This window comes from Ruegeria sp. HKCCD6604 (genome assembly GCF_013110635.1).
GTDB lineage: Bacteria > Pseudomonadota > Alphaproteobacteria > Rhodobacterales > Rhodobacteraceae > Ruegeria.
In genome coordinates this window covers 172,171-227,997 of record NZ_WVQW01000006.1, presented here as the reverse complement: position 1 = coordinate 227,997, position 55,827 = coordinate 172,171, and the positions used below count along the sequence as shown (strand labels likewise).

The following is a 55,827-nucleotide window of genomic DNA, read 5'->3' as shown; positions in this document are numbered from 1 at the left end:
GTTTCCCAACAGTTGCGCAATCTGGAAAAGGCTCTGGGCACCGAACTGGTCGATCACGGGCGCCGACCGATGCGCCTGACACAGGCCGGGCGCAGCTTTCTGGTGCGCGCCGAAGCGGTTCTGGCCGAGCTGCAAATGGCACAAAGCGAATTGTCGGTCATGGATCTGGGGCATCTGACCACTTTGTCCATCGGGCTGATCGACGACTTCGACAATGATCTGACCCCGCGGTTGGCCACGTTGCTGGCAGACAGTCTGACCCGATCGAATTTCAAACTGATCACCTTGTCGAGCCTCGATCTGTTCGAGGCCTTGGCCGAACAACGCCTGCATATGGCCGTCACCGCCCATAGCGGAGAAGTGCTGGAGGGGGTGGTCGAGTACCCTCTGGTCCGGGATCCGTTCATTCTGGTTGCACCACAGGGGGCGGGCGGAGTGGAGGCGGTACAGAACGGCCTGCCGTATCTGCGCTATGCCCGCGAGCAGTTGATCAGCCGGCAGATCGAGGCGCATATGGCGCGCGGCGCGCAGGAGTTCGAGGAACGGTTCGAGATCGGCTCGCACATGGCGCTGATGGCCATGGTTGCACGGGGCCTGGGTTGGGCGATCACGACGCCGCTGGGATTCATGCGCGCGGCGCGGTTCCATGAAGGGCTGGAGGCCCACCCTGCCCCGTTCGGGGATTTCTCGCGCAGCATATCATTGCTGGCGCGTACGGGTTGGTCCGATCAGGTGCCGCAGGAGGTCGCGGGCATGACACGGCGCCTGATGCAGAACCAGATCGTGGACCCGGCTTTGGCCACACTGCCCTGGCTGAGCGGATCGCTGCGGGTGATCGGCGGTTAACTGTCCAGATGAGCGGCAAGCCCCTCGACCGCCGCTTCGATCAGGTCCAGAGCGCCATCGAAATCCCGTGTGTAATATGGGTCAGGCACATGATCCGCGCCGGTTTCAGGGGCGAAATCGGTCAGCAGGCGCACCGGGGTGTCACTGCCGGCGGGGCGCAGATCCTCGATATCCGCGATGTTGTTGGCGTCCATGCCGAGGATCAGATCGAAGCGGTCGAAATCGGCAGCGGTGAACTGACGGGCGCGCAGGTCGCCCAAGTCGATTCCCCTGACCTTCGCAGCTGCCTGCATCGGGCCATAGGGCGGTTTCCCCGCATGCCAGCCCATGGTTCCGGCACTATCGGTTACGTGATGCGGCGCGCGGGCGCGAAAAACGCCCTCTGCCGCAGGCGAGCGGCAGATATTGCCCAGGCAGACAAAGAGGATACGGTGTGACATGTACCATGCTGTACCGCGCGGAGGAGAAATGGAAAAGATCGTGATTCTGACCGGGGCCGGAATATCCGCCGAAAGCGGGTTGAGCACCTTTCGCGATGAGGGTGGATTTTGGGCCCAGCACCGGATCGAGGATGTCGCCACGCCGGAAGGAGTCGCCCGCGACCCTGCACTGGTTCAGGGGTTTTACAATGCGCGGCGGGTTCAGGCCTCCAAGGTGCAACCCAATGCCGCTCATGAAGCACTGGCCCGGCTGCAACGTGACTGGCCCGGAGACGTCGTGATTGTCACCCAGAACGTGGACAGCCTGCACGAGGCGGGCGGCGCAAAGGATGTCATCCACATGCACGGAACTTTGGCGGGCGCGCTGTGTTCAGCCTGTGGCCATCGCTGGACCGCCCCGCCCGAAATGGCGGTTGGGGAATCCTGCCCCGCCTGTGCGCGGCCCACGGCCCGGCCCGATGTGGTCTGGTTTGGAGAGATACCCTATTACATGGACGAGATTTATGACCATCTGTCCAGCGCGTCGATTTTTGCCGCCATTGGCACCTCGGGTCAGGTTTATCCGGCGGCAGCGTTCGTGCACGAGGCACAGGCGGCGGGCGTTCGGACGATCGAGATCAATCTGGAACCGTCACCGGGCGCATCCGGGTTTGATGAAAGACTTGTCGGCAAAGCGACCCAGACAGTTCCGCGATGGGTCGGGCACCTTCTTGCACCGCATAGTTAAAGTACAGACAACACTCGCTTAATTCGGTTAGACTGCCCCCGAAACGACTGGAGGACAAGACATGACGGATCAGGACCCCCGGACTGGTGAAATTCTGGATGAAGGCAGCATGGCCGGGCGCGACATGCTGGGAGAGCAGCTTTCTGGCCTGTGGTGGACCTTTCTGCTGCGCGGAGTATTGGCCGGGCTTGTCGGTATTGCAGCACTGTTCTGGCCGTCTGGCAGCATCGCGTTGCTGCTGCGGCTGGTTGGTGTGCTGCTGATCCTCGATGGTGGCCTGACGCTTTTGGGCGTTGGGCGTCGTGGGGTAATGGGCGGCGCTGCAATCGGCGCGCTTCTGATCGGGCTTGTCCTGCTGATCTGGCCGGAAGGGACGGTCAAACTGGCCTTTTTCCTGATGGGCGCATGGGCGCTGATCATCGGGATCGGCTCGCTGGCGGCATCTGGGCAAATGCACGAGAGAGACCCTCAACGCGGCTCCATGCGCGTTTCGGGTTTTGTCGCGCTTGTGGTCGGACTTGTTTTGATGATCTGGCCAGCGGTCGCGCTTGTTGCGCTGGGATGGGGCATCGCCTTTTCGGCGCTGGCCATTGCCGCGGTCATGTTCTGGCTGGCGTCCCGATTCCGCCAGGCCGGTGACCGTGTTGGTATGAAAACCGTCAACAAATAGCACCAACGGTGGCCGCAGGAACAACAGGCCGGGCAATGCCCGGCCTGACGCATGGATGACGGCCGCAGCGCGGCCTGAAGACAGGCGTTGCCCTAGTTCGAATGAGATCCGTGTCCGCCCATGTCCTGACGCTCCAGATCGACCGGGATTTCGATCTCAACCTCGCCAGCCTTTTCAAAGATCAGCGTCACCGGAACCATGGCGTCCTGCTCGAACGGTTCGGTCAGCCCCATGAACATCACGTGGTCGCCGCCACGTTTCAGCATGTGGGTTTCACCTGCCGGAATGGCAAAGCCTTCCTCGACATGCACCATCTTGGCCACGCCATTGTCGTCGACTTTGTGGGTGTGCAGTTCAACCCGGGCAGCGGCATCCGACGTCACGCCGACCAGACGGTCGTCCGCATCGCCCAGATTCTGGATCATCATGAACGCGGCGCCTGCCTTGGCGGTCTTTCCCGACGACCGGGCATAGGCGTCATCAACTTTGATAGTGCCTTCAGCAAAAGCGGGCATGGCCAGGGTCAAGGCGGCCAGGGTTGCAAACAGAGTAGTTTTGAGGGACATCGTGCCTCTCCTGTACTGTAGGTTTGAAAAAGTAGTGTCTTCAAACACGTACAGGCGGCGCGCGCGCCGGGGTGCCGGGGACCGGCAAGGCGATTTGATTGACCAGATGTCGCAGCGGCGCTATCTGCGCCCGCTCTGGCGCCATAGGCATGGGCGGCTGGGCAACGGCGACCGCGCCCATCAGGGACAGTGCGAAATCCGGGCAGTAATGCGGTGGCGCGGTGGGCTGTCCGTCTTCGTCCATATAGACAACGACCGGACCGGTGCCTGTGCACAACACCATCTGACCCACGGCCCTGTCCATGCCGCGGGACACGGCAAGGCCCTGCCCGGTCAGAACCAAAAGCAGGGACAGAACATAAGGCAGGAATCGTGTTATGGCTGGTCTCATCCTGACCCGGGTATAGGTCACTCGGCAGAGTAGCTTCAAGCGCCAAAGGGTCGCGCTTGAAGCTGGTGTCAGTAATCAATTCCCGGTCTTTTCACCTTGCTTGTATTGAAGCTGGTGTGGGAACGATTCACCCTGCGCTGCATCCGCGTACAAGCCGAAATTGCTTTGCGAAAAACCGCGGCCAGAAACAGGAAAAGGTAGAAACTTTTTAACGTCATAGTGAGGCCCCCGCCTGATGAATGACAGTGACGATAGGTCAGATTCGGCATTCCGTATGTGAAGCAATTCACCAATAGCGGAAAATAATTTCGAAATTGAAAACAGTGTCGGGCTGCAGCGGGCGGCTCAAAACGAAAAAGCCCTGCACCTCAGAGGTGCAGGGCCTGAAAATCAATAAGCGAAAAGGCTTAGGCCGTGGCTTGCGCCTTGGCGATTTCCTTCTTCACTTTCAGTGCGTTCGCCGACAGTTCTTCATCCTTGGCTTTGGCCAGGAATGCGTCCAGACCACCGCGGTGGTCAACCGAACGCAGAGCGGCTGCCGAGATGCGCAGCTTCACGCCCCGGCCCAGGGTCTCGGACTGCAGGGTAACGTCATTCAGGTTCGGCAGGAAACGACGACGAGTTCTGTTTTTGGCATGGCTGACATTGTTGCCAGTCATCGGGCCTTTTCCGGTCAGTTCGCAACGGCGCGACATGGTTTCTTCCTTTGTTTCTGGAGGCCGGGCACAAAGCCCTCGGCCAAATCACAAGGGGCACAACCCGAAGTCGCGCCCGAAAACTGGTTGGATGCGTGTAGTGGGAATCGCAGGAAGGGTCAAGACGGACCGAACGAATTCTTTCATTTTGCGCCCGCCTTTGAAACCTTGCCCCCTTTCACCCCGTCAGCTCAGCGTGCCAAGCAGTTCCTCGGCCGCGCGGGCCGGGTTCAGACGCCCGGCCGAGACTTCGGCGTTCAGGCGTTCCATCTCGGCCTTGGCCTGCGGCGTGTCGAGCCGGGCCAGAAGGGCATGGCGGACTTCCTGATCGAACCAGTATCGCGCCTGGGCGGCCCGGTTGGCTTCCCAGATACCGTTGTCGCGGCGCCACCGAGTCAGGGATTGCATCTCGTCCCAGGCTTGTTCCAGCCCCTGTTCTTCGACCGCTGAAACGGTCATTGCCTTGGGGAAACCTTCAGGATCCTGCGGGCGCTTGCGCAGCAATCGCAACGCACCGGCATAGTCTGCGCATGTCCGGGTCGCCGTGGCCTTCAGGTCGCCATCCGCCTTGTTGATCAGGATGATATCGGCCATCTCCATGATGCCACGTTTGACACCCTGCAATTCGTCCCCACCCGCCGGGGCCAACAGCAACAGAAACAGGTCCGACAATTCGGATACCACCGTTTCGGACTGCCCGACGCCCACGGTTTCAATCAGCACCACGTCATAGCCTGCGGCCTCGCACAGGGCGATGGCCTCGCGGGTCCGTCGGGCAACGCCGCCGAGATGGCTCTGGCTGGGGGAGGGGCGGATAAAGGCGTTCTTCTCGCGGCTCAGGCGTTCCATCCGGGTTTTGTCCCCCAGAATCGAGCCCCCTGAACGGGCAGAGCTGGGATCGACTGCCAGAACCGCGACACGCAGCCCCTGCCCCGTCAGTATCATGCCAAAGCTTTCGATGAAGGTGGACTTGCCCACCCCGGGCGTACCCGACAAACCGATCCGGAGCGCCTGACGCCCCGATCCCGCGAGCTGGGCCAACAGCTCGCTGGCCTGTGCACGATGATCGGCACGATTGCTTTCCACCAGTGTGATCGCGCGGGCCAGCGCCCGGCGCTCGCCCTTCAAAATCCTGTCGCTGAGGCTGTCTGTCTGCATTCTTGTCCCGATCCTAGAGGCAGGAATAGTTGCCGCGCTCGGGGGGCGTTTGTCCAGACCGCAGGTCGCCGGAAATACGATCAAAGCGAAAGCTGCGTCAATTCGTGCGTCGCTTGGCCGTTCAGGGTTGGACCTGCAGCCCCGGTGTCACCAGAACGCGCCGGCGAGAGAACTGGACGACACCAGCATGATCGCGGATAAGAGCCGGATGACGATACGCCTGCCCATCGACGACGCCATTCCCGAACTGCTGGACAGATTGCGCGCGCAGGGTCGCGCGGTATTGCAGGCCCCACCGGGGGCGGGCAAGACCACGCGGGTTCCCCTGGCAATGCTCGAGGCGGGTCTGTGCGATGGCAGGATCGTGATGCTGGAACCCCGGCGGCTGGCGGCCCGGGCCGCGGCCGAGCGGATGGCCGAGACGTTGGGAGAGCGCGCGGGACAGACCGTGGGCTACCGTGTACGTGGCGAGGCGAAAGTGTCGAAAGACACCCGGATCGAGGTGGTGACCGAGGGCATCCTGACCCGGATGCTGCAATCCAACCCGGATCTGCCGGGAATTGGCGCGGTGATTTTCGATGAATTCCACGAACGATCTCTGAACGCCGATCTGGGGCTGGCCTTGTGCCTCGAGGTGACCGACGCATTGCGGGACGATCTGATCCTGCTGGCCATGTCAGCCACGCTGGATGCGGATCCCGTCGGCGCGTTGATGGCGGCCCCTCTGGTCACATCGGACGGGCGCAGCTTTCCGGTTGAGACGCGCTGGCTGGATCGGCCATTGGGGCCGCAAGCGCGACGGTTGGATGCGTTGATCGATCTGGTGGTGCAAGCCGAGCGTGAGACGCGAAAATCCGGCGGCGGAATTCTGGTTTTCCTGCCGGGAGAGGGCGAAATCCGACGCGCCGAAAGCCTTTTGAACAGACGGTTGCCCGACAGTTGCGTGGTGCGCCCGTTATTCGGAGCCATGCCCTTTGCAGCCCAGCGTGCCGCGATTGCCCCGGTGGAACATGGGCGCAAAGTCGTGCTGGCGACGTCGATTGCCGAAACCTCGCTGACGATCCCCGACATCAAGGTCGTGGTGGATATGGGACAGGCCCGGCGGGCTCGGTTCGATCCGGGATCGGGCATGTCCCGGCTGGTGACCGAACGGGTGACCCGGGCCGAGGCCACACAGCGCGCGGGCCGGGCCGGACGGGTGGCCGAAGGGGTGTGTTACCGACTCTGGTCGAAGGGGGAAGACGGTGCCCTGGCCGCCTACCCGCCCGCCGAGATCGAAGCGGCGGACCTGACCGGGCTGGCGCTGGAGCTGTCCCTGTGGGGCGCTGACGCGGCCGATCTTGCCTTTCTGACTCCACCTCCCGAGGGGACGATGGCCGAGGCGCGGGCTTTGCTGACAATGCTGGGCGCACTTGATACCAATTGGCGGATCACCGATCATGGGCGCGCCCTGGCGGCACTGCCCTTGCATCCCCGGTTGGGGCACATGCTTGTGCGGGCCGGTCCGAACGCCGCCCCGTTGGCAGCGTTGATGGCCGAGCGTGACCCCCTTCGCGGTGCGCCGGTGGATATCACCCTGCGGCAAGAGGCGCTGCGCGACCCCCGGGCTTTTCAGCGCAACAGGGTCTGGCAGGTCAACATGGGCGCAGTGGATCGGATCAATGCCGAGACCAGACGTCTGCGGAAACAGGTCAAGGGCGACTCGGTCGATCTGAGCCCCGCCGCCATGGCTGCGCTGGCCTATCCTGACCGCATCGGGCAGCGGCGCAAGGGTGACGCGCCGCGCTATGTGCTGTCAGGGGGGAAAGGCGTTGTTCTGGACAGTGCGGATTCACTGGCTAGCGCTCCGTTTCTGGTCGTCATCGACACGGATGGCAACCCGCGCGAGGCGAAGGTCCGGATGGCCACCCAGATTTCGGAACGCGACATCCGCGATCTGTTCGCGGATCAGATCGGCTGGGTCGAGACGTGCGCCTGGTCCAAGCGCGAGCGGCGGGTCGTGTCGCGGCGGCAAGAGCGGTTCGGCGCGATCACGTTGGACGACCGCATATGGAAGGACGTCCCGGACGACGCCGTGGCCCGCGCGATGCTGGATGGGATACGCGATCTTGGCCTGCGGCTGGAGGGTGCCGTCGCGCGCCTGGCCGCCCGTGTCGAACTGGTGCGCGCCGATGGCGTCGATCTGCCCGATTTTTCGGTCGCAGGCCTGATGGCCGACATGGAGGACTGGTTGCTGCCCATGCTGTCAGGGGTCAAAAGCGCTGAAGACTGGAAGAAATTCGACCTTTTGCCCGCCCTGCGCGCGCGGCTGGACTGGGCGCAGACGCAGGAACTGGACCGGCACGCTCCGGGGTCATTTGAAACGCCGCTGGGGCGCAAGGTGCCAATTGATTACAGCGCGGCCGTGCCGGAAATCTCGGTCCGTTTGCAGGAAGTGTTTGGCGTGACCCAACACCCGGCGATCGGCGGCCAGCCTTTGAAGATCACTCTGCTGTCACCGGCGCAGCGCCCGATCCAAATAACGCGTGACCTGCCCGGTTTCTGGGCGGGCTCTTACGCGGATGTACGCAAGGACATGAGGGCGCAATACCCCAAACACCCCTGGCCCGAAGACCCGACCCAGGCTGATCCCACGCTGAGGGCAAAACGCAGACGTGACTAGAGCCGTCAGCAAAGCCCGAGCCTTGCCCATAATCCACAAAACAACCCAGAAAACCCTCAAAAATCGGCCAAACCCGGCCAAAACTGGAAGGTTTAATTGAAACTCACCATTTCCGTTGTTAAGTCGTATCAACTTTGAAGGCATAGAGTAGACTAACAAAATAGCTGATGAATGCATGGCTGCAAAATATCTGGGAAGAGGTAGGACGACCGCTGTTCCTGCGCCCCCGACGGGTGCAGTTTGCGGCGTTGTGCACCCGCACTTATGACGGGCAGGACCAGGTCTTGCTGATCACCAGCCGTGACACCAAACGCTGGATCATCCCGAAAGGCTGGCCCATCGATGGTTTGAGTGGCGCGGAAACAGCCCTTCAGGAGGCCTGGGAAGAGGCCGGGGTGCGCGCGGATGCGGTTCACGATGAACCCATCGGCCAATTCACCTACGACAAGATCCTCAAAGACGGATCGGCGCAACCGGTATTGACCAATGTCTACAGGATATCGGTGCGTGCGCTGGCCGATGACTTTCCCGAGGCCGATCAGCGCGAGCGCGGCTGGTTTGCGCCGGCTGAAGCTGCCACCCTGGTGCAAGAGCCCGAGCTTCAGGCCTTGTTGCGCAGACTGTAAGGAATTCGCAACATTTCGATGGCACCCAGCTTGCCTGAGCAGCCGGATACCGTTAGTGGCGCACGATCCTTCACTATCTGACCAAGTTCATGTCTGACACGAATCCGAAACCACGCTGGCAAACGTTGGACAGCGACCTGCACCGAATTTCGCGGGTCGAAACCGCCAACATCCATGTCGCGCGCCACCTGCTGGCACCGGGGGTCGCACTGGCCTTCATGGCGCTTGCCGGGCTGACGGCGGCGGTCCTGTTCGGTCGGGCGGATGGCAGCCATGTCGTGGTCGCGGCGGCCGCGTTCGGGGCCTATATGGCGATCAATGTCGGTGCCAATGACGTGGCCAACAACATGGGCCCAGCGGTCGGTGCGAATGTGCTGACCATGGGCGGCGCCATCGTGATTGCCGCCATTGCCGAAAGCGCTGGTGCGTTGCTTGCGGGGGGTGACGTGGTCTCGACCATCTCAAAGGGGATTGTCGACCCCGCCTCGGTGCAAAACAGCGAGGTGTTCATCTGGGCCATGATGGCGGCGCTGATATCTTCGGCCATGTGGGTCAACCTGGCGACCTGGATCGGCGCCCCTGTGTCCACAACGCATTCAGTCGTGGGCGGGGTAATGGGTGCAGGCATTGCAGCAGCGGGCCTGAGCGCGGTGAGCTGGGGCACGATGAGTGCAATTGCAGCCAGCTGGGTGATTTCGCCGATGCTCGGGGGGGCGGTTGCCGCGGCTTTTCTGGCGCTGATCAAGTCGAAAATCCAGAATCAGGACGACAAGATTGCCGCCGCGCGAAAATGGGTACCTATCCTTTTGGCGGTGATGGCGGGGGCCTTTGCCACATACCTGTCCGTCAAAGGCCTGCAACGGATCGTGCATATCGATCCCAAGATGGCCCTGTTGATCGGGTTGGGCGTGGGGCTGCTGACCTGGTCCGTGACCGTCCCGTGGGTCAAACGCAGATCCGAAGGGATGGAGAACCGGACCCGGTCGCTGAAAACGCTGTTTGGCCTGCCGCTTGTGATCTCGGCCACGTTCCTGAGCTTTGCCCACGGCGCAAATGACGTGGCCAATGCGGTCGGCCCACTGGCCGCGATTGTCCACGCGGTCGAGTTCGGAGAGTTCGCCGCGAAAGTTCCAATCCCGCTTTGGGTGATGATCATCGGAGCGTTCGGGATTTCCTTCGGTCTGTTTCTGTTCGGCCCCAGGCTCATCCGGATGGTGGGCCGCCAGATCACCAAGCTGAACCCGATACGCGCCTTTTGCGTCGCCCTGTCGGCGGCGATCACCGTGATTCTGGCCAGCTGGCTTGGCCTGCCGGTCAGTTCGACCCATATCGCCGTTGGTGCCGTCTTTGGCGTCGGCTTCTACCGCGAGTGGGATTCCGAGCGCCGGCGCAAGCGGGGAAAGCTTCAACGCACAGCACAACACCTTGCCCCGGAAGAATACCGCCGTCGCAAGCTGGTACGGCGGTCGCATTTCATGACCATCGTGGCCGCGTGGATTGTCACCGTGCCCGCCGCCGCAACCATGTCGGCCGTCATTTACTGGGTGCTGACCGCGTTCGCCTGAGGGTTGACGTCAGAGCCTGATCTGTTCCGGCGACAACGGGTGATCGGGTGCATGTTTGATCAGGTCGGACACCTGCGTGCAGATGGGTGTCGGCACTCCGGTTTCGTGACCCATCCGGATGATGTGACCTTGCAGGCTGTCAATTTCCGTTTGCCGCTCGGCCATGAGGTCATAGGCCATGGACGTTCGCGCGCTCGGGTCGATTGTCAGCATCCGGGCCGCGATGCGGGTAAACAGCGGTGTCGGCAGCCGCAGAATATGCGGGGTCATCCATGCCGGAAGCGGTGTGGTCGAGGCCACGGGATGACCCGCCGCCTTGAGGACGGTCAGCGCCTCGGACATCTGATCCGCCATGAGATTGCGCCAGTCGCGGTTCATCAGCTGATCCACCAGCGTGAGGCCAGACAAGGCATTGAGCGCATTGTTCAGGTTGATCACCAGCTTGCCCCATTGCACGGCTTCGATCTGGTCGCTGGATATGACGGGAAGGTCTGCGCTGCTCAGCTGCGCGGCCAGATCACCAGCGCCGCTTTGGATGACGATCTCTCCGGACGTGGCCCGATGATAGGTGGCGGGGGCAGTCGGCACCACGTTGAACGGAACCATTCCGGCGCGTATGTCGCGCCCGGGAAGGGCATTGCGCAATGTTGCGGCAGCTTCGATACCGTTTTGCCAGGACAGGATCGGGGCATCCTGCCGCGCAAAGCGCTCAATTTGCTCGGCCATGTCTGCGGTTGCACCCGATTTGACGGTGACGATGACCAGTTCGGCCTGATCCAGACAGGCCGGATCTTCGCTGAGCGTCAGGCCCCCGGTCGGAATCGTGACGTCAAGGCCATCAAAGTCAGTGACCTTCAGCCCGTGCTCTCGGATCGGGTCCAGCACACGGGCGCGGCCCAGCAAGGTCACGGAGTGCCCCGACCGGGCCAGCAAAGCACCACAGTAACAGCCGATGCTGCCCGCGCCTGCAAGGACAAGTTTCATGATACCCCCTCCGGTACACCCGAAAAGGATCACCGCAAACGTCCCGTGACACAAGCCCGCTTGCCCCCGACGTCACGCGCTAGCGGGCCAGCCGGGGTTTGGTGCGCTCAAGCTCTTTGGAAATAGGGATAAATTCCTGATCGTCACCCGGAGGCAGTTGAAATGCACCATTGGCCCAATCGGCGCTTTTCCACTCACGGGTTGCGGTTTCGATCTTTTCCTTCGAAGACGAAACGAAATTCCACCAGATGTAGCGGTCTTCATTCAGGGTCGCTCCGCCCAGCAGCATCAGCCGCGCGCCCAGCGCACCGGCCTTGACAGACAGCTTGTCCCCGGGCCGGAACACCATCATGCGGCCCTCGTCAAACCTGTCGCCCGCGATTTCGACCGAACCTTGCGTAACATAGACACCGCGATCTTCGTGGTCATCAGGCAGAGGGAAAGACGCGCCGGGTTCCAATTGCACGTCGAGATAGAAGGTTTCGGACAGCATCGTGACCGGGCTGGTCTCACCATAGGCTGAACCCAGGATCAACCGGGCGCTGACGCCTGAATCCTGAATATGCGGCAACGCGGCCTGTTTGTGATGTTCGAAATCCGGGGCCATATCCTCATGCGCTTCGGGCAAGGCGATCCAGGTCTGAATGCCGAACAGGCTGTGTTTCCTGCCGCGTGTTTCGTCACTGGTGCGCTCGGAATGGGTGACACCACGCCCTGCAACCATCCAGTTGACCTCGCCGGGATAGATCATCTGATGTGTGCCAAGGCTGTCGCGGTGCTCGAATTCGCCCTGGTACAGATAGGTGACCGTGCCCAGTCCGATATGGGGGTGGGGCCGCACGTCGATGCCGCCTTCGGTGATGAATTCAACGGGGCCCATTTGATCGAAAAAGATGAACGGGCCCACCAACTGTCGTTTTACCGAAGGCAACGCGCGGCGCACTTCGAACCCTCCCAAGTCACGGGCACGCGGGATGATTAATGTGTCCAGCGCCGGATTCTCCGAGATGCAGTCCGGATTGTGTGTCGGGTTCCAACTCATTTCAGCTCTCCCTTCGTTGCAGATGGTCAGGCCACCCGCGTTCACTCAGGTAAGAAATAGCCACGCAAAGCAGCCCATAAAGTGCACAATCGCACAGATTGAGTGCGGCGCCGTTCCAATCAACGCGGCCAGAGTTGCGGGAAAAACGGCCCGTCAATCCGATCCCCCTCGCCATAGCCTGCCGCCTCGAACTGCGCGCGCTCGTCCTTGGCCCAGTCGCCGCGATACCGGATGACACCATCAGGTGCCGTCATGCGAAGGGTGAAGCGCCGCACCGTTTCCGACGGCGTGGTCGAGGACAGCCCGCCATGCAGCGTTCGCATGTCGAAAAAGATACAATCCCCAAGCTCCAGATCCCATTGCAGCAGCTCATACGCGCCGGGGTCGGAATTGACATCGGGTGGCGGGTGATAGGTCAGCCCGGCGACTTCGGTGGGCTCATAGCTGGGATGTCCATCGGCAAACCGCACCCGCATGAACAGCTTGTCCCATAGGTGTGAGCCTTTCACGAATGCGATGCCGTTTTCCTTGGTCACGGGTTCCAGCGGCAGCCAAAGGACGCACATCGTGCCTTCGAAGTCGAAGTAAGACAGGTCCTGATGGAAGGGCGGGCGCGAGGTCGAGCCGGCCTCGCGCAGGAACCAGTTGTCCATGACAAGGTTGATGGATGGCGCCCCCAGCAACCCGGCAGCAAGTGGTGCGCATGGGGACTTGTGAACAAATTCGTTGAATTGCGGGATTTTGTTCCAGGCCCAGTAGTCTTCGTAATAGCCCGGGGCGTTCGGATCCTTGGTATGACGGGTGAAATTATCGGTCGGCGTGTCAAGGTCGGCGTCGATACCTGCGCGCAGCAATGACAACCAGTCGGATGAGAATTTCGACCGCAGAACAACAGCACCATCGCGTTGGAAGGCGGCAATGTCTTCCTGTGTAACCAGATCTGCTGTCGTCATGGAATGATCATCCCGATGTGGTTCGGTGGCCCAGAGCATCGCACCACGCACCGCCAGAGGTCAAAGAGATTCGTTTCGACAACCCGGAATCACTCACAGAACCGTGAAGGCACGGGGATCCTACCGCGCACGGCCTCGGATTTTGAAAGAAACATGCTATGTTTCAGATGGAAGCCGCAGACTGACAAGATTGGATCGCGTATTGGAGGTTTCTCGATGACAGATGCGTTGCTGTCCCGTCGTTCCCTGATCACCCAAGGTGTTGCCGTTTTGGCGACCGGCGCCACAGGGCTTTTGGTGCCTGTTCGCGCAGCCGGGATTGCGCCGACGCCTTCAATGCGGGGCGGATCAAACAACTATCGCCCCGGCGCGCCGATCGTGGACCGGATCGGTGGCGGCGGGTTCTGGATGACAGGCACCGTACGAAGGGCAGGCGATGGCGCACCCCTGCCCGGCCAGCGCATTCAGATCTGGGCCCATACCACAGAAGGGCACGAGCGTGACCCGCAAAGCCATGGGGCGACCTTGACGGATGAAAAGGGTGAATTCCGCCTGGAAATGCCGCAGATCGTTCCTGCATTCGGTCAACCGCACGGGCATCTGGCCTATGACAGCGGCGCGTTCGAAACCGTGTTCCTGCGGCCTGTGATGTCCAGTTCCAAAGACAAGACACTGGCTGCGCATTTCGTGTTGCAACCGCTCTGATCCCGGTGATCCGAACCGGTGTCATTTGGGCGACCCTGATCGCCGCCCTTGCGATTCCTCTGATCGCTGCAGCGGGCAGCCCGTATCTTGCCTGGCGCGATCCAGCCTATATCCTCGGCGGGTTTGCCGGAATTCTGAGCTTGGGTCTGCTGTTTCTGCAACCGCTTCTGGCCGGAAGATACCTTCCGGGCCTATCCGCAGTGATGAGCCGCCACATTCACCGCTGGATCGGCCTGACCCTGGTGCTGGCGATTGTGGTCCATGTCGCGGGGTTGTGGCTTACCAGCCCGCCGGATGTGGTGGATGCGTTGTTGTTCGTATCGCCAACGCCGTTCTCGGCCTGGGGTGTCATTGCCATGTGGGCCGCTTTCGGGGCGGCCCTGTTAGGGGTCTTCCGCAAACGTCTGCGCCAGCGCTTTCGTCTTTGGCGGCTGAGCCACACCGCACTGGCCGGGGTGACGATTGTCGGCAGCCTTGTTCACGCCATGCTAATCGAAGGCACGATGGAAATCGTGACCAAAACAGCGCTTTGCGCACTGGTCCTCTTGGCGAGCGCAAGTACGCTCGCCAAATTGAAAGTTTGGGATATCCGTCGACGCCCTTAGACGCCCAGGCACCAGCGCATCACCGCCTTTTGTGCATGCAGACGGTTTTCGGCTTCATCAAAAATGACCGAGTTCGGTCCATCCATGACCTCGGAGGTCGCTTCTTCCTCGCGGTGGGCCGGCAGGCAATGCATGAACAGCGCATCCGGTTTGGCATGCGACATGAGTTCAGCATTGACCTGATATGGGCGCAGCATGTTGTGGCGGCGCTCTTTGGCCGACTGGGAATCATGCATCGAAACCCAGGTATCCGCGACGACGAGGTCCGCGCCTTCCACCGCTTTGTGCGGATCCCTTTCGATCACGATTTTCGAACCTTTTTGACGGGCAAACCCCATGAACTCCTCTTCCGGGTCAAGCTGAGCCGGTCCGGTGAAGGTTAGATCGAATCCGAATTGACCGGCGGCGTGCAGGAAGGAAGCACAAACGTTGTTGCCATCGCCGGTCCAGACCACCTTTTTGCCAGCGATGGGGCCGCGATGTTCCTCGAATGTCAGAACGTCGGCCATGATCTGGCAGGGATGGGTGCGGTCGGTCAGGCCGTTGATCACCGGCACGTCCGAGTATTCGGCCATTTCGGTCAGGATGGTTTCATCAAAGGTGCGGATCATGATCATGTCGACATAGCGCGACAGCACGCGGGCGGTGTCGGCGATGGTTTCGCCGTGACCCAGCTGCATGTCCTTGCCGGAGAGCACCATGGTCTGCCCGCCCATCTGGCGCACGCCCACATCGAAAGACACGCGCGTCCGCGTCGAAGGCTTTTCGAAGATCAGCGCCACCATGCGATCTTTCAGCGGCTGTTCGTCGTCAGGGGCGGCCTTGGGGCGACCCAAACGCGCCTGTTTCATCACGCCCGCCTGATCGATCATGGCCCGCAGATCGGTGGAATCGGTTTTGTGGATATCAAGAAAATGGTTCATGTCGGTTCGTTTCCTGGCTGTCGGTTGCCGGTGGCGCTGCCCCCGGACCCCCGGGGTATTTGGGAAAAGATGAAAATCAGGCGGTTTGGAGCTGGGTCTCGATCTGCCGGGCGGCCTTGTCGAGGCGGATAATGGCCTGAGCGATATCGTCCTCGGTCAGCGTGAGGGGCGGCAGCAGGCGGATCACGTTGTCGGCGGCGGGAACGGTGATGACGAGGTTGTCATAACCTGCATTGACCACGTCGATATTGGCAGGCTTGCACTTGAGGCCGAGCATCAGGCCCGATCCGCGCACCTCTTCGAACACCTCAGGGTGATCGGCGTTCAGGGCTTCGAGCTTTTGGCGCAGCAGGCCCGCCTTGCGGTTGACGCTTTCCAAAAAGGCGGGTGTTGCCACATGATCGATCACCGCGCAGCCCACCGCGCAGCCCAGCGGGTTGCCGCCATAGGTCGAACCGTGGGTGCCTGCGGTCATGCCGGATGCCGCGTCCTCGGTCGCCAGCACGGCCCCCAGCGGGAAACCCCCGCCGATGCCCTTGGCGACCATCATGATATCAGGGGTGATCCCAGCCCATTCATGGGCAAAGAGCTTGCCTGTCCGGCCGACGCCGCACTGGACTTCATCAAGGATCAGCAGCAGCCCGTTGTCGTCGCAGATCTGACGCAGTGCCTTGAGTTCGGCGTCGGGGACGGGGCGAATACCGCCCTCGCCTTGGATGGGCTCGATCAGGATCGCGGCGGTCTTGTCGGTGATGGCGTCGGTCACGCCGTCGAGGTCTCCGAATGCCACATGCACGAAACCCGGCAGCAGAGGGCCGAAGCCCTTGGTCATTTTCTCGGACCCGGCAGCAGCGATGCCGGCTGACGACCGGCCGTGGAAGGAACCGTCGAAAGTGATGATCTCGACCCGCTCGGGCTGATCTTTGTCATAGAAATACTTGCGGGCCATTTTCACGGCCAGTTCGCAGGATTCCGTGCCGGAGTTCGTGAAGAAAACCGTATCGGCAAAACTGTGTTCCACCAGCTTGTCAGCCAAGGCCTGTTGCTGAGGGATGTTGTACAGGTTCGAGACATGCCACAGCGCATGGGCCTGGTCAGTCAGCGCGGCGACCAATGCCGGATGGGCATGGCCCAGTGCGTTCACGGCGATCCCTGCGCCGAGGTCCAGGAAACGTCGGCCATCCGCCTCGGTCAGCCAGGCGCCTTCGCCCTTTACGAAGGTCAGGGGCGCACGGTTATAGGTCGGCAGAACGGACGGGATCATGGGATCATCCTTTTCAGGTAGTATGAGCCTCGTGAGTGATACACGAAGGCCCTGTTCGTCAACAATTTTGGTGAGGTCTGTGCCGATTTGCCGGGCACACGAGATCAAACAGGCCGGTTACGCAGAGATGCGTCGGCGTCGGAGCAGTTGGATATGCACATGTTTGATCATGGCCGACCGTATAGCGATGCTTGCGCAGGTTGGGAAGCCGGTATTTTGCAAGGATCGAATTTTGCCCTTGCCAAAGCCTGTGCAACCGCGCACCGCTTGGCCATGTTCGAACCCAAGCACCACAATCCACCGCTTGCCGCTGCGCTGATTTTTGTCGCCACCGCCTTTATCGCGGCGACGACGCTGCTGGCCAAGGCGCTGGGGACGGATGCGTTGGGCCCGCCCTTGCACGCCATGCAGATCAGTCACGGGCGGTTTCTGTTTGCCCTGCTTGCGATTTTGCTGGCTGTTGCAACTTTGCGGCCCCGGTTGGTGCGGCCCCATTGGGGGCTTCACGTCGGGCGGACCAGTTTTGGCTGGGCGGGGGTGACATTGATGTTCGCATCGGTTGCCTTCATTCCGATGGCGGATGCGACGGCCATATCCTTTCTGAACCCTGTCTTTGGTATGGTGCTGGCCATTCCGCTGCTGCACGAACGGGTCGGCCCATGGCGCTGGCTGGCGGCGGCTGTCGCCTTGACGGGCGCGATGATCCTGCTGCGCCCGACCCCCGCCAGCTTTCAGCCCGCCGCCCTTCTGGCGCTGGCGGCGGCTGCTCTGATCGGGATGGAGCTGATTTTCATCAAAAAGCTGTCCGGGCGCGAGCCACCGATGCAGATCCTGCTGATCAACAACGCGATGGGTTTGCTGATCGCCACTTTGGCCGTCGGCTTCGTCTTTCAGATGCCGACCCCACAGCAGTGGGCGGCATTGGTGGGGATCGGCGTTCTGATGGCCTGCGCGCAGGCCTGTTTCGTCAACGGCATGGCGCGGGCGGATGCATCCTTTGTGGCCCCTATCAGCTATGCCACGCTGATCTTTGCCGCCCTTTACGACTTTGCGGTCTTTGATGTGATCCCCGACTGGATCAGTCTGGTCGGATCTGCGACCATCCTGGCCGGCGGGCTGATCCTGGTCTGGCGAGAGGCGGTGCGGCGCCGCGCCTGAGAGCCTGCCCCGCACGGCGGGAACGGGTGGGTCTGTATCCCGGCCCTTGCAACCGGCCGCGATGGCCGGGCCGCGCTAAGCCTTGAGGCGATATCCGGTGCGCAGCATCAGCCAGGTGATGGCTCCGATCACGAGTGTCGCAAACGTACAGACCGCCATCCCCAGCCACGGAGAGCTGTCGGACACTCCGATCATTCCATAGCGCAAACCATCGATCAGATAGAACACCGGGTTCAGGTGGGTCAGGCGGTTCAGCACGGGCGGCAGCGCCTCGACCGAGTAGAACGTACCCGACAGGAAGGCCAGCGGCGTGACGATAAAGTTGGTGATTGCTGCCATCTGGTCGAACTTGTTGGCGAAGATACCGGCAAACAGGCCCAACGCGCCCATGAATGCCCCACCCAGAACAACAAAGGTAAGCGCGATCAGGGGGTGCTGAGGCGCAATGGAGAGCAAGACCAAGAACGCAATCGAGATCACCAGTGCGATCATCACGCCTCGGGCAATGCCACCCGCGAGATAGCCCAGCAGAATCTCGAGCGGTGACAGCGGTGGCATCAGGGTATCAACGATATTGCCCTGCACCTTGGCGATCACCATCGAGGACGAGGTGTTGGCAAAGGCATTCTGTATCACCGTCATCATCATGATCCCCGGCGCCAGAAACATCACAAACGGCACACCCATGACATCGGGCCGGCTGGGTCCGATGGCGATGGTGAAGATCAACAGGAACAGCCCCGCCGTAACCAGAGGTGCCAGAACCGTCTGCGTCCAGACGGCCAGAAAACGCAGGGTTTCGCGCTGCGCCAGCGTGTACAGGCCCATCCAGTTGACTGCTCCGAAGCGACGCGCGGTCTGATCTGCGGGATTTTGCATGATTTGCCCTCAACCTGATTCGAAGACAGCTTGTAACTCGGGCAGCAGTGTTTAGAATAGGGGGCTGAGACGAATTCCCAAGGCGGCCCGAATCCGGGGCCGCTTTCCGCTTTTGAAAGGCTAACGATGTCCTGGACAGACGAGCGTGTAGAACTGCTGAAGAAGATGTGGGGCGAAGGCCAGTCGGCCAGCCAGATTGCCAAGGAACTGGGTGGCGTGACCCGCAATGCGGTGATCGGTAAGGTGCACCGCCTGGGCCTGTCGAACCGGACGGCAGGCGCATCCCCGGCCAAGGCGGAACCGAAAGAAAAACCGGCGCCCGCCCCCAAGGCCGAGGCCAAGCCCAAACCTGCACCCAAGACCGAACCGGCGCGTCCGGCCCCGGCCCCGACCGCCGAGGCGAAACCGGTCGTTCCGGCCCGCCGTCAGATCATCCCCGCCGGTCAGCCGCTGCCACCACAGCCATCGGCCAACGAGATCAGCCCCGAGGCGCTGGCCAAGGTCAACGAGGTTGAAAAGAAAGCCAAGAAGCTGACTCTGATGGAATTGACCGAGAAAACCTGCAAGTGGCCCGTGGGCGACCCCGCGACCGAGGATTTCTGGTTCTGCGGCCTTCCGGTTGAGGCGGGCAAACCCTATTGCGAGGCACATGTGGGCGTGGCCTTCCAGCCGATGAGCTCGCGCAGGGATCGTCGGCGGTAGAATTCAGCTATGAACGCTGCTATCAGCGGCGTGACATTATCTTCTTTCTCAGCTGCCCACCCGTCGCAAGATGAGTGGGCAGTATTTTTTTGAACCAAGAGATTTGGTCATTCAGCCCGCCATGAAATACAAGATCCTGTTCTGCGCCTACAGCGTGCTGATTTTCGCGGCATACATCGAGCCGTTTGACCCTTCGATATTCGAGCCGAATGAGCGCGGAAAAACCCCGCCTTTGTTTTTTCAGGCCACATACTTGTATTCATGGCTTGCGCCCGCCATTCCCGCATTCGTTGGTGGCCTTGTGCTACTGGGATTGCCTTCGATTCCACGACTCGTCGCCAGATGTATTGCCGTTTTTTCAATCGTTTCCGGTTTGTTTCTGACGTTATTTGGCATGGTGCTCTCGCTTGGTTCTGACACCCAGATTCTGCACGGTGTCACCCTGACGACAGCCGTCGCCGTAAGCTTTCTGATTTGGTCGGGATCGGGCGGGCAGCCACAGCCTTCTCTGGTGGCGAAGATTGGTATTTCAATCGGGACAATCGCCGCGCTCTGGTCGTTGTTGACAGTTCCGATGATCCTTGTTCAAGCGCATTTCATTGCGGACGGCGCGCCCTATTGCATCGCTGAACACTCGAAAAACGCGCCAATCGAGGCAGTACGCGATTTACGGGGCTTCTCATTCTACACGACTGCGACGGGATACAAATCCACGTCAAAATGGTACTTTCACGGCCTGATGATAGTAGATCACCCCGATGCGCAACGGGTCTATAACTGGTCTCCAGGAAGATGGCGTTTCGATCTGGTTGAGCGCCCGGATGCAATGCTTGTGTCAGTCAGAAATGTCTGCGTCCCAAGCTGACCACTACTGCGCCGGATGCGATGGTAAATTTGGCATCGCGACCCATCCGGGCAGTTCGTCCGGCGAAACTGAAACATGCAGGCGTTCTGAAGGGTCCTGCCCGACCTTGCGGTGCTTTCGCAGCAGGAAAATCTTGCCCCAGCTGCGCCATGTGCCAACCGACGGCGCATGGGGGTCAATGGGAAACCGATCGCGCCAGCCGTCGGGCAATGTCAGACCGTGCAATTCCGCCTTGTCCAGCATCCAGATCAGGGAAATGTTGCTCAGCGGCCGCGCCTCTTCGTAGCCGTTCAATTGGCCACCTATGTCGCCATGGGTTCCACGGAACCAGACCTGCTCCACATGGCCCTTGAACTCGGGCGTGCAGGTCCACAGAACTGGTTCGAACACTTCGCGCGTCTCATCCAGCGCCAAAGCGTGATACCCGTGGCGGGTGACCGGGCCCAGCTGATGGTTGTGAAAGGCGTGCTTCTCCTCGGCCCTGCGCCACAGCAGCGGCAGACGCAAACCCAGCGCCTTGACCGTGTCCCAGGCGCCGATCATCTCGATCTCGACCCCGTCGTGGCAGAAACGTCGGCGGAAATCGCTGGCGGCGATGCCGTCTGGATTGCATTCATAGTGGCGGTACGCTTGCCGTATGTTTCGTTCAGTGGCGTGTTCCGCCTTGAGCAGGCCGATCATGTCGATCACGCCGGCCAGACTGCGCACGCCATAGGCACCGCGCGAATAACCGATGAAAAAGATCTTGTCGCCCGGCTTGTAGCGGGACGCCAAATACCCATAGGCGCGACGGATCTGACGGTTGATGCCCCGGCCCATCATCACGTCCAGCGAGGACTTCCAGCTTTCCCACTGCACGCCTGCCTCGTAGAACACCGAAACCTTGCTGCCCATCTCGCAGCACAGGCGAAATGTCTGACCGGCGTGGGTTTCAAACCCCGGTTCCAGAGTGGACATGGTGCCATCAAGAATGATGACATGGCTGATCGGTTCGCGGTGCCGCGTCTCGGCGGAATGCTCGGACCGCAAAGGGCGCCCGAGCCATCCCAGAACCTTTCTACTCAGCCGCGACAGATTCATGCGTCAGCAATTCCCATACTTTGTGAGGTGTGAAAGGCATGTCCGCCTGCCGCACCCCGTGGTCCCAGAGCGCATCCTGAACCGCGTTCGCGACAGCGGCCAGTGCGCCCACGGTGCCAGCCTCGCCACACCCTTTCATCCCCATCGGGTTCGAGGTTGACGGAACCGGCGCCGAGGTGAACTTAATCATGGGTATGTCGGTTGCACGGGGCAAGGCGTAATCCATAAACGAAGCCGTGAGCAGTTGCCCATGTGCATCGTGCACGACATGTTCGGTCAGGGCCTGGCCGATACCCTGCACCACCCCGCCATGTACCTGCCCTTCGGCCAGCATCGGATTGATAAGATTGCCAAAATCGTCAACCACCGTGTAGCGGTCCACCCAGGTTTCGCCGGTGCAAGAATCGATCACGACTTCGGCAACATGCGCGCCGTTCGGGTAGCTGCGCGCATCCAGATTGGCGCGGGCCTCATGTTGCAGCAGATCCGTTCGACCATCGGCACGCGCCATCTCGGCGGCTTCGGTCAGGGTCGGCGTCAGGTTGGAGCCCGGCGCTCGGAATGTCTCGTGGTCAAAACTCACATCGTTTTCCTCGACCCCCATCTTATCGGCAAGATAAGGCGTGAATGCGGCGATCATCTTGTCAATCGTGGCCAGGGTGGCGGTGCTTTGCACCGTGACCGAGCGAGACCCGCCAGTGCCGCCGCCATGGGCAAGCCGGTCGGTATCGCCCTGAATGACGGTGATCTTGTCAATGGGGATACCCGTCTGATCTGACAGGAACTGGGCGTAGACCGTCTCATGCCCCTGCCCGTTCGATTGTGTGCCGACGTAAAGATTCACCGTTCCATCCTCGCAAAACGCGAACTTCGCGTTTTCGGAAGGGTCCCCCAAAATGCTTTCGATATAGTAACAGAGACCCTGCCCCCGGATCAGACCGCGTTCGGCATCCGCAGCTTTGCGGGCCTCGAACCCTGTGGTCTGGTCGGCCGCGCGGGTGAGAACCATGTCGAAATCGCCGACATCATACGTTTCGCCGGTGGAAGTGGTGTAGGGGAAATCGGCGGGGCGGATGAAATTCCTGCGCCGCAGTTCCCATGGGTCAACGCCCAGTTCACGCGCGGCGCGGTCCATCGCGCGTTCAAGCACGTAAATCGCCTCGGGGCGGCCCGCACCGCGATACGCATCCACCTGCGTCGTGTTCGTATAGAAGCCTTCGACCCGCAAATAGGTGGTCTGAACGTCATAGACACCCATCAGCACTTTGCTGAACAGGCTGGTCTGGATCGCCTGACCAAAGTGGCTGTTGTATGCGCCAAGGTTCACCTTGCTGTGGACCCGATAGGCGGTGATCTTGTGATCGGCGTCGAAGGCCAGCTCGGCCAGCGAGGTCAGATCGCGGCCATGATGATCAGACAGCATCGCCTCGGATCGGTCGGACATCCAGTGCACCGGCTGACCCAGCTTCATCGCCGCCACGGAGACGCAGAAATATTCAGGGTACGGCATGACTTTCATACCGAAACCACCACCCACATCCGGGGTCGTGACGCGTATGTCGTCCGCATCCAGTTTCAGTTTTTGTGCCAGTTGGGCCTTCATCGCCCATACGCCCTGACCTCCGTAGGAGAAATGCAGGCGCCCCTCGGACCAGTTCGCCTGACATCCGCGCGGCTCCAGCGAACTGATGATGACCCTGTTGTCGGTGACGTTCAGCGACACGGTATGCGCGGCCGCCTGAAAGGCTGCCTGGGTCGCGGTTTCGTCGCCCAACCCCCAATCGAAAGCTCGGTTCTCGGGCGCTTCCGCGTGCAGGATCTCGCCCCCGGCCTCGACGTCCAACTTGGCCGGGCGCTCTTGCGTATCCATCCAGATCAATTCAACCGCGTCCTGCGCCTGCGTCAGGGTATCCGCAATGACAACTGCCACCGGCTCGCCCACGAAACGCACGCGATCCCTGGCCAGTATGTGCCGGTCCGGCGCAGCGGCCCTGGACCCATCCCGGTTCTGCAAGACCGCCGCATTCAGCACCGTGTCGATGCCTGATGCGGCCAGATCGTCTAGCGTCATGACCAGCCGAACGCCGTCGGCAGCCCGCGCGGCCTCGACATCCAGAGAGGTGATGTCACCATGCGCCACCGGGCTGCGGAAGAATGCGGCAAACAAAGCGTTCCCGGGCACCGCATCGTCCATGTAACGCCCCTGCCCGGTCAGGAACCGTTGATCCTCGGTCCGTTTCACCGGCTGGCTTCTGCCGAACTTTTCCATGGGTGGCCCTCCTGCGCGATATCAGGGCGAGCCTAGCCCGCGACCCGGCGATGTCCAGCGGGGTTCACCAAATTCGTTTGCGCGCAAAGGATGTTCGGCTAGCCTTTGGCCATGAGCTGGACGCATGATACCGTTTTTCCCTTCTCTGCCCCGATGACCAGCGGGCAGTCGACCACACATGACGTTTATGTCGGCGGCGAAGGCCCACCGATCCTGATCCTTCAGGAACTGCCCGGGATCGGGCCCGAAACGCTGGCGTTGTCCGCCAAGCTCAATGCATCCGGCTTTCGCGTCTACCTGCCTCATTTGTTTGGAACCTATGGCAAGGTTGAAATGGCTAAGAACATGGCCCGGTTGTTCTGCGTGCGGCGCGAGTTCAACATTTTCGCCCGTGGCAGGCAGAGCCCCATTGCAGAATGGATGCGCGCCCTGACCCGTGAGATCAAGCAGCGCGAAAACAGCGCCGGTGTGGGCGTCATCGGCATGTGCCTGACCGGTAGTTTCGCCCTTACCCTCATGGCCGAAGACGCCGTTCTGGGCGGAGTAGCCAGCCAACCTGCGCTGCCGATCCTCGGGGGCCGCCATCTGCATATGAGCGCTGAAGACATCGGCGCGGCCTCTGCGGGTATGGCCGCGAAAGGCCCCGGTCTGGCGATGCGGTATTCCGAAGACAAGCTTGCACCAAAGAAACTGATGCGGGCGCTTGAACAGGCGTTCGGCAATCTGTTGGATACCGTCGAATATCCCGGCAAGGATCATTCGCTGCTGACGCTGGATTTTCATGTTCCCGCCTATCAACGCGTTGACGCCTATTTCAAAGCACGCTTTGGCATGGCTTAGGCGCACTAGGCCTTCCCCTTGCCGCGCGCATTCGCTATTGCAGGCGCTGACCCGAATTTGTTGACGCAGGACGCATCCCATGGCGATGGAAAAGACATTCAACGCGGCCGAGGCCGAGGCCCGGATCTACAAGGCCTGGGAACAGGCCGGAGCCTTCAAGGCAGGCGCGAACAAATCGCGCGACGAGAGCTTTTGCATCATGATCCCGCCGCCGAACGTGACCGGTGCGCTGCATGTGGGCCACGCGTTCAACAACACCCTACAGGACATCCTGATCCGCTGGCACCGCATGCGTGGCTTTGACACGTTGTGGCAGCCCGGCCAGGACCACGCCGGCATCGCAACCCAGATGCAGGTCGAAAAGATGCTGGCCGCCACCCAACAACCTAGCCGCAACGAATTGGGCCGCGAAAAGTTTCTGGAGAAAGTCTGGGAATGGAAGGGTGAATACGGCGGCACCATCATCGAGCAGCTGAAACGCCTCGGCTCTTCATGCGACTGGTCGCGCAACGCCTTCACCATGGCCGGCGCGGCGGGCGACCCGCGCACGGGCCATGAAAACAGCCCCAACTTCCACGACGCGGTCATCAAGGTTTTTGTCGACATGTACGACAAGGGCCTGATCTACCGCGGCAAGCGGCTGGTCAACTGGGACCCGCATTTCGAAACCGCGATTTCGGACCTCGAGGTCGAGAATATCGAGGTCGCCGGCCACATGTGGCACTTCAAATACCCTTTGGCGGGCGGTGAGACATATGAGTATTTGGAAAAAGATGAAGATGGGAATGTGATCTTCCGCGAGGAGCGTGATTATATTTCCATTGCCACCACCCGCCCCGAGACCATGCTGGGCGACGGCGCGGTCGCGGTGCACCCCTCGGACGAACGCTATGCGCCGATCGTCGGCAAGCTGTGCGAAATCCCGGTTGGTCCGAAAGAGCATCGCCGCCAGATCCCGATCATCACCGATGACTACCCCGACCCGAATTTCGGCTCGGGCGCGGTGAAGATCACCGGCGCGCATGACTTCAACGACAACATGGTCGCCAAGCGCGGCGGCATTCCGATGTACCGCCTGATGGACACCAAGGGCGCGATGCGGGCCGATGGGGCCCCTTATGCCGAAGAGGCAGGCAAGGCACAGGAATACGCGCGCGGCCGCGCCTTCACCGAGAACGAAATCGACGCGATCAATCTGGTGCCGGATCATCTGCGCGGCCTCGACCGGTTCGAAGCGCGGGCCAAGGTGGTGGAAGAGATCACCGCTGATGGTCTGGCCGTGATGACCCGCGCGGATGATCCGCGCCTGGGATCAACCGCTTTGAAGCCGGATCAGGAAGGCGCCGACACGCTGGTGCCGCTGGTCGAAAGCAAACCGATCATGCAGCCCTTCGGCGACCGGTCGAAGGTGGTGATCGAGCCGATGTTCACCGATCAGTGGTTCGTCGATGCCGCCAAGGTCGTCGGCCCCGCGCTGGACGCGGTCAAGGACGGCACGGTCAAGATCATCCCCGAGTCGGGCGAGAAGACCTATTACCACTGGCTGGAAAATATCGAGCCCTGGTGTATCAGCCGCCAACTGTGGTGGGGGCATCAGATTCCGGTTTGGTATGGTCTCGACCTGTCGGCAGAAGACTTCATTGACGACGAGAATGATGGCGACCTTGATCTGGTTGAATTGGGTCGTTTGCTGAACGAAGGCGGCATGCTGCACCGTGGCAATGTCATGGAGTGTGCCGCGAGCTTCGAGGCCGTTACCGAAAAGTTTCTTGACGACAATGCGGACATTCCCAGCCCCCTTAGCCACGCGACCGTGATCGAAGTCGCCGACAAGCAGGAGGCGATCCATCGGTTCGCCGAAAGCCTGGCGCAGTACGCCGTTGAACAGGATCCGACCAAGCTGGTTTACCCGGTCTGGCGCGACCCGGATGTGCTGGATACCTGGTTCTCCTCCGGCCTCTGGCCCATCGGCACGCTGGGCTGGCCCGAACAGACCGAGGAGTTGCAGCGCTACTTCCCCACGGACGTTCTGATCACCGGTTTCGACATCCTGTTCTTCTGGGTCGCCCGGATGATGATGATGCAGCTGGCCGTGGTCGATCAGATCCCATTCCACACCGTTTACCTGCACCAGCTCGTCCGCGACGAGAAGGGCAAGAAAATGTCCAAGACCACCGGCAACGTCATTGACCCGCTGGAGATTGTGGACGAATTCGGCGCCGACGCGCTGCGCTTTACCAACGCGTCTATGGCGGCGATTGGCGGCGTGCTGAAACTGTCCCGCGAACGCATCACCGGTTATCGCAACTTTGGCACCAAGCTTTGGAACGCCGTCCGCTTTGCAGAGATGAACGAGGTTTTCACCGATGCCGTCCCGCAGCTGGACGTTGCCGATCTGAAACCCAAGGCCGCCGTGAACCGCTGGATCATCGGCGAAACCGCCCGGGTGCGCGAAGAGGTCGACGCGGCGCTGGACAGCTACCGCTTCAACGACGCGGCGAACGGGCTTTATGCCTTTGTCTGGGGCAAGGTCTGTGACTGGTATGTGGAACTGTCCAAACCTCTGCTGCAAGGCGATGACGCCGAGGCCCAGGCTGAAACCCGCGCCACCATGCGCTGGGTTCTGGATCAGTGCCTGGTCCTGCTGCACCCGATCATGCCATTCATTACCGAGGAACTGTGGGGCCTGACCGGCACCCGCGCCAAGATGTTGGTGCATGCCGACTGGCCGACCTATGCCGCCGCCGAACTGGTCGATGCCGACGCGGATCGCGAAATGAACTGGGTGATCTCGGTGATCGAGAACACCCGTTCGGCCCGCGCCCAGATGCGCGTTCCGGCCGGTTTGTACGTGCCGATGCTGGTGACCAAGATCGACGCCCACGGCCAGGCCGCCTGGGACCGGAACGAGGCGCTGATCAAGCGACTGGCCCGGATCGACAGCCTGACCAAGGCCGACACGCTGCCCAAGGGCACCATCTCTATCGCGGCGCCCGGCGCGTCCTTTGGCCTGCCGCTGGCGGATATCATCGACATCGGCGCGGAAAAGGAACGGCTGGAAAAGGCCAAGGGCAAGCTGGCCAAGGAACTTGGTGGCCTGCGTGGCCGTCTGAACAACCCGAAATTCGTGGCCTCGGCCCCCGCAGAGGTCGTGGAAGAGGCCAAAGCCAACCTCGCCGCCCGCGAAGAGGAAGAGGCGAAACTGAACGAGGCGCTAGCCCGACTGACCGAAATCGCCTGATCTTCATCTTTTCACAAATACTCAAATCCGGAACCCCGCCGCGGCCACAACGGCGGGGTTTTCTTTTGCACGCTCGGGCCTTGCCCGACCCTGCCCCTGCTTGTTAGCAATCAGCGAACACATTTCTCCGAGGCCGTCATGACGCACAATGCCCCACCGCTCCAGACAGTCTCGACCGGGCTGGTTGTGGCAATCGTCGGTTTTTTCAGCTCTTTCCCGATCGTCTTGCAGGGGTTGGCGGCGATGGGCGCGTCCCCGGCGCAGGCGGCGTCCGGATTGATGATGGCGGCGATCGCCATGGGCCTGACCGCCATCGTGCTGAGCCTGTGGTACCGACAGCCGATCAGCGTGGCCTGGTCCACGCCGGGTGCGGCCCTACTGGCGGTTTCCGCCACACCTGCGCTGGGGTTTGCCGAAGCGACAGGCGCGTTCCTTTGTGCAGGGGCTTTGACCGTGTTGGCCGGGCTGTGGCGACCATTGGGGCGAATGGCTGCGGCTATACCGACGACCCTGGCGCAGGCCATGTTGGGGGGCGTCTTGCTGCCGCTTTGCATATTGCCCTTTCAGGCAGCGGTTGACCTGCCATGGCAAGCCTTGCCCGTAATTCTGACATGGTTCATCGCCGGCCGGATCAACCGCCTGTTTGCCGTTCCGGCTGCGGTCGTGGCAGCGGCAGCCGTCGTCGTTCTGAACGCCGGGGACGCGTCGCTGACGCCGACACAATGGGTCGCGGCTCCGGTCTGGACCACGCCCAGCTTCTCTGTGGCTTCGGTCATCGGGATTGCCGTGCCGCTGTTCATCGTCACGATGGCGACCCAGAACATCCCCGGCATCGCGGTGATCCGCAGCTTTGGCTATGCGCCGCAGACCGGCAAACTGTTCTCGTCCGTGGGTTTTTCCAGCATCTTGTCTTCTCCGTTCGGTGCCCCCGCCACCTGCCTTGCGGCGATCACCGCTGCGATGTGCGCGAACGAGGACAGCCACCCCGACCCCGCGCAACGCTATTGGTCTGCCGTGATGGGTGGATTGTTCTATTGCCTGTTCGGGGTGTTCGCCGTGGCGATTACCGGGTTCGCCATTCATGCCGATCCACTGTTGATGGGCACGCTGACCGGTGTTGCGCTGATCGGGGTGATGGCCAATGCCACATCCGCCGCGCTGGAAGTTCCGGCCGAGCGCGAAGCGGCCATCCTGACCTTTGCCATCACTGCATCAGGGATCACCGCGTTCGGGCTTGGTGCGGCGGTCTGGGGCTTGCTGGCAGGCGGGATGGCCTATCTTGTGAAACTACGCTTTCGCTAAACGGGTTCAAACCGCACTTCAAAGCAAGTATGAAGAGGCCATGTTTGGAGCGTTGGGAAAACTGGTCGAGCGCCAGATCAAGAAAGCCCAGGCCGAGGGTCAGTTGCAGGGCCTCGAGGGCGAAGGCCAACCACTGCCTGACCGGTCATCCGAGGCATTGAGCGATCCGGCCACCGCCGCCGGCCATCGGATCATGGCGCAGGCAGGCGTAATGCCGGAAGAATTCGACATCAAAAAGCAGCTCGACACAGCGCGGCAGGACTATGCGACCCTGACGGACCCCGCCGAGCGCAAGGCCGCAATGGCCCGTATCGCCGATCTGGAAATGCGCTACAACATGGCCCGCGACGCACGGCGGGCCTTCATGCGGTGATCATTTGAATTCAGGCTTGCGGCCCTGCATCTGCGCCATCACCACTTCCATTTGATCAGGCTTGCCGATCAATTCCACCTGTTCAGCGGATTCCGCCATCAGAACGTCTGCGCGTGCCTGAGTTTCGGCGACTTCGATCAATCGCTTGGCGGCACGGATGGCCGAAGGGCTTTGGCCGGCGATGTTCTCGGCGATGGCAAGCGCCTCGGTCAACGGGTCACCGGACAGCTGCGTGACAAGGCCCCAATCGGCCGCCTGCGGTGCGCCGATCGGGCGGGCTGTGTAAGTCAGCAGGCGCAGCACGTCCGAGCGGACCAGCCGAGGCAGAAGAACCATGCCACCCATGTCGGGGATGATGCCCCATTTCATCTCCATCACGGCCAGTTTCGCTTCGGGATGCGCGATACGGATATCCGCGCCCAGCGCGATTTGCAGGCCACCGCCATAGGCCACACCGTGAATTGCGCAGATCACCGGAACCGGAACGCGACGCCAGATCAGGGCAAGTTCCTGCATTTCGTTGGCGTCTTCGTGGCTGCGGGTCATCAGCCATTCCGTGGGGTCCATATGGGCCATCTTGGCAAAGCTTGCCATGTCGAGCCCGGCGCAAAAGCTTTTGCCTTCACCGGACAGGACCACGGCACGAGCATCCGATGCGGCGACCTCTTGCCCGGCGGACAGAAGCGCCTTGATCATTGCATCATCCAGCGCATTCATCTTGTCGCCTCGGGTCAGAGTGACATGGGCAACGTGGTCTTGATAGGCAACGGATACGCGTGACATGGGGGACCTCCCGAAATTCAATTGTTGCAAACATGCCCGGACAGAGTGCGGAATACCACTGCGACGTCAGGGCATTTCGCTGACAGGCATTCGTCCGAACCACGGGGAATCGAGGGTCATGACATAGAACTGATCCCCCGCAATCTTGCCCCCGGTCGTGATGCCCAAGCGGCCGTGCGGGTCCTGTAGCGTGCGCAGGATCGTACCGTCTCCATCAAACTGCACCATCATGCCGCGATGGATTGGCGCGGGGCGTGCTGCCGGACCCAACCGCCAGATCACCTTGCGCAGGAACGGGTACGGCATCAGCGCCTCGGACGGGACCCGCGGGCTGGCGAAGGCCATCCAATAGGTGCCGTCACCCTGAGCCTCGAGGTTGTCAGGATAGCCGGGCAGGTTTTCCAACAGGATCTCTTGTTGCCCTGCTTTTTGTCCAGTCAGCCACAGCTTGTGCACGCGCGCGCGACCTGTTTCCGCGATCAGCAGAAAATCCTCATCAGGTGAAAGCGCGACACCGTTAGTATAGACAAAGCCCTCGGCGATTTTCTCGGTGCGGCCATCGGGTGTGCGACGCGCGACGTAACCCGTATCGGACTGTTCCCAGATGGTGAGGACAGAGGTCGGTTTGGTCCCGCCCATGGTTTCAGGATCGAAGCGGTCAGATGAATTCGAGAAGTAGACCGTGCCATCCCGCGCCAGATCCAGCTGGTTGGCGTAGATCACCGGGGCGCCGTTGATGTCGCCCACCAGCGTGTCCAATGTGCCCGGACCGGTCCAACGCATCACGCCCCGATAGCTGTCAGCGATGTAAAGCGCGTCATCCGGTCCGGCCTTGAGGCCCAGGGGACGCCCACCAAGTTGGTCAACCTCGACGGGTTCCGCCCCGTCGATGCGGTAAAGGGTACCTGACAGGCTGGTTGTGTAGATCGCCCCATCTGGCATGACGGCGATGTCTTCGGGCCCGATCTCTTGACCCGGCAGGCGGATCAGCTGCGCCGCGTCCAGTGCCGTATTTTCAACGAAATCCCCGACAAACCCGGCATCTTCCGGCATTTCGACGGCGACAGGTTTTACCGGGACCGGCCAGATCAGAAGATAGGCGAGCCCCAGGAGAATAACGATCGAGAGAATGCGCATCTGCGCTCCTTTATTCATACTTCTTTTCCAGCACGCCCAACGCCTGTGCGCGCTTGCTCATTGATCGGGCTTGGGGTTATCTGCGGACATGACCGGACCTCGATACACCCCGCTTGCCCAATCCCTGCCCGCCACCGTGCCCTTTGTCGGCCCGGAAACGCAAGAGCGCCAGCGCGGCGCGTCCTTTGTGGCCCGACTGGGCGCCAATGAGAGCATTTTCGGCCCCTCGCCCCGCGCGATCGAGGCCATGGCGCAAGCCGCGTCAGAGATCTGGATGTACGGTGACCCCGAAAACCATGACCTGCGCCATGCTTTGGCCGACCATCACGGCGTATCGCCGGAAAATATCGTCGTGGGCGAAGGTATTGACGGGCTGCTGGGCTATCTGGTGCGGCTGATCGTCGGGCCCGGGGATGCGGTTGTCACCTCGGACGGGGCCTATCCGACCTTCAACTATCATGTGGCCGGGTTCGGCGGCATTCTTCACAAAGTGCCGTATTCAGGTGATCACGAGGACCCCTCGGCGCTTTTTGCCAAGGCAGCTGAGGTTGGTGCCAAGCTGGTCTATCTGGCCAATCCGGACAATCCGATGGGCAGCTGGCATTCCGGCGCGGACATCGTGGCTGCCATGGATGCCTTGCCTGATGGGTGCCTTCTGGTTCTGGATGAGGCCTATGTGGAATGTGCGCCCGAAGGGACGGCGGCACCTGTCAGCATAGATAATCCGCGCGTAATCCGGATGCGGACCTTCTCGAAGGTCTATGGCATGGCGGGTGCGCGGGTTGGCTATGCCATGGGCACGACGGATCTGATCGCGGCCTTCAACAAGGTGCGCAACCATTTCGGTATGAACCGCGCCGCGCAGGCCGGTGCTTTGACGGCTTTGCAGGATGGCGCGTGGCTGGAGCATGTTCAGGCGCAGATCGCAGAGGCGCGCGCGCGGATCGGTACGATTGCCCGGGAAAACGGATTGGCGGCCCTGCCTTCGGCCACCAATTTCGTGGCGATTGACTGCGGGCGCGACGGGGATTTTGCCAAGGCCGTGCTGGGCGCCCTGGTGGCGCAGGGGATTTTTGTCCGAATGCCGTTCGCGGCACCGCAGAACAGGTGCATTCGGGTAAGCTGTGGTCCGGCGTCTGATCTGGACGCGTTTGCCGCCGCGTTGCCCAAGGCGCTCGCGGTCGCGCGGGTGCGCTGATTGATCCCTTTGCGCCCAGTCGGACGGCAAAGGGGGGCTGTCTGCCCCCCATCGCGCCAGGGCGCGATTCCCCCCGAGGATATTTTTGGCCAGATGAAGAGGCGGATACTGCGGAGACGCCCGTAGGGTGTCAGGCCGCCAGCACGGCGGCGGCGGCTTCGAGGGCCCCCTTGCCACGCGATATGTCAAGTGAAGCCATGCCCGTTTCCACACCGCCCAGAATCGCCATGACCATCTGCCCGTTGATATGCCCCATGTGGCCGAGACGGAAACAGCTGTCATAATCCTCCATCCCAAGGCCGATGCCCAATGTCAGGCCCAACCGGGTTTCAGTGAACGTACGCAGGGCCGTGCCACGACCTTCCGTCAATCGCAGGGCCGTGACGGCGTGGCTGCGAAAGGCACGGTCGGCAACGTTCAGGTACAACATGCCGCCTTCGGCCCAGGTCTCACAGGCCGCCCAGATGGCATTGGCCAGGCGCTCATGGCGGGCCCAGACCTGCTCGATCCCCTCTGCATGGATCAGATCAAGCGCGGCGCGCAGGCCATAGAGGTGGTGCGTGGGCGCGGTGCCGTTGAAATACTGATAGAACAGATCTGGATTAGCGCGCGGCTGCCAGTCCCAATATTGCGAAACGCGCGGCATGGTGGCCCGTTTGGTTTGTGCTTTCTCGTTGAAGAAAACAAAGCCGATGCCCGCCGGGGTCATCAGGCCTTTTTGGCAAGCGGCAACTGTGACATCGACGCCCCAGCCATCCATCTCGAACCTGTCACAACCCAACGAGGCAATGCAGTCTGCCATCAACAGCGCCGGGTGTTGCAGGTCGTCCAGAAGCCTGCGCAGCGCCGGGATGTCGTTCCGGATCGAACTGGATGTATCCACGTGGACCGCCAGAACCACCTTGATCTGGTGGTTTCGATCCGCACGCAACGCGTCTGCGATCCGGTCGAAATCCCAGGCTGACGAGGTACCGAAATCGATCAATTGGACCTTTGCCCCGATCCCTTCGGCCATTTCTGCCCAGCCATGGGTGAACCTGCCCGAGGCAGGGGCCAGAACGGTTTCGCCGGGGGCGATCACGTTGGACAGTGCCGCCTCCCAGGTGCCGTGGCCATTGGCGATATAGATGGCAACGTTGTGCTTTGTGCCGGCAACCCGGCACAGATCGCGCGTCAGGCCGGGCATCATATCAATAAGTTCGCCATCATAGATGTTGGGCGACGGACGGTGCATGGCTTGCAAAACCGCGTCCGGCATGACCGAAGGGCCCGGAATGGCCAAATATGTCCGCCCCTGGGAAAGGGAAACTGTCTGTGTCATGGGGTCAACCTGTATGAATTGACGCCCACATTACCGAGAGGCCGCGCGGCGTCAATCCGCCAGCTTCGACGCCTCGCGCGCAAGTGTCTCGATCCCGGCCCAATCGCCGTTTTCGACCAGTTGCTTTGGTGCGACCCAGCTTCCACCAGCGCAGATCACGTTGGGCAATGACAGGTAGTCGCTGGCGTTGGAAGGCGACACGCCACCCGTCGGACAGAAGCTGATCTGGGGCAGCGGCGCGCCGATTGCCTTGAGCGCGGGCGCGCCGCCCGACGCCTCGGCCGGGAAGAATTTCAGCATGTCATAGCCCTTTTCCAGCAACGCCATAGCCTCGCTTGCCGTCGCGGCACCGGGCAGCAGCGGCAGGTCTTCGGCCTCGCAGGCCGCAATCAGGGCATCCGTGGCACCGGGGGAAACGCCGAAAAGCGCACCCGCTTGTTTGGCATCGCGGACATCTTCGGGCGTGACCAGTGTGCCTGCACCGACCACGCCGCCGGGCACCTCGGACATGACCTTGATCGCATCCAGTGCCGCCGGGGTGCGCAAGGTCACCTCAAGCGCGGGCAAGCCGCCGGCGATCAGCGCCTCGGCCAGCGGGCGGGCCTGTGCGGCGTCATCGACAACCAGCACCGGAACAATGGGCGCCAGGGCGCAGATTTCGCGGGTGCGTTGAGTTTTGGACATCTATTACGCTCCAAATATGCTGGCGCCAGTGTCGGCGGACCCGACATTCTGCCGGAACGCAGCGAAGAGATCGCGCCCGACACCGTGTTGATTGGTAGAAAGGTCGGCGGTGGCGGGGGACCGGTCCAATACCCCTTTGGTCAGGATTTCCAGGTCGCCGTTGACCGCGTCGACACGCAGGATATCACCGTCTTGCAGGTAGGCGATGGGCCCGCCGTCCAGCGCCTCGGGGCAGACATGGATGGCGGCGGGTACTTTGCCGGATGCACCCGACATGCGACCATCTGTGACCAGCGCCACCTTTTGCCCCCTGCCTTGCAGGATCGACAGTATCGGGGTCAGAGAATGCAGTTCAGGCATCCCATTGGCCTTTGGCCCCTGAAAGCGGACCACGACGATGACGTCATCTGTGAACTCTCCGGCCTTGAAGGCGGCTTTTACCTCATCCTGATCGTGGAACACCCGCACGGGTGCTTCGACGACCTGATGTTCTGGCGCGACGGCTGATACTTTCATGACCCCGGTGCCCAGATTACCGGTCAGGCGCGACAGGCCCCCGGTGGGCTGGAACGGGTCATTGGCCGGGCGCAGGATCTTTTCGTTCAGGCTGTGTCCCGAACCATCCTGCCAGATCAACTCACCATCGATCAGTTTGGGTTCCTTGGTATAGTTGTGCAGCCCCTGCCCTGCGACGGTCAGCGTGTCCGGGTGCAGCAAGCCTTGTTCAAGCAATGTACCGATCGTGTACCCAAGTCCGCCGGCCGCGTGGTAATGGTTCACATCCGCCAGGCCGTTGGGATAAACCCGCGCAACCAGCGGAACCACAGCGGAAATATCGGAAAAATCCTGCCAGTCCAACACGATACCACCAGCGCGCGCCATGGCGATCAGGTGGATCAGCAGATTGGTTGAACCACCGGTCGCCATCAGACCGACGATGCCATTGACGAAAGCGCGTTCATCGAGAACCTGACAGACCGGTGTATAGCTGTTGCCCAGCGCGCTGAGCGACAGGGCACGGCGCGCGCCTTCCTCGGTCAGGGCGTCACGCAGCGGGGTATTCGGATTGACGAAGCTGGAACCCGGCAGGTGCAGCCCCATAAACTCCATCAGCATCTGGTTGGTATTGGCGGTGCCATAAAAGGTACAGGTGCCGGGGCCGTGATAGGCCGCCATTTCAGCCTTCATCAGCTCTTCGCGGCCCACTTCCCCGGCGGCGAATTTCTGTCGGACCTTGGCTTTTTCGTCGTTCGGCAAGCCGCTGGTCATCGGGCCTGCGGGCAGGAATACGGCCGGCAGATGGCCAAAGGCCTGCGCGCCGATGATCAAGCCGGGCACAATCTTGTCACACACCCCAAGAAAAACAGCCGCGTCATAGGTGTTGTGGCTAAGCGCCACACCGGTTGCCAGCGCGATGACGTCGCGCGAGAACAGCGACAGCTCCATCCCCGCTTCGCCCTGGGTGACACCGTCGCACATGGCTGGCACACCGCCTGCCACCTGTGCCGTTCCGCCGGCGGCGCGGATCGCGTCGCGGATCAGGGCGGGATAACGTTCAAACGGCTGATGGGCCGAAAGCATGTCATTATAAGCGGTGACAATGCCCAGATTGCCGGCGGTGCCGGTGGCCATCGATTGCTGATCTTCGCCTGCGCCCGCATAGGCATGGGCCTGACCGCTACAGGACAGATGCGCACGGGCAGGACCCTTGGATCTGGCCTGCTCCATCCGTTCAAGATGTGGGCCGCGCAGATCGGCGCTGCGGTCGATGATCCGTTTGGTGACATCGGAAATGACTGAGTGAACCATGATTACCCTCCGATCTGACGCCAGCGGCGCCCATCGCGATGCATCAGCATCAATGCTTCTTCGGGGCCTGAACTGCCCTGATCGTACCGGGATGGGCGGTCTCCGCGCTGCTCCCAGCCCTGAATGATGGGGTCGACCCAGGCCCAGGCGGCCTCGGCCTCGTCCCCACGCATGAACAGTGTCTGATCGCCACGGATGACATCCATGATCAGCCGCTCATAAGCGTCGGGGGCTTGCGCTTCGGCCCCAAGCGCATCGGCAAAACTCATGTCCAACGCAACATCCGACAGCCGGAAGCCCCCCGGCCCCGGATCCTTGATCGTGGTGCGCAGGGTGATGCCTTCGTCAGGCTGCAACCGGATCACCAGAACGTTTCCGTGCAGAGGGCCGACATTGGGAAAAATCGTGTGCGGCGGATCGCGGAAGAACACCGCGATTTCGGATTCCCGCGCGCGCAGACGCTTGCCAGTGCGCAGATAGAACGGCACACCTGCCCAACGCCAGTTGCCGATATGAACCTTGAGGGCGATGAAGCTTTCGGTTCGGCTGGCGGGGTTGCCGACATGATCGACATAACCGCCCTCGCCCTTTTCGGCCCGGTACTGACCGCGCGCGATGTCAGACTGGGCCACGGGCTCGAGCGCTTCGATCACCTTGACCTTTTCGTCGCGCACCGCGTTGGGTGAGAATTTCGACGGCGGTTCCATTGCGGTCAGACACAGCAACTGAACCAGATGGTTCTGGACCATGTCCCGCATTGCGCCGGACTGATCGTAATAGGCCCCGCGCCCTTCGACGCTTACGGTCTCGGCCACCGTGATCTGCACGTGGTCGATATGGGTCGAATTCCAGAGGGGTTCGAACAGCGAGTTGGCAAAGCGCAGCGCCATCAGGTTCTGCACGGTCTCTTTGCCCAGATAATGGTCGATCCGGTAAATCTGATGTTCTTCGAAACAGGCACGCAAGCCTTCGTTCAGCGCCTTCGCCGAGGCAAGATCGTGCCCAAATGGTTTTTCGACGACAATGCGGCTGTCCGGTGTCGCAAGACCGGCGTCATGCAGCCGCTGCGCTATACCCGAAAAAAGGCTTGGACCAACGGATAAATAAAAGGCCCGCACGACGTCTTCGCGCATCCGTTCTTTCAGATCGGACCACCCGGCCTCGCCCAGCGCATCCACGGGCACATATTCGACATGGGCAAGAAACTGATCCAATGTTTCCCGGGAAAAACCGGGCGCGAACTGTTCCATCGATTTGCGGACCTGATCGCGAAACCCGTCATTGTCGATATCAGAGCGTGCCGTACCGATGATCCGCGCGCCGTCGGGCATTTGGCCGACCTCAAAGCGATGGTACAGGCCCGGCAGGATTTTACGCTGCGCCAGATCGCCGGTCGCACCGAAAAGCACCAGATCAAATGGCTCTACCGGAATTACGCGTGAAACCATCACAGGCTCCTTCTGAATTTGCCGATATTAGCTTAGCACGGCGTGATTCCGCGCAAAACCTGACATGTTATCGCTAACACTGCCTGTCTATTAGAAAGCCGCCCATGAAAAATCAAGCACAGTTTGAAGAAACCGTGCCGTTTAGCGCATCAGGTCTGATGGCGCAGCCAGTCCATGACCGCAGGACGCACCGATTGCTCTCCGCGGTGGCGCGCGTCAGCGATGATTTTGCGAACCTCCGCCAGATTGGACCGCAACAGCAGGCTTTTGACCGGGCCGATCGAGGCAGGCCGCATCGACAGTGTCCGTATCCCCATCGCCGCAAGGCACAAGGCCTCGACCGGGCGGCCTGCATCTTCACCACAGAAGCTGAGCGGCGTGTCCGAGATATCGCAGCGTTCGACGATGCGTTCCATCAGGCTCAGGAAGCTGACATTCAGCGTGTCATAGCGGCGCCGGACCAGTTCGTTCTCACGGTCAGCGGCAAAGAAGAATTGCTTTAGATCGTTCCCGCCAATCGAAATGAAGTCCACTTCGTCAAAGAACTTCTGCGGCGCAAAGGCCAGCGACGGCGTTTCCAGCATCGCGCCAACTTCAAGCATCTCGGGCAACACATGACCCAATCGCTTTTCCCGCTCGATGGTTTTGTTCACTTCCCAGCGGGCTTCGCGATATTCCTCGGCCTGCGCGACAAAAGGGAACATGATGGTCAGCGGTCGACCATTGGCCGCGCGCAGCAGGGCCTGCAACTGCATCCGCATCACGCCGCGCTTGTCCAGACCGACCCGAATGGCGCGCCAGCCCAGCGCCGGGTTTGGTTCCGCCACGTGCTTCATATAGGGCAGAACCTTGTCCGACCCGATATCGAGTGTGCGGAATACCACCCTTTTGCCACCAGCCGCGTCCAGAACGCGCTGATACTGGCTGACCAGTTCTGACCGTTTCGGCATCTGGTTGCGGATCAGGAATTGCAGTTCAGTGCGGAACAGGCCAACGCCCTCGGCGCCCGAGGTGCCAAGCGATGGCAGGTCGGCCATCAGACCTGCATTCATCACAAGGTTAATCCGCGATCCGTCCCGCGTCACGCAGGGTGTTTCGCGGATCGACGCATAACGTTCCTGCGCCTTTGCCTGCATCGCGATCTTGTCGCGGAAGGCACTGACCACGCTGTCTTCCGGGCGCAGATGCACAACACCTTGATCACCATCCACCAGAATGTGATCTCCGTTCAGGGCCTCGGTGGTGATCCGGCCTACATGCACGACCAAAGGAATCGCAAGCGCCCGCGCAACAATCGTGGCATGACTGCCGACAGAGCCTTCTTCAAGCACGATCCCCTTCAGCGCCCGTCCGTATTCCAGCAAGTCGCCGGGGCCGATATTGCGCGCGATCAGGATCGGATCGGGTGGCAGATCAGCACTGTCCGTCTTGCCTTGCCCGGTCAGGATGCGCAGCAGGCGATTGCTGAGATCGTCCAGATCCGCAAGACGTTCACGCAAGTACGGATCGGTGACCTGCCCCATGCGCGCCCGGGCCTGAGATTGTTCTTTTTCGACCGCAGCTTCGGCGCTGAGACCCAGGGCTATGTCTTCCTCCATCCGCCGCATCCAGCCTTTGGAATTGGCAAACATGCGGTAAGCTTCCAGAACCTTCAGCTGTTCCTTGTCGCCGCCCTGCGAAATTTCGAGCATCTTGTCGACGCCGACGCGCAGTTCCTCCACCGCTTCGACCAGACGTTCGCGCTCTTTGTGCGGGTCTTCGGCAATGGGGTTGGTAACCACCACGCGGGGTTCGTGCAGCCAGACATGCCCTTCGGCAGACCCTTCCTGCGCCGGGCCGCCGCGCAGCAGAACCGATTGCTGGTGCAGAGGTGACAGGGCCGCGCCTTCGCCGACAAAGGCGCCAAGCTCGGCCATTTCGGCGAGCACCATGGCCACTACTTCCAGCGCATAGACCTCATCGGCGGAAAACTCGCGCGCCTCGCGGGACTGGACGACCAGAACGCCCAGCTTTTCCCCAAGGCGTTGAACCGGCACACCAAGGAACGAGGAAAATCGTTCCTCGCCGGTTTCCGGCATGTAACGAAAGCCCTTGGCCGACGGCGCGTCGGCGGTGTTGACGACCTTGCCGAACTTGGCGACCCGCCCCACAAGACCTTCGCCCATGCGCATCCGGGTTTTATGGACCGCTTCCGGAGACAGCCCCTCGGTCGCGCAAAGCTCCAGCGTGTCTTCATCGCGAAACAGGTAGATGGAACACACCTCGGCCCTGATACTGTCGGCAATCAGGTGCGTGATCCGGTCAAGACGTTCCTGACCGGCGGCTTCGCTCGCCATTTCTTCGCGCAACCGCCGCAGCAGCTTGCGGGATTCTGTTTCCGTGCCGTCCGCCATGGCCCAACCGATTTAGTGTGTCAGGCGATACCTTTGGCCGATAAGCTCAGGCCGCCTTGTCCAGTTCAAAGGCATCATGCAGTGCCTGAACAGCAAGTTCCATGTATTTCCTGTCGACAAGGACGGAAATTTTGATCTCGGAGGTTGTAATGACCTTGATGTTGATCCCCTCATCCGAGAGCACCTTGAACATCTTGGCCGCCACGCCCGATTGCGAGCGCATCCCGATACCCACAACCGAGACCTTGCAGACATCAGTATCTGCAACCAGTTCGGCATAGTTCAGCTCGCCCTTTTCCTTGATCGCCAGCAGCGCTTTTTCGGCGCGGGCCACCTGATCGGTGGGACAGGAAAAGGTCATGTCCGTGCGCCCCTCGTCCGAGATGTTCTGGACGATCATGTCGACATTCACGCCCTCTTCGCTGAGCGCCGAGAAGATAGTCGTGGCGATGCCCGGTCGGTCGGCCACGGAAACAACGGTCATCTTGGCTTCGTCGCGGGAATAGGCCACACCGGCCACAACATTGGATTCCATAATATCCTCCTCGTCGCAGACCAGCGTGCCGGCCTCATCGGATTGTTCTTCAAAGCTTGAGAGAACGCGCAGTTTCACTTTGTATCGCATCGCAAGTTCGACCGAGCGGGTTTGCAGAACCTTGGCACCAAGCGACGCCAGTTCCAGCATTTCTTCGAACGAGATGCGGTCCAGCTTACGTGCCTTTTCGCAGATGCGTGGATCGGTGGTATAGACGCCATCAACGTCCGTATAGATATCGCAGCGTTCGGCGTCGAAGGCTGCTGCAAAGGCAACCGCCGTTGTATCCGACCCACCCCGGCCCAATGTCGTGATCCGGCCTTCCGGGCTGATGCCCTGGAACCCGGCAACCACGGCAACACGCATACCTTCGCTGAATTTCTGGTTCAGGTTCTCTGTCGGAATTTCTTCGATCCGCGCCTGACTGTGCGCGCTGGTGGTCAGCAGCGGCACCTGCCAGCCCTGCCAGCTGCGCGCGGGGATGTCCATTTCCTGCAAGGTCAGGGCCATCAGGCCAGCGGTTACGTTCTCGCCCGAGGACACGACGGCATCGTATTCCCTGGCGTCGAACAGAGGCGACGTTTCGTTCACCCAGCCCACAAGCTCGTTGGTCTTGCCCGACATGGCCGAGACGATGACGATCACGTCATAGCCCTTGGCAACTTCAACGCCGATACGTTTGGCGGCGCGGCGGATGCGGTCCAGATTGGCGACCGATGTGCCGCCGAATTTCATTACGAGTACGGGCATGGGGGCAAAAGTCTCCGCGCCTTGGATTAGAAGTTCCGTGCCTCATAAGCGAGGGGCACCGCAAGGGCAAGGGCGCAAAGCGGTCGCCCCTGCGGCGCAGGGCCGCTTTACATTGCACTGGCGCAATGTCAGCCTAAGGACACCAACCAGATCAAGAGGTTCTTTATGTTTCGCCTAGCCCTCGCCTTAGTCCTATTGTCATCGCCTGCACTGGCCCAGGTCGCGAGTGTCGCCGGGACAGATGGCAAGAACGCGCTGGGCACAATTCCCTGCGCTGCAAATGCCGGTGATCCCGTACAAAGCTGCCACGCCGAACTGCGCCGCCATGATGACGGAAGCATAACGGTCGCAGTGGCCTTGGGAGGCGGACATGTGCGCAATATCTATTTCAAGGATGGTGTGCCGGAATCCAGCAATTCGACCTCGAAAATCTCACATGAAACGCGAGGCGATATGATGGTGGTCTACATTGAACCTGGTGAGGTCTTCGAAATCCCCAAAGCCGCATTGACCTCTCAGTAGGCGTGCGGTTGCCCGTCATAGGTTTCAAAACAGCCCGTAGTGCTTAGAGACAAGGCATCAAATCGTTCAATCAGGCCGGATACGGCCTGATCCACATCGATATCCGCCGCTGCACCGCCCATATCCGTCTGAACCCAGCCCGGATGATAGATGCCGACGGCAATCCCGTCATCTTTGAGATCCATCGCCAGATTCCGCCCCAGGTTCAGAGCCGCCGCCTTGGACGCGCGATAGATGTAACTGCCACCCGGTGCAAGCGTGTGCGACGCCATTTTCGACGAAAGGATCGCAACTTTACCGCCCGCGGCGCGCAGGTTGGGCAAAAGGGTCTGTATCGTCAGAAAGACCCCCGTGACATTTACCGCAAAGCTGTGCGCCCACATGTCGGCCGGATAGCCATCGATCGAATGCCCCTTGTCCAGATACACGCCGGCATTGCAGACCAGCAGATCGACAGGCTGGTCTTTCATCTGTTCTGCCATGGCTGATTGCTGCACGGGATCGGCCACATCCAGACGCACCTGCATCCTGCCGTCACGCGCCGTCCCAGTGACTTTGTCCCCCCGGTTCACGAAACGCTTTGCCAGGGCTTGCCCGATGCCGCGATTGGCGCCGGTGATCATGATGTGCATGATCAATTGGTCTTTCTGCTGGGGACAAACGGCAGCGGAGCCACCGGCACGCCATCTTCGATCAGGGATTTCGCCTCATCCAGCTTGGCTTCTCCGTAAATGGCACGCTCCGGCGCCTCGCCCAGATGAATCTTGCGCGCCTCACTGGCGAAATCTTTCCCGACATAATCCGAGTTTTCTTCGACATGGCGGCGCATCTCGGCCAAAACCTTCTCGATTTCGGGCGATGGCGTTGCAACGTCGATCTTTTTTTCCGGGGCGGAACGGATTTCATTTTCCTTCCGGGCATTCCGCGCCGGGCGGACGCGTGGCGTCATGACCGCTTTCTCGACCTGTGTGCACCCGCAAACCGCGCAGGTGACCATACCCACAGAGGCCAGCTTGTCATAGGCTTCTGCGGATTGGAACCAACTGTCGAAACTGTGGCCTTCGCTGCATTTCAACGCGTATTGAATCATGTTCAGTCCAAAAAAACGATTGGCGAATAGATACCGATCAAGGTGACAATATCAAGCCTATCAGATGCTACTTTAGTGTGAGTACGGCTTAAAGTCGCGCAACAATTCAGCAAGCTCATGAGAATCGACCTTTATCGCTGCTTTTTTCGGCGAAAACCATTTGCGCCGACGCTCGGTCTTTTCCGGGTATTCCTGCGACACAGTACTTACATGCACTGGAAAAACATCCACCAGACACAAGGATGGGGGCCGGTTAGAATGATGTTTGTGGTGCAGGAACTGCCCCAGTCGCGCCCCGTTGATCCGGCCAGATACACCCGCCTCTTCCCAAGCCTCTTGCAATGCGGTTTCCTGCGGGCTCAGACCGGGGATGAGCCATCCTTTGGGAATGATCCATCGCCGCGACTTGCGTGTCGTGACCAACAAAACCTTGGGTCGGCCGCGCTTGATCCGGAAACACAAAGCCGAGGATTGCCGCAAAACTGGCTGCCTTGCAGCTTTTGGAAGGTCATGAAGCAACAATCGTGCTTTCATCGAGCGACGCTCCCTTTCGGTCGAACGTCAGCCATCCAAATTGGTACGCTCACCTAATCTAGCGGCCGGCACCTGCAATCATACCACATGATGTATCACACGCCAAGTCACTCGCGTCGCCCAAGATATCGCCTACATTCGGGCAGAAAGCCGCCGTGCCAGATCCTCATGGGGGATGTCAGCGTCAATTGCCAGCCGGCGCAAACCGAAATGCACGCGCGCTATTTGCTGATAATAGCGCGTGTAGACATAGTTCGTGCCACCGCCGGCCAATGCCCCCAGCACAGGAACGGACTGGGCTGCAAGCTTTTGCCCCAGTACTATCGAAAAACGCGGCGCAACGGCGGCAATCAGGCGTTGCATGGCCGGTCCGGTCAGGGTCAGCCGGACCGAGAAAAAACCCAGGTCCGCCCCATCGTCATGCGACAATGGTCCCGCTGCCGACAAGACGCGGACGCAATCGAACTTTACGTTTTCGGCAGAGGGATCAAACCCCTCGCGCGCCGCAGCCCCCTGAATGGCACGTAGCAGCATCGCGGTTGTCGCGGGCAGCTCCATCAGGGCTGTCGAAACACCGCCCAGCCCCCCGGCCGCACCCATGGCAGTCGTCACTGCGGTATTGACCCAGGGCTGCTGATCAGGAACCGCGCGCCGCGAACCCTCGGCCGCATGCATCGCCAGCCATAACGCCTGCTCGGTTGCGCCTGTCAGGCCATTCCGAACGGGTTCTGGCAATTGCTCCAGCAATGACTCGGCTGATCCTCCAAGTTTGTTGAGAAGTTTCACGCCAGCCCCTCCGGCGGATCGGTAGTGATCCGCCAAACGATCCAGTTCGGCCTCGGTATCCACGTTTTCAACAAGAACAACGTTCTGCATTCACGCCCTCCTGCCTTTCAACATCGGCGTTGCGCAGCATGGTTTCAATAGGTCAGCGGCTCCAACGTGTCACCGCGCCCTGAACCCCGGACCAGGCGCCGGGCACCAGTTCCAGCCCCAAAACCCGGTCAGGGTTGGTGGGCGGAGGCATCTCGACCGCGTGCAATCGCGTGAAACCGAACCGGCTGTAATAGGGCTCATCCCCGACCAGCATGACCCTTTGCCAACCACGGGTGTGCCCCGCTTCGACTCCTGCATGTATCAGATATCCGCCAAGGCCTTCACCCTGATGGGTGGGGTGCACGGCAACCGGCCCCAGCAGCAGAGCATCATGATCACCGACATGAACCGGCCAGAACCGGATCGCACCGGCCAGAATCCCCTGACCGTCGCGCGCGACCAAAGACAAGCCCGCAACCGGCGGTACATCATCACGCAAGCGGTAGGACGACAAAGCCTCGCGACCCGGCGCAAAACACAGGTCATACAGGGCTTCGACCTCCCACCAGTCGTCCGGCTCTTCCGGCCTGATCCCGAATTGCTGCACCCTGCCCTCATTTACTTGCTGGCAATCGCCCTAGCACTTCGCTACGCCTTGGGCAAACGCTTGGAGATCAGATGTTCTACCGCCCCGAAGACGGCCACGGATTGCCGCACAACCCGTTCAACGCCATCATCACGCCGCGCCCGATTGGCTGGATTTCGACTCGGGACGCGGATGGGGTCAACAATCTGGCACCCTATTCCTTCTTTAACGGCGTCGCCTATACGCCACCGCAGGTCATGTTTGCCTCGACCGGCACCAAACAGGATCAGAACGCCGGCAAGGACAGCATCGCCAATATCGAGGCCACGGGCGTATTTTGTGTAAATGTCGTGGCCCATGCGCATCGGGACGCAATGAATGCAAGTTCGGCCGGGTTGCCGAAAGAAGTTGATGAGTTTTCGCATGCCGGGCTTTCACCCATAGAATGCGAAACCATCCCCTGCGCTCGGATCGATGGGGCCCCAGCTGCGTTGGAATGCAAGCTGACCCAGATCGTCACGCTGCCCGGTGAAGCCAATCGGGTGGTGTTTGGCGAGGTGACGGGTGTGCACCTGCACGACGATCACATTCGGGACGGCAAGTTTGACGTGACCTCGTTCCAACCTTTGGCACGGCTCGGGTATCGAGATTACTCTGTCGTTTCCGAGTTGTTTAGCCTTTCGAGACCGGATGACTGATGCCCCTGCCTGACGCTGCGCGCCGATATCCTGTCACTCTGCCAGATGGTACGGAACACAGAGGAACAGCCTTTCTGTCACAGGTGATCAACCACCCCAGAATTCAGGTGGGCGATTACACCTATGCGTCGGATTTTGACGCGCCCGAGGATTGGGCCAATCGTTTGGCGCCTTACCTTTTCGAGTTCTCGCGCGAAAAGCTGGTTTTGGGAAAGTTTTGCCAAATTGCCCATGGCGTCCGCTTTGTGACAGCTTCGGCAAATCACGCAACGGATGGGATAACCTGTTTTCCCTTTCCGGTTTTCGATCCGGAACGGATGCTGGAATATCAGCCAGACGTCCGGGACACCCAAGTCGGCAACGATGTCTGGATCGGCTATGGCGCGCTGATCATGCCAGGAGCCAGTATCGGTGACGGAGCGATAATTGGTGCGGGTTCAGTTGTTCGCGGGACAATCCCGCCTTATTCGGTTGTCACCGGCAATCCTGCCGAGGTAAGGCGGTATCGTTTTGACGCCGACAAGATCGAGCGGTTGCTTGCTTTGAAGTGGTGGGATTGGCCAGCCGAATTGATCACCGAAGCCGAAAGCGTCCTGCTGAGGGGAGATATCGAAACCCTGGAGCGTCTGGCCCTTTGAAAAAGGCGGCTTGTTCAGCCGCCTTTCAAAGTCAGTGCCCGCCCAGAATGCCGGTGCGGACAGAGTAGTCCACCGCCAGTTCGTAATCCGGATCATCATCACTGTCGACCATGAGGTGTCCCGCTTTTTTCAGCAGTTTGTGACAGTCACGGCTCAGGTGACGCAGCATGACCCGTTTACCTGCCGCCTCGTATTTTGCGGCGATGTTCTCGATGGCTTGCAGGGCGGACTGATCCACCACGCGGCTTTCGGCGAAGTCGATGATGACGGTTTCGGGGTCGTTCGGGACGTCGAACAGTTCGACAAAGCCGTCAGAGGACCCAAAGAACAGTGGCCCCTGAATTTCATAGACTTTCGCGCCTTTCTCGGTCTCGGAGTCACGCGTGACCGCATGAATGCGCTTGGCATTGTTCCAGGCATAGGCCAGCGCCGAGACGATGACGCCGACCACAACGGCAACGGCCAAGTCCTCCATCACCGTTACGACGGTGACCAGAACGATGACGAAGGCATCGGTCATTGGCACTTTGCGCAGAATTTTGAACGAGTTCCACGCAAAGGTGCCGATCACAACCATGAACATAACGCCAACCAGCGCGGCCAGCGGGATTTGTTCGATCAGGGGTGATGCGAACAGGATGAAGATCAGCAGGAAAAGCGCTGCTGCAATTCCGGCAATACGAGTACGCCCGCCGGATTTCACGTTGATCATCGACTGCCCGATCATCGCGCAACCGCCCATGCCGCCGAAAAATCCGGTCACGATATTCGACGCGCCCTGCGCGATGCATTCCTGAGACGCCCCACCACGCTTGCCTGTGATCTCACCCACGAGGTTCAAGGTCAGCAGGGATTCGATCAGGCCGATGGCGGCAAGAATGACTGCATATGGCAGGATGATCTCAAAGGTTTCCCAGTTCAGAGGTACCATTGGAATATGGAACGAAGGCAGGCCGCCTTCAATCGATGCCAGATCGCCGACGCGCGGCACATCGAGGCCAAAACCGATCACGATTGCCGCGACAACCAGAATACCGGCCAGCGGCGCAGGAATGATGCGTGTAATCCGGGGCATGACCCAGATCACTGCCATTGTCAGCCCGACAAGTCCCAGCATGGTGTAAAGCTGCATCCCGGACAGCCATTCGCCGCCGCTCATGCCATGACCGGTATTTTCCATGGTTCCGGGCACTTTGAACTGTCCCATCTGGGCAAGAAAGATCACGATGGCCAGACCGTTCACAAAGCCCAGCATGACAGGATGCGGCACCAAACGGATGAAGCGCCCCCAATGCATCGCCCCGGCGATGACCTGAAGGATTCCCATAAGAACAACGGTCGCGAACAGGTATTCAACCCCATGTTCGGCCACCAGTGCCACCATGACAACCGCAAGCGCGCCGGTCGCACCCGAGATCATGCCCGGTCGTCCACCGATCAGTGCGGTGATCAAACCGACCAAAAACGCCGCATAAAGACCGACCAGCGGGTGCACGCCCGCCACAAAGGCAAAGGCCACCGCCTCGGGCACCAGTGCAAGGGCAACCGTCAGGCCGGACAGCAGCTCGATCCGCAGGCGTGAGAAGGTCAGCCCTTCATCTGGAACCCAGCGCAGATCGGGAATGGCGAGGCGATTGGCAAAGCTTGCCAGCAAGGCTCGGGGCATCAGACAGTCCTATAGGATTATATGTTCGCGCGAAGGCGTCGTTGTAGCTGGCGCGCCGGCATTGAGCTACTGCATAAAACGGGATGCAGCCATGCGCGTGACGCATACGTGACGCTCGCGGCAAGTTGATTTGCAGAACCATGATGAAGCCACAACATGTGAGGCCATGCGTTGGATCCTCTTCTTACTGTTCCCGGCCCTTCCCGTCCTTGCACAGGATTTGGATGGCAATGACACGGCCGGCAACTGGCGGGTAACGCATCACGAGATTTTCGGCATCTGGAATTCGATTTGTGACGAGCGCGAAGAAGACGGTGCCCTGCGGCAGCGGTGCTACATCCGACGGGCAGAAGTGTTTTCCTTTCGGCCAAAATTTGCGGCACAGTTCGTTTTCATTACGCCCGAACCTGAAGGTTTCAAAGTTGAATTCGGGATCGAGCCGGGCACTTTCTTCAACCCATCCGGATTTCGCATCGACAACGGCGAAGAAGCCATATGGCGCACGCGGCGCCCCGGATGCCTGACCGGGCTTGGCTGTACCTTCGAAGACCAACGCGCCAAGGCGCTTTTGGACGCCATGCTGACCGGCGATGCGTTCCGCTTTGTGTTCCGAGACCGGCACGGACAATCACAGGATCTGACCAGGTCTCTGGGCATGTTTGGCGCGGCCTGGGATGATTTCACCGTGCAATCGCAGCAGCGCAACCTGTTGACGATACGGGAATAGGCCTCTTGTCAAACCTCGGCTGAACCCGCACAAATTCAACATCAGTTATTCAGGCGGAGCAGGACAGTGACCCAAACCAGGATAGCCGTCATCGGCGGATCAGGCATCTATGACATCGATGGGCTGGAAAACCCGGAATGGGTAGAGGTTGAGACCCCTTGGGGAACGCCGTCAGACCAGATCCTGACAGGGTCGCTTGACGGTGTCGATATGGCCTTTCTGCCACGTCATGGGCGCGGTCATGTGCATTCACCCACCGATGTACCTTATCGCGCCAATATCGATGCGCTGAAACGGTTGGGCGCGACGGACGTGATCTCGGTTTCGGCCTGCGGATCGTTCCGCGAACATATGGCTCCGGGTGACTTCGTGATTGTCGATCAGTTCATCGATCGCACTTTTGCACGGGACAAGAGCTTTTTCGGAACGGGCTGCGTTGCCCATGTCAGCGTTGCCCATCCCACCTGCCCACGCCTGTCTGACGCATGCGAGACGGCAGGTAAGGCCGCCGGCATCACCATCCACCGGGGCGGCACCTATCTGGCGATGGAGGGCCCCCAGTTTTCCAGCCTTGCGGAATCCAGGATGTATCGCGAGCAATGGGGCTGTGACGTGATCGGCATGACCAACATGCCCGAGGCGAAACTCGCCCGCGAGGCCGAGCTGTGTTACGCGTCGATCGCGATGGTCACCGACTATGACAGCTGGCACCCGGACCATGGCGAGGTGGACGTGTCCACGATCATCGCCACCCTGACCGGCAATGCCGACAAGGGCCGCACACTAGTCAAGGGCCTGCCATCCCTTCTGGGGGCCGAACGAGCGCCCTGCCCGCATGGCTGCGACCGGGCGCTGGAATACGCAATCCTGACCGCACCGGAAAACCGCGATCCGGCGCTTTTGGCCAAGTTGGATGCGGTGGCCGGGCGTATTCTTTAGCGCCGCTTCAGGGCATGCGCACCATGGCTGTCAGCAGGTCCTTTTCCCGGATGACGTTCAGCAAATCCCGAACCCTGACATCAACTGATTGCCCGTAGCTTTTCGGGCATTCGGGATTCGGATCTAATCTGGCGTCTGGGTTGACACCGTCGCAATGCATCAATTGTGAAAAATCGCCAACAGTGATCCCGGCGGGTCGAAAATTCACACCGATCGTGACTCTCTGCACCCTGTCGCGACCCGGGAACGCGCCCGGTTGCAATGTGATCAGTTGCGTTTCAATCAGCGATTTCGTGACAACACACACCCTGTCGCGCGCCATCAAGGCCGCAACCATCTCACATGCGCAATCATCTTCTGTATTTGGCATCACGTTGGTGTTCTCAAGCCTTGAAACAGTTCCCTCAAAGGCGACACGTCGACTTGCCGAAGACATTTCATGCCCAGGCGCAGTGGCGCTTTCAGCGTCGGAAAACCAAGACTTTACAAGTTCGACCAACTGAACAAAATTCGGAAGCGCCTCGGTCAGGCCGTTCACATATTCGGAATGCTTGTAATATGTATTTTTGTCGTCCGCATCAATTTCAAGCGGACACAGCCTGGTCATACGCTGCCCGTCGGCCGAGACACGCACCAGATCGCCGGATTCAAACGGTGCGGCGTTCAACAGGACGTTCATCCCGTTATACTTCACCACGTCCCCTTTGTGCACGTCCGACATAACGAAATAGGCAAACCAACCCGCCACGAAAAACCCTGCCACCAAGGCAACCGAGACCAGTGTTAAAACTAATTTACGGGTCATGTCGCACCTATGGTTTTGGGCAACAGAAACCGTTTCCACAGGCATATTTGCCGGGCTCGCATAGAGCCAGGGACACTGAGGGAACGCTGATCAAGGATACGCAGACAAGCACGGAAAAGAAAAACTTCATATCTAAACTCCTTAAAAAGTGACGTTATAGCATAAAACACTGCGCAAATCGAATCTCACCGAAGGTCAACCAGAGTGACTGATCCAAACAGAAATTTAGCGGACGCAGTAATTGTCATGCCGTTGCAGTTTGGATAAGCAGAACGTCAGGAATCTGTTTCGAGAATAATCTTATGCAACTCGATCTCTGGCTGGCCTTTGTTGCCGCATCCACCGCCCTGCTGCTGATCCCCGGCCCGACGGTGTTGCTGGTGCTCAGCTATGCCCTGTCCAAGGGGCGCAGTGTCGCCGTCGCGTCCGCCACAGGTGTTGCGGTGGGCGATCTTGTGGCCATGACCGCATCTTTGCTGGGGCTTGGCGCGCTTGTTCTTGCATCGGCAACCCTGTTTTCCGTGCTGAAATGGGTCGGCGCAGCCTATCTGGTCTGGCTTGGGGTCAAACTGTTGCGCAGCGCACCGGCCGGTGGATTGAGCACGGTCGACACCGGGCGGGATGTCACCGCGCGCAGAGTATTCGGCCACGCAGCCGCCGTTACTGCCCTGAACCCGAAATCCATCGCCTTCTTCGTTGCCTTTGTGCCGCAGTTCATACGCCCTGCTGAACCACTTGGACCTCAGTTCGTCATCCTGATTGCCACATTCGTCGGGCTGGCCTGGTTGAATGCGTTGGCCTACGCGCTTTTGGCGGACAGGTTGCGGCGGCTTATCGGTCGCGCCAGCGTGATCACTGCGATGACACGGTTTGGCGGGTTGACGTTGATCGGAATGGGCATGGCCACGGCGGTCCTGCGCCGACCGGCCTGATACCGCATCAGTCTTCGGCGTGCTCTTTAATGAATCCACGGATAAATCTGCGGATTTCGCGCGCAGCCGACGTGTCTAGCTCTTTGCAAAGCTCGACAAACGAGTCACGTTCATCCCTGTCGAGGCGCAAGACCAACTGACTGTTTTTCTTGGTCGATCCTTTGCCTTCATTCCTGGCCACGTGTATTTTTCCCAACGAAGTTAAGCTCTATCTGGCGATGCCGTGTATATCCATAGCATAGTTTTTGTCGTTATCGGGCACTTAACGGCAAGGACAGGAAATTGACAATGAACCTTGCCACTTTCGGGCAATTCATTAGCCAGTTCCTCGCAATTGAAGCCGACCGCGCCTGTGACCCGGACGTGTCGAATTGCAAACCAGACAGATTGCTCGTTGCACGCCCGGAAATCCGAGCGCGGGGGCTGTTTGGAACAGGTGGCAGCAAGCTAAAAAATGGGTCGGAGATTTATCTTGGCCAGCGCATGGTTGCCTCGGTTTTTTGGCCTGCTCAACGCTGCAACCCAAATCCGCTGCTGATCCGGCCTTGGAATTGTTCCTTGCATGGCCAACCCTCTTGGGCCAAACACAATACCTGTGTTTGACGCTAAAAGGTTGGTCCATGTCCAGAAACAAATCTGTCAAAGATTACGTCCGAACCATCGTCGATTTCCCCCATGAAGGGATCATGTTTCGGGATGTGACAACCCTGTTTGCCGACCCCCGCGGGTTTCGGATGGCGATTGACCAGATGCTGCACCCCTATGCCGGTGAGCGGATCGACAAAGTGGTCGGGCTCGAAGCACGCGGCTTTATTCTCGGCGGTGCGATTGCACATCAGTTGAGCGTCGGTTTTGTCCCGATCCGCAAAAAAGGCAAACTGCCCGGCACGACAATCAGTCAGGACTACAAGTTGGAATACGGAGAGGCGATCGTCGAGATTCATGACGATGCCATCCAACCCGGTGAAAAAATTCTGGTGGTTGACGATCTGCTGGCCACGGGCGGAACTGCCGCGGCGGGTATTAAGCTGATCGAACGGCTTGGGGGCGAAATCGTCTCGTGCGCCTTCATCATTGACCTGCCCGAACTTGGCGGCAGCAAAGTGTTGGAGGAGATGGGCATGGACGTGCATGTCCTGTGCGAATTCGAAGGACTCTGACCAGGAGTTTTTCACAAAAACGTGACTGGAAACTGAAAACCGGGCGGGCTTAGCGCGGTTTTTGCGCCGATCAAGGCGCAAAACGGATCAATACAAGTGATCTTGTGGTCAGGTTGCCCCGTACCCCGGGTGATGCTGCTTGAAGCATTTCAACCTAGGGAGTTTAGCTCATGTTCCGCAAATTCGCCGCCGCCGGTGTCGCCTCGATCCTGTTCAGCACTGCTGCATTCGCCGATGGTCACGGCAAGGACATTGTCGACACAGCCGTCGCCGCTGGCAGCTTTGAAACACTCGTCGCGGCAGTTCAGGCCGCCGAACTGGTGGACACACTCAAAGGCGAAGGCCCGTTCACCGTATTTGCCCCCACCGATGACGCGTTCGCGGCTTTGCCCGAAGGCACCGTCGAAAACTTGCTGAAGCCCGAAAACAAGGATCAGCTGGTGGCCATTCTGACCTACCACGTCGTGCCGGGCAAAGTGATGTCAGGTGATCTGAGCGATGACATGACGGCTGCAACCGTACAAGGCGGCGATATCACGATCGATCTGGATTCGGGTGTGATGGTGAATGACGCCAACGTGGTTCAGGCCGACATCGAAACCAAGAACGGCGTGATCCATGTGATCGACAAGGTGATCCTGCCTGCCTCGTAAGAAACAATCGGGCACGGTCCGACGCTCGGGCCGTGTTCACCCTTTCAGTACCGCGCCGGGATTCATGATGCCCTGCGGGTCTAATGCCAGTTTGATAGCCCGCATCGCGCCCAGCTTGGCTGGATCGCCATAGCGTTCCAAATCGTTGGTCTTGAGGCGCCCGACCCCATGTTCGGCACTGACTGATCCGTCGAAGGCGTAAACCAGATCATGGACGGCCTGCTTGATCGCGCCTCTTTGATCATCAAATTCCGATCGGTGCCGCCCTTTGGGCGGGAACACGTTGTAATGCAGATTGCCGTCACCAAGATGGCCAAAGCAATTGATCCGGAAGGGCCCCAGGCCTGCAATCAATTTTCTGCCTTCGCAAATGAAATCGGGAATTCTGGAAATCGGGATCGAGATATCATGGCTCGACACTGACCCGATCAAACGATTGGCTTCGGGAATGCGTTCACGCACCGCCCACAAATCGGCCCGCTGCGCTTCACTTTGGGCGATTACTCCGTCCTGAACCTGACCAAGCTCTTCAGCGCGAACAAAGAGTCCCTCCAATGCGGCAAATGGTGAATGCCCGTCAGCCAGACCCAGCTCGATCAATACGCTCCACTCCGGGGGCGAGGCGAACGGTTGACGGACATCCGGCAGAACCTCGGTCAGGAAATCTAGCCCCTGCCGGTGGATCAGCTCAAACGTACTGACGGCCTCACCCACCTTGTCCCGCGCCAAAGCCAGCAGGTCGATCGCCGCTTCAGGAGAAGCCACATGAAACACCGCCGTCCCTACACCGGCAGGTCGTGGGAACAGCTTGAGCGATGCGGCAGTGATGATCCCCAGCGTCCCCTCGGCCCCGATCAGCAGGTTGCGCAGGTCATAGCCGGTGTTGTCCTTTCGCAGCCGGCTGAGGCCGTGCCAGATCTCACCATTGGGCAGCACCGCCTCAAGCCCCAGGCACAGGTCGCGCGCGTTGCCATACCGCAAAACGTTGACGCCCCCTGCGTTGGTCGACAAGTTGCCCCCGATCCGGCAGGATCCCTGCGCCGCCAATGACAAAGGAAACAACCGGTTTACCGCCTCGGCTGCGGCCTGAACATCTTGAAGAATAGCCCCGGCTTCGGCGACCAGAACGTTCTCGGTTGGAAAGACAGACCGGATGACGGTCATCCGTTCCAACGAGATCACCAACGGCGCAGGCCCCGCCGACATCACCTGACCGCCGACCAGGCCAGTGCCGCCGCCATATGGAACGATCGGAACCTGTGCCTGCGCTGCCAACCTGACCAGCAGCGCCACCTCTTCGGTGTTACGCGGCAAGGCCAGCAGGCCGACCCGTCCCGAAAAACGTCCGCGCGGCTCTTCCAAATACCGTTCTCCGACGGGGCGCAGCACCCCGTCGCCCAGTTTCGAACGGATCAGCGCGGCAAAACTGTCATCAGCGGGGTTCAAACTCATACGCCTTCAATGCCCAAGCGATGCGGTTGCCGCAAGCCTTATTCAAGATCAATCAGATAGCGCGGCTCAAGCACCACAACCGTGGGGCGGTCCGGAAGGTTCCGCAACGACACGGTAATCTCCGACACCCCGTCGCGCTCAACCGGAAATGTATCCCTGATATCCACCAGGAAGCGATCCAGCGAAAACTGCGAGAACCAGTGCATCGGAATGATGACGGAGCTTTTCAGCCGTTTCAGAACCGCAATCATCTCGGGCAGAGGCATGGTGGTCCCGCCATCAACGGCGGCCATGACCACATCCAGCCGCCCAAGCGCGGCAAACTGCTCATCCGAAGGGACATGATGCAAATGCCCCAGATGACCTATGCACAACCCCTCAACCTCGAACACAAAAATCGAATTGCCGCGCTCTTCGACCCCACCATAAACAGATCGTATATCGGTCGAGACATTGCGCACCAGCATCTCACCCAGATCCAGATGATGCTCGATACCTTTTCCGAACTCTCCCCACCCCGGAAGAACATGCGGAATGGCCGGGTCGGGATTCGCTGTCCAATGCGTGCCGTGGGCATGATTCATCGTCACCACGTCGGGGATCAGGTTTGCGCTGCCGATAAATCCGGTAAAATCCGTCACCGCATTCAGCCCGCCGCGGGTCTGGATCATGAAAGAGGCATGCGCGATATAGCTGATCCGCACCGAGAATTCCGGCACAGTATCCTGCCAGGCCGCCCTGTGCAGATACTCGATTCCGGGCGCCGCATCGGCAATGGCGACACAGTGACTTGGCCGACGCTCCTGCGCAGCGGCCCCGCCCGAAATCACCATCAATGCCGCAATCAACCAGCGCATACCCAGAGTGTAGCGCAGAACGACGACAAGTCATGCCCCTTGTTCATCTGGCCCCAAATATCCCGGGGGAGGCGCGGCTTGCCGCGACGGGGGCAGCGCCCCCTATCCCGCGTCGGTTCTTCCGCGCCGGTCGGACCGCAGGCTGGCATACAGAACATGCGTC

Annotated in this window: 56 protein-coding genes (2 of these 56 cut by a window edge); 25 read left to right on the top strand and 31 right to left on the bottom strand. The window is 60.3% G+C overall.

What is annotated here, in order from left to right; translation table 11 throughout:
- Positions 1-846: the 3' portion of a LysR family transcriptional regulator gene (locus tag GS614_RS15450; protein WP_171726733.1), read on the top strand. Its footprint begins 108 nt before the window's first position; only the last 846 of its 954 coding nucleotides appear in the window; the start codon falls outside the window, past its left edge; it ends in the stop codon at positions 844-846.
- Here the strand turns inward: GS614_RS15450 and GS614_RS15445 are convergent.
- On the bottom strand, positions 843-1,286 hold the full coding sequence (locus GS614_RS15445) for a low molecular weight protein-tyrosine-phosphatase (protein ID WP_171726732.1): 444 nt from the start codon (positions 1,284-1,286) through the stop codon (positions 843-845). The genes GS614_RS15450 and GS614_RS15445 overlap by 4 nt on opposite strands.
- A gap of 28 nt (positions 1,287-1,314) precedes the next feature.
- Between GS614_RS15445 and GS614_RS15440 the strand changes: the two genes are divergently transcribed.
- A complete protein-coding gene (locus GS614_RS15440; RefSeq protein ID WP_171726731.1) occupies positions 1,315-2,013 on the top strand; it encodes an NAD-dependent deacylase in 699 nt (232 codons plus the stop codon).
- Between the two features lie 61 nt (positions 2,014-2,074).
- Entirely contained in the window at positions 2,075-2,683 is a 609-nt protein-coding gene (locus GS614_RS15435) for an HdeD family acid-resistance protein (RefSeq protein ID WP_171205679.1), read from the top strand.
- 92 nt (positions 2,684-2,775) lie between these two features.
- Here the strand turns inward: GS614_RS15435 and GS614_RS15430 are convergent, their stop codons facing one another.
- From GS614_RS15430 to meaB, 4 genes are all read right to left on the bottom strand, one after another.
- The gene (locus GS614_RS15430; RefSeq protein ID WP_171117622.1) at positions 2,776-3,249 is read right to left on the bottom strand and encodes a copper chaperone PCu(A)C; all 474 of its coding nucleotides are present in this window, start codon (positions 3,247-3,249) and stop codon (positions 2,776-2,778) included.
- A gap of 40 nt (positions 3,250-3,289) precedes the next feature.
- On the bottom strand, positions 3,290-3,640 hold the full coding sequence (locus GS614_RS15425; protein ID WP_171726730.1) for a hypothetical protein: 351 nt from the start codon (positions 3,638-3,640) through the stop codon (positions 3,290-3,292).
- Between the two features lie 407 nt (positions 3,641-4,047).
- Complete coding sequence (rpmB, locus tag GS614_RS15420; RefSeq protein WP_050603240.1) at positions 4,048-4,335, bottom strand: 50S ribosomal protein L28; 288 nt, start codon at positions 4,333-4,335, stop codon at positions 4,048-4,050.
- Positions 4,336-4,521: 186 nt separating this feature from the next.
- The gene (gene meaB, locus GS614_RS15415) at positions 4,522-5,493 is read right to left on the bottom strand and encodes a methylmalonyl Co-A mutase-associated GTPase MeaB (protein WP_171726729.1); all 972 of its coding nucleotides are present in this window, start codon (positions 5,491-5,493) and stop codon (positions 4,522-4,524) included.
- A gap of 187 nt (positions 5,494-5,680) precedes the next feature.
- On the opposite strand from meaB, the gene hrpB reads away from it, so the two are divergent.
- The 3 genes from hrpB (at position 5,681) to GS614_RS15400 (ending at position 10,346) form a co-directional block, all read left to right on the top strand.
- Positions 5,681-8,155, top strand: a complete 2,475-nt coding sequence (hrpB, locus tag GS614_RS15410; RefSeq protein ID WP_371809404.1) for an ATP-dependent helicase HrpB — start codon at positions 5,681-5,683, stop codon at positions 8,153-8,155.
- A 167-nt stretch (positions 8,156-8,322) separates the two neighbouring features.
- Complete coding sequence (locus tag GS614_RS15405; RefSeq protein ID WP_152457326.1) at positions 8,323-8,781, top strand: NUDIX hydrolase; 459 nt, start codon at positions 8,323-8,325, stop codon at positions 8,779-8,781.
- 89 nt (positions 8,782-8,870) lie between these two features.
- Positions 8,871-10,346, top strand: coding sequence for an inorganic phosphate transporter (locus GS614_RS15400; RefSeq protein WP_171232542.1), 1,476 nt, complete (start codon positions 8,871-8,873; stop codon positions 10,344-10,346).
- A 9-nt stretch (positions 10,347-10,355) separates the two neighbouring features.
- Here the strand turns inward: GS614_RS15400 and GS614_RS15395 are convergent, their stop codons facing one another.
- From GS614_RS15395 to GS614_RS15385, 3 genes are all read right to left on the bottom strand, one after another.
- Positions 10,356-11,330, bottom strand: a complete 975-nt coding sequence (locus GS614_RS15395) for a 2-dehydropantoate 2-reductase (protein ID WP_171205675.1) — start codon at positions 11,328-11,330, stop codon at positions 10,356-10,358.
- A 79-nt stretch (positions 11,331-11,409) separates the two neighbouring features.
- A complete protein-coding gene (locus GS614_RS15390; protein WP_171726727.1) occupies positions 11,410-12,372 on the bottom strand; it encodes a pirin family protein in 963 nt (320 codons plus the stop codon).
- Between the two features lie 119 nt (positions 12,373-12,491).
- Positions 12,492-13,325: a phytanoyl-CoA dioxygenase family protein gene (locus GS614_RS15385; protein ID WP_171117609.1), complete on the bottom strand. Its 834-nt coding sequence runs from the start codon at positions 13,323-13,325 to the stop codon at positions 12,492-12,494.
- Positions 13,326-13,541: 216 nt separating this feature from the next.
- On the opposite strand from GS614_RS15385, the gene GS614_RS15380 reads away from it, so the two are divergent.
- Both GS614_RS15380 and GS614_RS15375 read left to right on the top strand, forming a co-directional pair.
- A complete protein-coding gene (locus GS614_RS15380) occupies positions 13,542-14,030 on the top strand; it encodes a twin-arginine translocation pathway signal (protein WP_171726726.1) in 489 nt (162 codons plus the stop codon).
- An 8-nt stretch (positions 14,031-14,038) separates the two neighbouring features.
- Positions 14,039-14,635 (top strand): ferric reductase-like transmembrane domain-containing protein, encoded by a 597-nt coding sequence (locus GS614_RS15375; protein ID WP_371809407.1) that lies wholly within the window; start codon positions 14,039-14,041, stop codon positions 14,633-14,635.
- Here GS614_RS15375 and argF read toward each other — a convergent pair.
- Complete coding sequence (gene argF / locus GS614_RS15370; RefSeq protein WP_152457303.1) at positions 14,632-15,558, bottom strand: ornithine carbamoyltransferase; 927 nt, start codon at positions 15,556-15,558, stop codon at positions 14,632-14,634. The genes GS614_RS15375 and argF overlap by 4 nt on opposite strands.
- 76 nt (positions 15,559-15,634) lie before the next feature.
- Positions 15,635-16,822: an aspartate aminotransferase family protein gene (locus GS614_RS15365; RefSeq protein ID WP_171726725.1), complete on the bottom strand. Its 1,188-nt coding sequence runs from the start codon at positions 16,820-16,822 to the stop codon at positions 15,635-15,637.
- 273 nt (positions 16,823-17,095) lie between these two features.
- Here GS614_RS15365 and GS614_RS15360 point away from each other — a divergent pair, with 273 nt between their 5' ends.
- On the top strand, positions 17,096-17,980 hold the full coding sequence (locus GS614_RS15360) for a DMT family transporter (RefSeq protein ID WP_171726724.1): 885 nt from the start codon (positions 17,096-17,098) through the stop codon (positions 17,978-17,980).
- Between the two features lie 75 nt (positions 17,981-18,055).
- Here GS614_RS15360 and GS614_RS15355 read toward each other — a convergent pair whose 3' ends face one another.
- Positions 18,056-18,859 (bottom strand): ABC transporter permease, encoded by an 804-nt coding sequence (locus GS614_RS15355; protein ID WP_171170768.1) that lies wholly within the window; start codon positions 18,857-18,859, stop codon positions 18,056-18,058.
- A 126-nt stretch (positions 18,860-18,985) separates the two neighbouring features.
- Here GS614_RS15355 and GS614_RS15350 point away from each other — a divergent pair, with 126 nt between their 5' ends.
- Both GS614_RS15350 and GS614_RS15345 read left to right on the top strand, forming a co-directional pair.
- The gene (locus GS614_RS15350; RefSeq protein WP_152457300.1) at positions 18,986-19,561 is read left to right on the top strand and encodes a GcrA family cell cycle regulator; all 576 of its coding nucleotides are present in this window, start codon (positions 18,986-18,988) and stop codon (positions 19,559-19,561) included.
- 121 nt (positions 19,562-19,682) lie between these two features.
- Positions 19,683-20,426: a hypothetical protein gene (locus GS614_RS15345; protein WP_171363730.1), complete on the top strand. Its 744-nt coding sequence runs from the start codon at positions 19,683-19,685 to the stop codon at positions 20,424-20,426.
- Between the two features lie 3 nt (positions 20,427-20,429).
- Here GS614_RS15345 and GS614_RS15340 read toward each other — a convergent pair whose 3' ends face one another.
- Positions 20,430-21,506, bottom strand: a complete 1,077-nt coding sequence (locus tag GS614_RS15340) for a DUF2235 domain-containing protein (protein ID WP_171726723.1) — start codon at positions 21,504-21,506, stop codon at positions 20,430-20,432.
- The gene (locus GS614_RS15335) at positions 21,484-23,775 is read right to left on the bottom strand and encodes a xanthine dehydrogenase family protein molybdopterin-binding subunit (protein ID WP_171726722.1); all 2,292 of its coding nucleotides are present in this window, start codon (positions 23,773-23,775) and stop codon (positions 21,484-21,486) included. The genes GS614_RS15340 and GS614_RS15335 overlap by 23 nt, the downstream gene beginning before the upstream one ends.
- Positions 23,776-23,886: 111 nt before the next feature.
- On the opposite strand from GS614_RS15335, the gene GS614_RS15330 reads away from it, so the two are divergent.
- The 4 genes from GS614_RS15330 to GS614_RS15315 all read left to right on the top strand — a co-directional run bounded on the left by GS614_RS15330 (position 23,887) and on the right by GS614_RS15315 (position 29,531).
- Complete coding sequence (locus GS614_RS15330; protein ID WP_171726721.1) at positions 23,887-24,615, top strand: dienelactone hydrolase family protein; 729 nt, start codon at positions 23,887-23,889, stop codon at positions 24,613-24,615.
- 79 nt (positions 24,616-24,694) lie between these two features.
- On the top strand, positions 24,695-27,856 hold the full coding sequence (locus tag GS614_RS15325; protein WP_171726719.1) for a valine--tRNA ligase: 3,162 nt from the start codon (positions 24,695-24,697) through the stop codon (positions 27,854-27,856).
- Positions 27,857-27,994: 138 nt separating this feature from the next.
- Positions 27,995-29,158, top strand: a complete 1,164-nt coding sequence (locus GS614_RS15320; protein WP_171726718.1) for a benzoate/H(+) symporter BenE family transporter — start codon at positions 27,995-27,997, stop codon at positions 29,156-29,158.
- 40 nt (positions 29,159-29,198) lie between these two features.
- The gene (locus tag GS614_RS15315; RefSeq protein WP_171726717.1) at positions 29,199-29,531 is read left to right on the top strand and encodes a DUF1992 domain-containing protein; all 333 of its coding nucleotides are present in this window, start codon (positions 29,199-29,201) and stop codon (positions 29,529-29,531) included.
- Here GS614_RS15315 and GS614_RS15310 read toward each other — a convergent pair whose 3' ends face one another.
- Positions 29,532-30,314, bottom strand: a complete 783-nt coding sequence (locus GS614_RS15310) for a crotonase/enoyl-CoA hydratase family protein (RefSeq protein ID WP_171726716.1) — start codon at positions 30,312-30,314, stop codon at positions 29,532-29,534. It abuts the gene before it with no gap.
- A gap of 66 nt (positions 30,315-30,380) precedes the next feature.
- Positions 30,381-31,469, bottom strand: coding sequence for an SMP-30/gluconolactonase/LRE family protein (locus GS614_RS15305; RefSeq protein WP_253285387.1), 1,089 nt, complete (start codon positions 31,467-31,469; stop codon positions 30,381-30,383).
- Positions 31,470-31,539: 70 nt separating this feature from the next.
- Here GS614_RS15305 and GS614_RS15300 point away from each other — a divergent pair, with 70 nt between their 5' ends.
- A complete protein-coding gene (locus tag GS614_RS15300; protein WP_171726714.1) occupies positions 31,540-32,649 on the top strand; it encodes a pyridoxal phosphate-dependent aminotransferase in 1,110 nt (369 codons plus the stop codon).
- 130 nt (positions 32,650-32,779) lie between these two features.
- Here GS614_RS15300 and GS614_RS15295 read toward each other — a convergent pair whose 3' ends face one another.
- The 6 genes from GS614_RS15295 to GS614_RS15270 form a co-directional block, all read right to left on the bottom strand.
- Complete coding sequence (locus tag GS614_RS15295; RefSeq protein ID WP_171726713.1) at positions 32,780-33,970, bottom strand: alanine--glyoxylate aminotransferase family protein; 1,191 nt, start codon at positions 33,968-33,970, stop codon at positions 32,780-32,782.
- Positions 33,971-34,021: 51 nt separating this feature from the next.
- Positions 34,022-34,654 carry a bifunctional 4-hydroxy-2-oxoglutarate aldolase/2-dehydro-3-deoxy-phosphogluconate aldolase gene (locus tag GS614_RS15290; RefSeq protein WP_171726712.1) on the bottom strand — a complete coding sequence of 211 codons (633 nt, stop codon included), beginning with the start codon at positions 34,652-34,654 and terminating at the stop codon, positions 34,022-34,024.
- Positions 34,655-34,657: 3 nt separating this feature from the next.
- The gene (gene edd, locus GS614_RS15285) at positions 34,658-36,463 is read right to left on the bottom strand and encodes a phosphogluconate dehydratase (RefSeq protein ID WP_216601184.1); all 1,806 of its coding nucleotides are present in this window, start codon (positions 36,461-36,463) and stop codon (positions 34,658-34,660) included.
- A gap of 2 nt (positions 36,464-36,465) precedes the next feature.
- The gene (gene zwf / locus GS614_RS15280) at positions 36,466-37,911 is read right to left on the bottom strand and encodes a glucose-6-phosphate dehydrogenase (RefSeq protein WP_171170799.1); all 1,446 of its coding nucleotides are present in this window, start codon (positions 37,909-37,911) and stop codon (positions 36,466-36,468) included.
- Between the two features lie 149 nt (positions 37,912-38,060).
- Positions 38,061-40,304: a phosphoenolpyruvate--protein phosphotransferase gene (gene ptsP / locus GS614_RS15275; RefSeq protein WP_171205660.1), complete on the bottom strand. Its 2,244-nt coding sequence runs from the start codon at positions 40,302-40,304 to the stop codon at positions 38,061-38,063.
- A 46-nt stretch (positions 40,305-40,350) separates the two neighbouring features.
- A complete protein-coding gene (locus GS614_RS15270) occupies positions 40,351-41,589 on the bottom strand; it encodes an aspartate kinase (protein ID WP_152457283.1) in 1,239 nt (412 codons plus the stop codon).
- 165 nt (positions 41,590-41,754) lie between these two features.
- Here GS614_RS15270 and GS614_RS15265 point away from each other — a divergent pair, with 165 nt between their 5' ends.
- On the top strand, positions 41,755-42,111 hold the full coding sequence (locus tag GS614_RS15265) for a hypothetical protein (protein ID WP_171726711.1): 357 nt from the start codon (positions 41,755-41,757) through the stop codon (positions 42,109-42,111).
- Here GS614_RS15265 and GS614_RS15260 read toward each other — a convergent pair.
- The 5 genes from GS614_RS15260 to GS614_RS15240 form a co-directional block, all read right to left on the bottom strand.
- A complete protein-coding gene (locus GS614_RS15260) occupies positions 42,105-42,743 on the bottom strand; it encodes an SDR family NAD(P)-dependent oxidoreductase (RefSeq protein WP_171726710.1) in 639 nt (212 codons plus the stop codon). The two genes, GS614_RS15265 and GS614_RS15260, sit on opposite strands and share 7 nt — an antisense overlap.
- Before the next feature lie 2 nt (positions 42,744-42,745).
- On the bottom strand, positions 42,746-43,201 hold the full coding sequence (locus tag GS614_RS15255) for a DUF1178 family protein (protein ID WP_171726709.1): 456 nt from the start codon (positions 43,199-43,201) through the stop codon (positions 42,746-42,748).
- 72 nt (positions 43,202-43,273) lie between these two features.
- Entirely contained in the window at positions 43,274-43,735 is a 462-nt protein-coding gene (locus GS614_RS15250; RefSeq protein ID WP_171726708.1) for an NUDIX hydrolase, read from the bottom strand.
- Positions 43,736-43,867: 132 nt separating this feature from the next.
- The gene (locus tag GS614_RS15245) at positions 43,868-44,611 is read right to left on the bottom strand and encodes an EcsC family protein (protein ID WP_171170805.1); all 744 of its coding nucleotides are present in this window, start codon (positions 44,609-44,611) and stop codon (positions 43,868-43,870) included.
- Between the two features lie 52 nt (positions 44,612-44,663).
- Entirely contained in the window at positions 44,664-45,158 is a 495-nt protein-coding gene (locus GS614_RS15240; RefSeq protein WP_152457277.1) for a GNAT family N-acetyltransferase, read from the bottom strand.
- Between the two features lie 71 nt (positions 45,159-45,229).
- Here GS614_RS15240 and GS614_RS15235 point away from each other — a divergent pair, with 71 nt between their 5' ends.
- Positions 45,230-45,835 (top strand): flavin reductase family protein, encoded by a 606-nt coding sequence (locus tag GS614_RS15235; protein WP_171330173.1) that lies wholly within the window; start codon positions 45,230-45,232, stop codon positions 45,833-45,835.
- Positions 45,835-46,473, top strand: a complete 639-nt coding sequence (locus GS614_RS15230) for a CatB-related O-acetyltransferase (protein ID WP_171726707.1) — start codon at positions 45,835-45,837, stop codon at positions 46,471-46,473. Before GS614_RS15235 ends, GS614_RS15230 begins: the two co-directional genes overlap by 1 nt.
- Before the next feature lie 31 nt (positions 46,474-46,504).
- Here the strand turns inward: GS614_RS15230 and GS614_RS15225 are convergent, their stop codons facing one another.
- The gene (locus GS614_RS15225; RefSeq protein WP_171726706.1) at positions 46,505-48,139 is read right to left on the bottom strand and encodes a SulP family inorganic anion transporter; all 1,635 of its coding nucleotides are present in this window, start codon (positions 48,137-48,139) and stop codon (positions 46,505-46,507) included.
- A gap of 166 nt (positions 48,140-48,305) precedes the next feature.
- Between GS614_RS15225 and GS614_RS15220 the strand changes: the two genes are divergently transcribed.
- The gene (locus tag GS614_RS15220; RefSeq protein WP_171726705.1) at positions 48,306-48,866 is read left to right on the top strand and encodes a hypothetical protein; all 561 of its coding nucleotides are present in this window, start codon (positions 48,306-48,308) and stop codon (positions 48,864-48,866) included.
- Between the two features lie 66 nt (positions 48,867-48,932).
- The gene (locus GS614_RS15215; protein WP_171726704.1) at positions 48,933-49,805 is read left to right on the top strand and encodes an S-methyl-5'-thioadenosine phosphorylase; all 873 of its coding nucleotides are present in this window, start codon (positions 48,933-48,935) and stop codon (positions 49,803-49,805) included.
- Positions 49,806-49,812: 7 nt separating this feature from the next.
- Here the strand turns inward: GS614_RS15215 and GS614_RS15210 are convergent, their stop codons facing one another.
- Positions 49,813-50,610 (bottom strand): hypothetical protein, encoded by a 798-nt coding sequence (locus GS614_RS15210; RefSeq protein WP_171726703.1) that lies wholly within the window; start codon positions 50,608-50,610, stop codon positions 49,813-49,815.
- A gap of 302 nt (positions 50,611-50,912) precedes the next feature.
- Between GS614_RS15210 and GS614_RS15205 the strand changes: the two genes are divergently transcribed.
- The 4 genes from GS614_RS15205 to GS614_RS15190 all read left to right on the top strand — a co-directional run bounded on the left by GS614_RS15205 (position 50,913) and on the right by GS614_RS15190 (position 53,355).
- Positions 50,913-51,542, top strand: coding sequence for a LysE family translocator (locus GS614_RS15205; protein WP_171726702.1), 630 nt, complete (start codon positions 50,913-50,915; stop codon positions 51,540-51,542).
- Positions 51,543-51,830: 288 nt separating this feature from the next.
- The gene (locus GS614_RS15200) at positions 51,831-52,145 is read left to right on the top strand and encodes a hypothetical protein (RefSeq protein WP_171726701.1); all 315 of its coding nucleotides are present in this window, start codon (positions 51,831-51,833) and stop codon (positions 52,143-52,145) included.
- Positions 52,146-52,162: 17 nt separating this feature from the next.
- Entirely contained in the window at positions 52,163-52,702 is a 540-nt protein-coding gene (locus GS614_RS15195) for an adenine phosphoribosyltransferase (RefSeq protein ID WP_171726700.1), read from the top strand.
- A gap of 170 nt (positions 52,703-52,872) precedes the next feature.
- On the top strand, positions 52,873-53,355 hold the full coding sequence (locus tag GS614_RS15190) for a fasciclin domain-containing protein (RefSeq protein WP_117869700.1): 483 nt from the start codon (positions 52,873-52,875) through the stop codon (positions 53,353-53,355).
- Between the two features lie 36 nt (positions 53,356-53,391).
- On the opposite strand, the gene GS614_RS15185 is transcribed toward GS614_RS15190, so the two are convergent.
- The 3 genes from GS614_RS15185 to GS614_RS15175 all read right to left on the bottom strand — a co-directional run.
- Complete coding sequence (locus GS614_RS15185; RefSeq protein ID WP_171726699.1) at positions 53,392-54,807, bottom strand: FAD-binding oxidoreductase; 1,416 nt, start codon at positions 54,805-54,807, stop codon at positions 53,392-53,394.
- 38 nt (positions 54,808-54,845) lie between these two features.
- Positions 54,846-55,664 (bottom strand): MBL fold metallo-hydrolase, encoded by an 819-nt coding sequence (locus tag GS614_RS15180; RefSeq protein WP_171726698.1) that lies wholly within the window; start codon positions 55,662-55,664, stop codon positions 54,846-54,848.
- 102 nt (positions 55,665-55,766) lie between these two features.
- On the bottom strand, positions 55,767-55,827 hold the 3' portion of the coding sequence (locus GS614_RS15175; RefSeq protein ID WP_171117536.1) for a GNAT family N-acetyltransferase. The gene runs 524 nt beyond the window's last position; 61 of the gene's 585 nt are visible here — the last part of the coding sequence; its start codon lies off the right edge, out of view — the gene reads right to left on this strand; the stop codon is at positions 55,767-55,769.

Coding starts and splice junctions, on each gene's coding strand:
- GS614_RS15445 (WP_171726732.1), bottom strand. CDS start 1,286: ATGTCACACCGTATCCTCTTTGTCTGCCTGGGCAATATCTGCCGCTCG.
- GS614_RS15440 (WP_171726731.1), top strand. CDS start 1,315: ATGGAAAAGATCGTGATTCTGACCGGGGCCGGAATATCCGCCGAAAGC.
- GS614_RS15435 (WP_171205679.1), top strand. CDS start 2,075: ATGACGGATCAGGACCCCCGGACTGGTGAAATTCTGGATGAAGGCAGC.
- GS614_RS15430 (WP_171117622.1), bottom strand. CDS start 3,249: ATGTCCCTCAAAACTACTCTGTTTGCAACCCTGGCCGCCTTGACCCTG.
- GS614_RS15425 (WP_171726730.1), bottom strand. CDS start 3,640: ATGAGACCAGCCATAACACGATTCCTGCCTTATGTTCTGTCCCTGCTT.
- rpmB (WP_050603240.1), bottom strand. CDS start 4,335: ATGTCGCGCCGTTGCGAACTGACCGGAAAAGGCCCGATGACTGGCAAC.
- meaB (WP_171726729.1), bottom strand. CDS start 5,493: ATGCAGACAGACAGCCTCAGCGACAGGATTTTGAAGGGCGAGCGCCGG.
- hrpB (WP_371809404.1), top strand. CDS start 5,681: ATGATCGCGGATAAGAGCCGGATGACGATACGCCTGCCCATCGACGAC.
- GS614_RS15405 (WP_152457326.1), top strand. CDS start 8,323: ATGAATGCATGGCTGCAAAATATCTGGGAAGAGGTAGGACGACCGCTG.
- GS614_RS15400 (WP_171232542.1), top strand. CDS start 8,871: ATGTCTGACACGAATCCGAAACCACGCTGGCAAACGTTGGACAGCGAC.
- GS614_RS15395 (WP_171205675.1), bottom strand. CDS start 11,330: ATGAAACTTGTCCTTGCAGGCGCGGGCAGCATCGGCTGTTACTGTGGT.
- GS614_RS15390 (WP_171726727.1), bottom strand. CDS start 12,372: ATGAGTTGGAACCCGACACACAATCCGGACTGCATCTCGGAGAATCCG.
- GS614_RS15385 (WP_171117609.1), bottom strand. CDS start 13,325: ATGACGACAGCAGATCTGGTTACACAGGAAGACATTGCCGCCTTCCAA.
- GS614_RS15380 (WP_171726726.1), top strand. CDS start 13,542: ATGACAGATGCGTTGCTGTCCCGTCGTTCCCTGATCACCCAAGGTGTT.
- argF (WP_152457303.1), bottom strand. CDS start 15,558: ATGAACCATTTTCTTGATATCCACAAAACCGATTCCACCGATCTGCGG.
- GS614_RS15365 (WP_171726725.1), bottom strand. CDS start 16,822: ATGATCCCGTCCGTTCTGCCGACCTATAACCGTGCGCCCCTGACCTTC.
- GS614_RS15360 (WP_171726724.1), top strand. CDS start 17,096: ATGTTCGAACCCAAGCACCACAATCCACCGCTTGCCGCTGCGCTGATT.
- GS614_RS15355 (WP_171170768.1), bottom strand. CDS start 18,859: ATGCAAAATCCCGCAGATCAGACCGCGCGTCGCTTCGGAGCAGTCAAC.
- GS614_RS15350 (WP_152457300.1), top strand. CDS start 18,986: ATGTCCTGGACAGACGAGCGTGTAGAACTGCTGAAGAAGATGTGGGGC.
- GS614_RS15345 (WP_171363730.1), top strand. CDS start 19,683: ATGAAATACAAGATCCTGTTCTGCGCCTACAGCGTGCTGATTTTCGCG.
- GS614_RS15340 (WP_171726723.1), bottom strand. CDS start 21,506: ATGAATCTGTCGCGGCTGAGTAGAAAGGTTCTGGGATGGCTCGGGCGC.
- GS614_RS15335 (WP_171726722.1), bottom strand. CDS start 23,775: ATGGAAAAGTTCGGCAGAAGCCAGCCGGTGAAACGGACCGAGGATCAA.
- GS614_RS15330 (WP_171726721.1), top strand. CDS start 23,887: ATGAGCTGGACGCATGATACCGTTTTTCCCTTCTCTGCCCCGATGACC.
- GS614_RS15325 (WP_171726719.1), top strand. CDS start 24,695: ATGGCGATGGAAAAGACATTCAACGCGGCCGAGGCCGAGGCCCGGATC.
- GS614_RS15320 (WP_171726718.1), top strand. CDS start 27,995: ATGACGCACAATGCCCCACCGCTCCAGACAGTCTCGACCGGGCTGGTT.
- GS614_RS15315 (WP_171726717.1), top strand. CDS start 29,199: ATGTTTGGAGCGTTGGGAAAACTGGTCGAGCGCCAGATCAAGAAAGCC.
- GS614_RS15310 (WP_171726716.1), bottom strand. CDS start 30,314: ATGTCACGCGTATCCGTTGCCTATCAAGACCACGTTGCCCATGTCACT.
- GS614_RS15305 (WP_253285387.1), bottom strand. CDS start 31,469: ATGAATAAAGGAGCGCAGATGCGCATTCTCTCGATCGTTATTCTCCTG.
- GS614_RS15300 (WP_171726714.1), top strand. CDS start 31,540: ATGACCGGACCTCGATACACCCCGCTTGCCCAATCCCTGCCCGCCACC.
- GS614_RS15295 (WP_171726713.1), bottom strand. CDS start 33,970: ATGACACAGACAGTTTCCCTTTCCCAGGGGCGGACATATTTGGCCATT.
- GS614_RS15290 (WP_171726712.1), bottom strand. CDS start 34,654: ATGTCCAAAACTCAACGCACCCGCGAAATCTGCGCCCTGGCGCCCATT.
- edd (WP_216601184.1), bottom strand. CDS start 36,463: ATGGTTCACTCAGTCATTTCCGATGTCACCAAACGGATCATCGACCGC.
- zwf (WP_171170799.1), bottom strand. CDS start 37,911: ATGGTTTCACGCGTAATTCCGGTAGAGCCATTTGATCTGGTGCTTTTC.
- ptsP (WP_171205660.1), bottom strand. CDS start 40,304: ATGGCGGACGGCACGGAAACAGAATCCCGCAAGCTGCTGCGGCGGTTG.
- GS614_RS15270 (WP_152457283.1), bottom strand. CDS start 41,589: ATGCCCGTACTCGTAATGAAATTCGGCGGCACATCGGTCGCCAATCTG.
- GS614_RS15265 (WP_171726711.1), top strand. CDS start 41,755: ATGTTTCGCCTAGCCCTCGCCTTAGTCCTATTGTCATCGCCTGCACTG.
- GS614_RS15260 (WP_171726710.1), bottom strand. CDS start 42,743: ATGCACATCATGATCACCGGCGCCAATCGCGGCATCGGGCAAGCCCTG.
- GS614_RS15255 (WP_171726709.1), bottom strand. CDS start 43,201: ATGATTCAATACGCGTTGAAATGCAGCGAAGGCCACAGTTTCGACAGT.
- GS614_RS15250 (WP_171726708.1), bottom strand. CDS start 43,735: ATGAAAGCACGATTGTTGCTTCATGACCTTCCAAAAGCTGCAAGGCAG.
- GS614_RS15245 (WP_171170805.1), bottom strand. CDS start 44,611: ATGCAGAACGTTGTTCTTGTTGAAAACGTGGATACCGAGGCCGAACTG.
- GS614_RS15235 (WP_171330173.1), top strand. CDS start 45,230: ATGTTCTACCGCCCCGAAGACGGCCACGGATTGCCGCACAACCCGTTC.
- GS614_RS15230 (WP_171726707.1), top strand. CDS start 45,835: ATGCCCCTGCCTGACGCTGCGCGCCGATATCCTGTCACTCTGCCAGAT.
- GS614_RS15225 (WP_171726706.1), bottom strand. CDS start 48,139: ATGCCCCGAGCCTTGCTGGCAAGCTTTGCCAATCGCCTCGCCATTCCC.
- GS614_RS15220 (WP_171726705.1), top strand. CDS start 48,306: ATGCGTTGGATCCTCTTCTTACTGTTCCCGGCCCTTCCCGTCCTTGCA.
- GS614_RS15210 (WP_171726703.1), bottom strand. CDS start 50,610: ATGACCCGTAAATTAGTTTTAACACTGGTCTCGGTTGCCTTGGTGGCA.
- GS614_RS15205 (WP_171726702.1), top strand. CDS start 50,913: ATGCAACTCGATCTCTGGCTGGCCTTTGTTGCCGCATCCACCGCCCTG.
- GS614_RS15200 (WP_171726701.1), top strand. CDS start 51,831: ATGAACCTTGCCACTTTCGGGCAATTCATTAGCCAGTTCCTCGCAATT.
- GS614_RS15195 (WP_171726700.1), top strand. CDS start 52,163: ATGTCCAGAAACAAATCTGTCAAAGATTACGTCCGAACCATCGTCGAT.
- GS614_RS15190 (WP_117869700.1), top strand. CDS start 52,873: ATGTTCCGCAAATTCGCCGCCGCCGGTGTCGCCTCGATCCTGTTCAGC.
- GS614_RS15185 (WP_171726699.1), bottom strand. CDS start 54,807: ATGAGTTTGAACCCCGCTGATGACAGTTTTGCCGCGCTGATCCGTTCG.
- GS614_RS15180 (WP_171726698.1), bottom strand. CDS start 55,664: ATGCGCTGGTTGATTGCGGCATTGATGGTGATTTCGGGCGGGGCCGCT.